Source organism: Bacteroides sp. HMSC067B03 (assembly GCF_001811315.1).
Classification (GTDB): Bacteria; Bacteroidota; Bacteroidia; order Bacteroidales; family Bacteroidaceae; genus Bacteroides; species Bacteroides faecis.
This window is the reverse complement of sequence record NZ_KV804479.1, coordinates 1-57,671: the sequence shown is the minus strand read 5'-3', so window position 1 is coordinate 57,671 and position 57,671 is coordinate 1. Positions and strand designations below refer to the sequence as shown.

Below are 57,671 nucleotides of genomic sequence, written 5' to 3'. Positions count from 1 at the left end.
CCCTTTTTTAATCCAACTGTAGTCTTCCTTTGGAGTTGTTTGGCACGACGCAAGTGCGATGGCAACTGAAGCAAAGAGAACAAGTTTCTTTTTCATGTTATTCATTTTAAGTGATTGTTTTTAGAAGTTTTGTAACTGATGCAAAAGTAGGTGATCTATTTAATTTAAAATGATACGAATGTTGAAAAGGACATTGAAACAGATTTACGACTATTAGTTTTGTTGAAAAAACTATTAAATTTGTCAAGTATACCCTTTTCAAGGGGGCTATGGCCTTGTTCTCGATTATTTAAAATGAGATCTTTTTTCTTTCTCCTGCATTGAAATGAGTCTTTTTTATACTGTTATTATAAACAATTTCGACGGTCTGTTCATATGGACTGGTGATGTTTGCAACTGTTATTTTTCCTTCTTTCCATTCCATATCTACAGTAAATCCACCTCTTGCTTTGAGTCCTTTGATATTTCCTTCTTTCCAGGTTGAAGGCAAGGCCGGAAGCAGATGGATATTTCCTTTATGACTTTGCAATAACATTTCCGTAATACCGGCAGTTGCCCCGAAATTCCCGTCAATTTGAAAAGGAAGCGCATTCAATAAATTGCGGTATAGTCCACCCCGATTTTCAGCTTTCATATGAGGGTCAATGTAATTGATAAGATTACTCAATGCTTCATAAGCATTCGAAGAATCGTATAGACGTGACCAAAGAGAGATTTTCCATGCCATACTCCATCCTGTAGTTTTATTTCCACGGTCATCCAGAGATTTTCGTGCTGCTTTAAATACTTCTGGAGTACTATCTGTAATATCACATCCCGGATACAATCCAAAGAGATGGGATACGTGGCGGTGTTGTGGCTCACTTTCTTTGTATTCTTTATCCCACTCCAGTAGTTGTCCCTTACTGCCGATCTGGTATTTTTTCAGTTTATTCCTTTTCTTGATTAGCTCAGAACGGAAATCCATATCGGTCTGAAGTATTTCTGCCGCTTGAATGGTATTTGAAAATAAAGAGCGGATAATGGCTATATCCATTGTACTTCCTTCACAAACGGATGCCGGAGTATGGTCGCCCATGAGATAAGCATTCTCGGGAGAAGTGCTGACAGGGGTTACCAGTTCACCTTTGCTGTTCTCGACTAACCATTCGGAACAGAAAGTGGCCGCGCCTTTAAGTATCGGATAGTATTTCTTCAGGAAATTGGCGTCTTTAGTAAATAAATAGTGTTCCCACAGATGATTACATAACCATGGACCGGACATATTCCAGAAAAACCAGTATACAAATCCATCTGACGGATATGCTTCTCTCCAAATAGATATATTATGATGAATAGCCCAGCCGTTCAGACCGTACATATCACGCGCAAGATCTTTTCCCTTATCTGCTATCTCTTCAATAAGTTTGAATAAAGGTTGGTGGCATTCTGATAGATTAGTGACCTCTGCCGGCCAATAATTCATTTCCAGGTTGATATTTAAAGTGTAGCCTGAGTTCCATGGAGGCAATATCTGGTCATTCCATAGACCTTGCAGATTTAAGGGCTGACCTTCACCCCGGGAGCCGGCTATCATTAAATAGCGTCCAAACTGAAATAATTGTGCGATCAGTGCCTGGTCTTCTTCATCTTTGAATCTTTTTAATCGTTCGTCTGTAGGTAATTCTTTTTGCTGTTTATTCGCAGGAAGATCGAAAGATACTCGGTTGAATAAAGCCTGATAGTCGGTGGTGTGTTGCCTCTTTAATTCTTTGTAGGTTTCTCCCTCACTGATTCTCCGATAGTTCATGATCGCCTGATGCGGATTTTTTCCTTCTTTGCTCGGACTTTTACGTGGTCCGTTATAACTGGTGGCTGCATACAACATGAGAGTCACTTCGCTGCAATTCCGGGCAGTGATCTGATTGTCTGAAATGGACAATTGTCCGCCTTTATGGGTTGGAAGTAGACATGCTTCAAAAAAAGTGCCTTTTCCATCCATTTCGTTTCCATAAATCACTTGTTTTTTCTGTATGATGTGTCCTGAAGCATCAAAGTATTCCGGATGCAAACGTTGAGTGTTAAAGCGTTTCATGTGGTCTGTGTCTCTCCGCTGGGCATGTGCAGGTGCCTGTCCCTTCAGATAAACTACTTGCGAATCGGACTCCTTGGTTACAGGATGTGGTGAAGCCAGATAGGCGGTGAAATTTAAAACAGGTTTGGAAGACTTCAAATGTATGACAATAGCTTGTGCCGGATAGGATGCAAAAACTTCTCTGCTTATGTCTACGCCGTTTTGTTTATAAGAAGTTGTAACCACTGCATTTTCCATATCCAGCGAGTGCATATAATCTGTAACAGCTTCTTTGGAATCAAAGTCGATATACAAATCTCCAAAAGGTTGGTAAGCTTCATTCAGCCTGCCAATCCATTTTTCTTGCATGATGGTGCCTGCTTCTGCATTTTTTCCTTCACCAAGTAACTGGCGTATATGAGCAAGATCAGGTACTATATTTATGTTTTTGGGCGCTTCCGGTTCTCCGCTATAAAGAGTATTCTCATTGAATTGTATTCTCTCTTTTTGAGTATCTCCAAAAATCATAGCTCCCAGACGTCCGTTTCCTACAGGCAATGCCTCTTCCCATGCTTTTGCAGGAGACTTATACCAGAGTGTCAGATGGTTTTGAGCATTGGTACCTGCTATGCCAAGGGAAACAATAAACAATGTTATTAATCTATTCTTCATATTAATTATCAGCTTGTTGTAATAAAAGCGTATAGTTTTCCCCACGGATAGTAGAAATGGTAATATAGGTTTTATCCTTTTCCCTGTCGAGGGATACTTCCACTGGTTTTTGAGGACTTTTCACATTGTATAGTCCATTGATTGTCAGCCGGGTATCATAAGGCTTCTCTTGTTGTATCACGTCCTCTTCCGTCAGTAGCCCCATATGTGCATGAGATATTCTTCTCATATCCGGTTTATAGACAGAGAGTTTAAATGAATTGTCTTTCTGCTTTTCCAGTATATAAGAAAGCGGAATATTCACTTGAGAAACCAGTTGCCCATCATACGTCTTCTGTGCATTGAAGAGAGCGCCGCATGTGATTTCTTTCGTTTTATGAGTAACGATATGCGCATCATTATCTTGAGCTATCACTTCTATCGGACTCTCATTGGACAATAACTGACGGGCTAATACGTTGTTTTTATTTTTGAGTATATAATAATGATATTTAGCTGCTTCCGGAGCATTCCCGTGTTCTATATAAGCTCGTGTATGTGATCCCTCACAAGATGTTCGGACGGCTCCTCCTTTAACTGCATACATGAGTGAAGCGTCTGTCAGGATATATCCTTCCGGTATTCTTTCTTCACCGGTATTTCTGCTGAATGACTGAAACAATGTAGTCACGGTCGGATATCTTTTATCTTTGGTTTGGATATCCGAGCCCAGGCAAAACAGAAAATCTTCGAATACAAATACAGATTTGTTGGCACGGAATGATTGATCATATGTGATGTCGTGCATTTTGAAAGAAAACATGGCGTTTTTATCAGAAGCATATACCCCTGTTAAGAATGTTTCATCAGAGAAATTGCGATGTCCGGAACTGGAACCACCTTTATCTTGTAATATTTTATCAGGTAATACTTTAGTAGTAGCTCCCGGAATATAATTCCAGTCAAAGTCAAGCTCTTGCGGGTTAAAGGATTTGTGTCTGTTTTTAAAGTCAAAATATTCTATTTGACCATATGCCAGATAACGTCCTTTGGTATTTTCTGTAGCAGAAGATTCAAAGTCCCATATATAGCGGCTGAATCCCTTGATATTAAAATGGAAAAGACTGTCTTTGGCAACCAATAATCCGGAATAAGGCATAAAGAGTGTACCGGTGACAGGTTTTTCTTTGGTAATGGAAGTTGATGCCAATTGAGCCATTAACTCAATTTCTCCTACGGTGCTGGTATATGCCAGATTGGAGTTCACATTGCTGATGTATTCTGTAATGGCCTGTTTATTATCACTGGATTCCAGTATTCCTTTAAAAGCGGCGGTCAATTCTTTATCCGGTTCTTTAAATGACAGAGCGGTATAGGCAAATGCTGGTAACAAAGTCTCTAGAATCTGTTGTCCTTTCGGAAAGCGTCCGACTGTTCCGGCAGGTACATCCAGACCGGCACAAAAGAAACGGAAAGTCAATAATCCTTGTTTCAGATTATGCAAGGTCGTTTCAGACAGTGCATAAGGAGTATCGTGTAACAAATAGGCGATTAATGCACCTGCGTAAAGTGCATGAGGGTAATAGGCGCTATTATAAGGCCCTCTGTGGTGATAGCCGGAGAAATCGGCTTTGAACGTTCCGAAGAATCCCGGTGCAATACCTAATGCGTTATCCATATAATGCTTGAATGCGGTCAGGGCAACTTCTCTTTCTTGTATTTTGTTTTGTGATAGAGCATATATTAGTTTGGGAATAGCCAGCGCGCGTAGGTTGTCTGCTACTTCGCCCGGGTGCGAAGGAAGTTGATAGCATATTTCGAACATGGTAAACCAGTTTAGTGACTGAAGTTCACGCTCTAATTGTTCAGGAGATAATTGATCTTTCAGCAGGAAGAATGAATGAAAATAGCCCGAACTTCTCAGCTTTTCAAAACATAAGGTTCCCATGCTGCTACCGTCTGCCCAACCTTGGTCGTTGAACCAGTCATAAATATAAAGTGCTTTTTTAAGACTTTGGGCATTTTTATTTTTACGGTAATCCAGTGCTAACGGGAGCAAGATGTTTTCGTTGATTGTTCTGAATTTCTTGGCTTCTATTCCATCTATGGTACTGGGTGCACCCATTGGAAATAATGGCTCTCCCTTAGGAGTACGATCTTCATTATATTGTATTTTAATCTTTTGAGCAGCTTTCAGGCCATTTTGAATAAATACCTTTTCATTTTCTCTTCTCATTTTCACCCACTTTTCGGATGATTGCTGTTCGCTGCCAAGATACCATGCTGTTAGTCTGTTTGTAATTACCGTAATCTGATCATCTTTATCTGTGATTACTTTTTCTACTTTTGGAATAGCATTTCTATAGCCTGTAAAGTCGGGAATTAAGCTGTAGTCAGTACGGTTCACTTTATATTGTGCATCTGACATATTCTGCCAGGAAACTTTAGGTGTAAATTCTAAAAGGTCGATGTAAGTGACTCCTTTTCTGGTATGTTGCGGAAATTGTATTTCGACAGACTGAATACTACTTTTAGATGGCATATTCATGTCTCCTTGAAATTTAGCCCAAATGCATCGCCAACCTTTAAAATTGAGTAGAAAGGGGAGTTGGCATACTTCTTTTTCAGCCTCATTTCTGAAAGAAAAGACTATCTTTTCTTTGATGGGGGATTCATTATAAATCCATACATTCATACCTCCATTTTTACTTTTGCATGCTTCGGAAATACCGGCAGGTGAGGGGATGGTAAGGATATCTCCTTGTTTCCAATTGATTTGGAGTGACTGAGTACCTGACTTATATTTTTCGGAGGAGATGCTGAGCGTCCCTTTATCCGCTTTCCAATCTTCGGGTACTATTCCATTCTCAAATGAATAGATTTGAGAGAATGCTGATTGGCTGATAGCTAAAGATATCAGAAGAATGGCTGTGCTAATATTCTTTTTCATGGTATATAGAAATCTGTGGACTGAATGATTAAATAAAAGCGTTACGAAAGAAAGGGGATTTCTTCGGTAACGCTTTCATATTATATTATGGTGAGGTTATTTACCATCCCGGGTTTTGATCAAATTGAGTACATATATCCATTTCCTGTTGTGGTATGGGGAGTAGCTCATTCTTGTTCTTTTTGGTATAATCGACACAAACATAATATCCGTAACCGCCACTATACCAATCCACTAAATCTTGAGATGTTTTTCTGATACTTTCATAATAGATTCCCCAGCGTACCAGATCTTGTCGGCGATGTCCTTCAAATGCCAGTTCGTAAGCTCGTTCATTACGTACAGCTTGCTGGAATTCGGTATAAGACATTCCGGATAAGTCTGAAGCACTGTTGTCGGTTTCTACCGGAAGACCAAAGCCGCGTCTGCGTACCATATTGATAGCTTTATACGCTTCATCGGTCGGTCCTTGTTTCCATTCATTCAAAGCTTCGGCATATAAAAGCAATACATCGGCATAACGCAATATGTACCAGTTAATGTTGGAAAGATTGGCATCAACCAAGTAGTTGGCACTGTTCACATATTCTTCTGTATCCCATTTTCTCGGGCATACGTTATCGATATACGCTTTCTTTAATGCGTCTGTTGCGTCGTCTTTAATAGCGTCTTCAATATTGCCGCTAGTATTGATTACGAGCTTGACTCCGTCTTCACCGGTTTCGGTGTTTTTACCATATTTGTAATCAGCAAAAGAATACTTCCATCTGTTATCGCTTTCACGATCTTTCCAGTCACGCAGGAAAGTTGGGATAACACGCCAGTTACCGGCATTACGAACGCTTCTGATACCGCTTGCCTGTACACCGTTCCATTTGCCAATACGTCCACAAGGGTCATTAGCTGATACTCCGGTAACAGTTGGAGCATAAAAACTTACTTCGATCAGACTCTCGTCTCCATCCCAAACGCCATTACAAGTGTTCTTCCATAATTGTTCGAAGTCGGAAAGCAGATGATGTTTGTCCGATTCGACCAGAATTTTAGCAGTCTTCGCTGCATTTTCCCATTTGCTTGTATCATGTACAGGGTAGCCTGCCCAAGTAGCATATACTTTAGTCAACAATCCGAGTGCGGCGCCTTTGGAGAGACGGAAACTGTTGTCGGAACGTATATTATCATCTACTGCATAAGGCAGGTTGTCGATGGCATATTGCAAATCTGCTTCTATAAATTTGTATACATCTGCCGGATCAGCTTGTGTGAAGGTAGATGGATGCTGACGGGATTGAGCCGTATTGGTAATCAATGCTACATTTCCGAACCAGCGTACTAACTCGAAATAGTACATGGCACGCAGACAACGCGCCTCTGCCATATAAACAGCTGCTTTCTTGTAGTTGCCTTCGTCATAGGTTCCTATTTTTTGTCCCAGTGTTTCGATAAAATCGTTCGCATCATAGATAGCACTGTACAGGTTAGCCCATGTCGTTGCGATTTCGGTCTGTGAACTGGTATAAGCATTAGAAGGAATCAGACGGAGTCCGTCAGTACTATTACCCGTTACTTTGGCTATATCACTGGGAATAGTAAAATACAAGGATAAGTGGAAACCGTAAATACCATCCTGAACCATGTCACGATATACACCCAGAAGCACATTCTCAGCTTCTGCTGCATTCTTCATGTAGTTTCCTTTCTCAATTTCTGTATAGCTGGTTTCATCTAACGAGCAAGATGAAACGGTGATTGCACAGGCTAATGTGCATAAGTAGTATTTGAATTTTTTCATTGTCTTTTTTGTTTAGAATTGAACTTCTACGCCAAATGTAAATACTCTACTTTTTGGATAAGCACCCCAGTCGAATCCTGGCATGAGCGGGCTGCTTTTCATATTCACTTCCGGATCATAACCACTATATTTAGTCAGGCAGAATAAATTCTGGGCCGTACCATACACACGTAGGCGGTTGATATATGCTTTCTTGGTCCACTTGTTGGGAAGTGTATATCCTAAAGTTACATTTTTTAAGCGGAGGAACGAACCGTCTTCAACAAAGCGTGAGTATAATTCATACTTCACATACCCTTTCGCAGAAGGCACGCGATTAGAAGCGTTTGTCGGAGTCCACCGGTCGGCAACTTCAGCCAATTGGTTACTGCGTTCGTCTTGCGATTGTGTATTAAACATACGTGTCGCATTATAAACGTCATTGCCATACTGGAACTGGAACATGAAACTAAAATCAATATTTTTATAATTGAAAGTGTTGGTGATACCTCCATACCAGTCTGGCTGGCCATTTCCGATGGTAGTACGATCGTCAGGCGTAATGATACCGTCTCCGTCTATATCTTTATATTTCACCATACCCGGTACTGCTGTTTTTCCTGCATGTTTGCTGATGTCTGCCACTCCGGGCTTCAGTTGCATAGTACCATTAGGGAGCATGTTGAAGTCAGAAGTTTGGTATACACCGTCAAAAACATATCCATACATCTGTCCAAGAGAAGATCCTACGATTGAGATATAGTCATTTCCGTTGAAATTACTGTTGAACTTAGTAGCCGACTGTATGTATGATGTTCCATCTTGTAACGCTTTCAATGTATTCTTGATGAATGAAATATTGAAATCTGTCTGCCATAAAAAATTGCGGGTTTGAATATTAGTAGAATTGATATTCAATTCGATACCTTTATTTTCAATTTTACCGATATTTTGCCATTGTGAGTTGAATCCGGTTACATAAGCAAGTTTTTGTTCAAGCAACAGGTCTTTGGTGTTCTTTAAGAAGAAATCCGCTGTCAGATTCAGGCGATTCTGGAAAAGACCCACATCAATACCTAAGTTGGCAGTAGTAGAACCTTCCCATTTCAGGTCTTTGTTAGCCAGTTGTTTCGGATTCAGTACAGTTACCATTTGTTGTCCCAGTCCATATTTGCTCGATGTATACAAATCCATAGACAGATAGTTGGTGATACGGTCATTTCCTACTGTACCCCATCCGAGACGGAGTTTAAGATTTGATACCGGAGTAATGTTCTTCATGAATTTTTCTTCCGATACACGCCATGCAGCAGAGAATGACGGGAAATATCCCCATTTGTTTTTTGCAGAGAATACCGTAGAGCCGTCAGCACGAACGGTAGCAGTGAACAGGTAACGGTTATCGAAATTGTAATTACCTCTTGCAAAGTAGGATAACAGTTTCTTGTCACTTCTGGAAGTAGATACACTACTAGGAGTAGCTCCTATTCCTAAATTGTCGTTACCGAGATTTGCGAATGGGAAGTCTTTAGCTTGTCCATACAGAAGTTCTGAACTCCTGAATGCGAATTCGTGTCCTAACATGACATCAAATGTATTTTTCTTATTGATCTTCTTTCTGTAAGTCAATGTATTACTGCTCTGCCAACGCAAGTCTTTCTGCATTTGTGTAGAACCATAAACACCACCGCTACGGTATGCCTGGCTGGAGTCTTCACCATAGAAGATATCCCTTCTTGTATTCGTTGTATTGTAGGTGGCAGATGCTTTGAACGTAAGATCTTTCATCAATTGGACAGTCAATGAGGCATTGGCTCCCCACAACTCAGATTGTCTCCGGTCTTTTACAGCTTCAGCCTGTTTGATCGGGTTAATTTGTGAGTAAGTTGTGTTCTCGCTTAGTTCCAATGGGTCGAATACAGAATTCAGAAGTTCATCGTTTGTAACGCTGTTACCTCCGGTAGGACGGAAGCGCAGAATATTAGATAGCATATTCAGTGTTCCTCCGGTACCTGAAGTACCGATACCTTCTTTCACAGTATTTGCGTAATTGATAGTGGCATCGAAGGTAATGAATTTATTAATCTTTTGGTTGATACGCAATTTACCTGCATTCTTTTTATAACCGCTGTTTGTGAAGATACCATTTTCATCGAAATGTGAGAAGGAGGCAGCATACTTAGTTTCTTTTGTACCGCCACTGATACTGAAATCGTGGTTCTGAGACCAAGTCGGCTTGAACGATTCACCCTGCCAGTCAATTCCCGGATCGGTTAGATAATCTTCCAGAGTTTGATGACGATAAGGTACTCCGTCAGCATCATTTCCTTCCTGAAAGTAGGTTGTTCCGTATTTAGTCGGATTGAGTTCTACTTGTAATGCGGCAAATTCATATGTGCTCAACATATCCAGTTTTTTAGGAATGTTACGATAAGTGGCAGAGCCGTTATAAGTAATAACTGGTTTTCCTTCTTTACCGGATTTTGTAGTGACCAAAACTACACCATTGGCAGCACGAGCACCATAAATAGCTGATGCAGAAGCATCTTTTAATACTTCGACTGATTCAATATCAGAATTAGGAAGGTAGTCAATATCACTCACTTCAAAGCCATCGACGATATAAAGCGGAGAAGAATCTCCGTTTACTGTGCCGACACCGCGAATCTTGATATCGAAACCAGAACCGGGAGTACCATCCGATTGGGTGATTTGTACACCGGCAATCTGACCTCCGAGGGCTTCTACTACGGATCCGGTTTTAAAACCTTCGATAGATTTGGCTGCCACGGAAGAAACAGAGCCGGTTAAGTCGCTCTTTTTCATGCTGCCATAACCTACGACTACCACTTCGTCCAGCATAGCATTGTCCGGAATAAGTTTGAGGTTCAGGTTCTTTTGTCCTTTCAGTTTGATTTCCTGATTCTGGTAACCAATATAGCTGACTACCAATGTTGCATTATTGTTTGCTTTGATAGAGAATTTTCCGTCAAAGTCTGTGATTACACCCTTTTGAGTATTCTTTATCTGGATGGTTGCTCCAATTAAAGGAGTGTCAGTCTCGTCGAGCACCGTACCATTCACTGTAATTTCCTGAGCGAAGGAGGTGATTGCTATCAAGAGAGCCAAGAGGGTGAGATACCCTCTTTTGCTCAATGTGTTCACTATAGATTTATGTGTATTCATTATGATATATATTTATTTCGTTATTGGAATTTCGTATCAAACCAGATTGCCAATGGGAACATTGATGATCCGCTGCTGACACCACCTGAATTACCATCTGTTACGAACGTCATCTGTCCAATCATTACTCCGTTAGCATAGCCATATTCATTCAGCCATTTGTTTGGATTGATTTTAACAGCACAGTTGTTGGTTGCATCTACATATCCTAATGGTGCGGCAAGCCTGGAGGTATTGTCGTAATATGATAACGGCCACTTCTGTCCGGTATTTACGCTTGCAACTCCAATTGACTCATAATATGCTTTCCAAAGGCTGTACATGAAGGTGTCATTACCACCACCCGGTTGACCATTTTTGTGTTCTGCAGGTCCATTGATATTATAGTAATTAAAGGTACGGCGGTAGTCTGCAATAAATGTACTTAAGTCTGTACCTGTTATTGTGGGGGTTACGGAACTTCCTCCGGTACGTGGATTCACCTGGAATACGAATGGAGTATAATTCACTGTAACTCCGGCTACAGCACCCGAGCAATGGATAAATACAGGAGTCTTGATGGTTATTTCACCTGCAGTACCTTTACCTGTAGTTGCTTTAACGAGGATCATAAGAACTTTAGCGTTTGTCCATCCTGCGGTGAAGGTAATCGTACCATTTTCATCAATGGAACCTCCGGATATACTGGAACTGCTATTATCAATAGTCCATTCTACTTCTACACCTTCCGGTATATCTGTTTCTGCTACTGGAATAGATAAAGAAAGCAGAGCGTTGTTGGATGTAACTCTATATTGGCTTGCATAATTTTGAGCAGGTGAAAGATTTAAATTATTTCCCCAATGCACATAAGTGAAATAATATGGATTTGTTTTGATATTTAATTTGAAAGAAGCCTGCAATTCACTTTTGTTGTTTTTAGCCAAAACAGTAACTGTATGTTGACCTACCGGTATGTTATTTCCTTTTTTAGCAGAAATTGTACCTGTAGTCGCATCGATAGTCAAATCGCTTAATTTAGAGTCCAGATTGACAAATGAGAAGCTGACTTCATCTCCATCTATTGTCTTAACGGGGTGTTCAAAAGCAGTCGCTTGAATGAGTTCTTCTGTGTCGCTGTATTCGAATTTGGTAATAGGATTAATAAACTCTACAATAGTCATTGTATATGCGTTCTCGAAATCAGTACTTCCGTATTGATTCGTTACAGTTACGGATACTTCACAGGTAGTGCCGATTTCCATCTGATTGTTGGCTGCCAGTGTGATAACTCCTGTCACAGGATCAATCGTAACGGAAGAGGAGGTCGGGCTTACTGATTTGATAGCATAAGTCAATCCTTCGGAAGAGCCGACTAATGTCGGTACAGCAGATATATTTTGAGCATTTTCTTCTACTTTGACCGTGTTTGGAGTATAAGTCAACGTTAAAGGTTTAGAAGTTATATCTATTTCTATGGCATTTTCAAAGATACCTTCTTCTGCTGCTTCGTCCACAATTGCTGTGGTTAACTTTAAATCAAGTACATATTTGCCCGGTTGAATTTTAGATTCACCTTTGACAATAGAAATCTCACCTGTACTGGAAATAGTGAAGAAATCATTCTCCTCAACCAGTACTCCGTCTTTACGTACATTGGCAATGATATATTTCTGAATAGAGATATGATCACCTTCAGTAGTAACTTGTGCAGTAGGTAACTCTACTGTGCTTTCTGTACTTATGATGTCAGCAAACTCTGCACTTATTTTATTAGGTTCTACACTGATACCATCCGGTACCGGTTTCATCATATTAATCGTTACAATATCCTTAAACTCATAATAGTTACCATTAGAATAACAAGATACACTTAAGGTATATAGTCCTACAGGCAATTCGCTTGTATTGGAAAGTGAAATTGATCCTGTATTTGTGTCTATTGCAAAACTATTTGTATCATAAGTTTCGCCATTCAGAGTTACGCGTGTTATTGCAAAATCAGAAGGAGCACCTCCAATATAAGTAGGAGCGTCCAAATTAAAACTCATAGAGGGGCCTATGTCAGTGATACCGGCATAGAAAAGCGCAAACTTGGTAGAGTCAGTTGTCTCCGGGTCCGTACAGGAGGAGTTCGTGACACACAACCCAACTACCATTAAGATTGCCAGGAATCTTGAAGTAATGTTTTGTAATTTAGATCTCATTTTTTCTTAGGTATATTAAATTATAAAGTATAAGACAGTTCGTATTTCTTGCCATTGATAGTCACTTCTACAGCAGCACCGTTTGTATGGAATGTACCTGCATCTTCGCTGGAATTATCGGTAAACTGAGCATCCATAGTCAGTTTGTCAAGTGTAGAAACAGCTTCGAATGGATAGATTACAGTAATAAAGCGGGCTGCTCCATTCTGTGGTTTCCGTATCGTGTATTGATACCCTTTGCGTGACGCATTCTTCTCTCCTAATTTATTGGAAACGTCAGAACTGACATTTGATTTGTCGAAATCTTGGTTAGTCTCAGCAAAAGTGCGAACCAGCATATTATTGTTTGCAAATGTGGTATGTGCGCCATATTGGTAAGAAGCGGACAAATCATCATATACAGTTTCATTGGCTTCGCTTGAACAAAGATGGAAATTCAGGTTGATTTTGTCTTTGTTGCCATCTCCGTATCCTTCATCTACCAGTACGAAGAATTCTTTATCTACAAAGAATACGGCACGACGGTGAGTGAGACCGGCTTTGATCTGATTCTGAGTGACCAGAATTTGTGTGTTCCCTTTAGTTTCATGCTTAAGGAATTCACCTTTCATATATCCATCGGCAATTGTTGCACTTAGAGCTGTCATTGTATTGTGGTTCTTAGTTGCGAGGAATGTTTTGCGGTCTTCATTACTTGCACTTGTTCCTCCGTAAGAATATACACCGGCATCCGGGAAGAAATTACGTCCGTTGCGATAGATACCGAATGTTCCGTTATCGGGTTGGCAATGCCATTTGTTATCCGGATTGTTATTATTCTTCAGAATCATCATGGTTGAGCTTTTTCCCCATCCGCTGCGCAACATATAATAGCCGGAAGCGTCGTATATCTGTACCAGGCCGGCAGGTGTTGTTCCTTGCTTGCCTTCTGTTGACATCCATTTCATTTCTGCATCATCCGGGAACATTTCAGAGTACTGTCTCAGGTTTCTCAATAATACATTTTTAGTATAGGAAGCAGAACGTGTATCGTTGAAGTTATCAATTGTATAATCCGGATAGATGATATCCATAACAAAGCGGGCTGCTTTTCTCAACTGTTCTATGTAAGTAGAAGGAAATAAGCTTAGCTTGTTATTAAGTTGAGCGATTTTATATATATTATAGAAGCCGGCAACTACTCCGATATGGTAACTTGGGTCCAGCTCATTTTGAACTCCATCCTCCAGAAATTGTGCGGTAATCTGTTCTGTGATCTTTTGCGAACCTTCACTCAACCATGCTTCCGCATTTTTGAACTCGGGCATTAAAATACCAGCTGTGGTAATGGCTTGTACCTGAGTTACATAGATATTGCTGCCATCAGTATAATAATTGTTGCGAATACATTCTACTTCACCGGCAAAGGCAACGAGGAATGTTGAAAGCCATTGAGGAGTAAAATTGGTGGATTGAATAAAATGAGGCATGATATCGATTTGGTCAAGCACCCTTTCTGCAGGTTGCAGACCATACCACTGAACTGCATCTTTGCTTACCGTTCCTTCCGGGCAAGGGAAAGTATTCAGCCAGTCGCTATAAACCTCTATCCATGATTGGATATACTTCTCATTTTGGTTCACACGGTAAGCCTTAGCCTGTGGAAGCATCCATTGGTGGCGGTGAGTCTGAGATTTAAATTCCTGGTCTGTAATTTCAGTAGGCACATAGGTCCAGTCTATTTTCTTGTCTTTATCAAATGAATAATAGACTTCTTTGCCATTTTCTTCTTTTTCCTTGAAATTACGTACATAGAATCTATGTTCCAGTGCCTGATCGGCTATATTCTGATCAAAAGCAGTGATAGTAGGGTTAATCAGATTAATATTCGGATTACTGATATCCGCTCTGTTTCTATAGTATTTTAATAACTCATGAGCAGCGTAATAATACTCATTAGCTTCATAATACTCTTTCACTTTCTCCAGTCCCGGATAATCCAGGTTGATTACATCGAATAACTTTTCATTAATTACGTCATTCGGCTGGGGATTCGGAAGCAAATTAATATTAGAGTCTCCATTTGCCAATAGTTCATCATCGTCATCTGTGCATCCGGTAAATGCGAATAGGGCACAAATGCAAATAAAGAAGATGTTCTTCATACTTTATTAGGTTTTATAATTATTAAAAGTGTTATTTTACTGTTGCAAATGTAACCTCATTAAATATGATTCTTAATTTATGTTGTCCACACTTTGTTCAAAAATGATTTTTTTGATATTAATTTTGTTGAGTCATATACTATTTTTGTGTAAAAAGCCGGTTTCTTCTCTGAATTCTAGTTTTTTAGATATCAGAATGTAATATCTCTACATGCTCTTATAAGCTACCTTTTGTACAATTTAAGCTGCTCAAATGGATGATTTTAAGGTTCATTCGAGCAGCTCTTTTACATGCTGATTTCAATGAGTCATCTTGCCTTCTTACCGAAATAGTTTTGAGACATATGTGATATAGGTGAGATGCTAAAATCCGGAGATGCACCTTTAGGATAAATGATGATTTCTTCCCCTTTTTTCAAGTCGATCTGATAAGTACCATTATCGGATGATTTGATGGAGAAGTCTCTTTTTCCGGTAAAAACAGGATCAGAAATGTCAGTCATTACTACGCAAGGCTCGCCGGCGAGGCTTTTTATATGTATAAACTCAGTCTTTCCCTGTTTCCTGCTGGCAGAAACTTTGAATGCTCCTTCTGTGCGCAAACCGGAATAGGCGACATCTTTCCAGGCATCCGGAACAGCCGGGAAAATCCGGATCTTTCCTCCCCAGCTCTGTATCAGCATGTCATGGATGCACTGAGCGCCTGATAATGGAGTTTCGATCACAGGACCTGCTTCTTTATACATAGTGGTAGGGCTGAGGAATTTCCCGAATAACTTGTTCAAGTAAGAAAGTGCGTCATTTCCCTTGCCGATGGCAGATGAGATGGAAGAGGCGCCGGTACAGGAGTAACCTTGGAGCGCTTTGGGCTTACTTTGCCAAAAGGCTAATGATTTCTCGATCGTATCAACAGCACCGGGTTGTTCTGTGTTGAGCAAATATAAAGGATAAATAGCAAGTAAATGGGAGTAATGCCTGTGGGAAAAAGCATAAGGCATATCTTTTCCTATCAACAACCCATTCTCGTCCATAGGGTACGAAACCAGATTATCGAGTACATTTTGCCAGGTTTCAATCAATGGTTCCTGAAGGTTCAGACGTTTTGCCGATTCCAGTAAGGTCTGGCATCCCCAACGGAGTAGGGCAAGGTCGAAATTACAGTCTTCTACAATGTCATATTCAGGTGAGTAAGTGGCAGGAAGATGCAGTTTGCCATCTTCTCCTTTTTCCAGAAAGTGCAGGTAATAGTTGATGGCACCTTTTAAAAGTGGGAATAACTGGTCGCGTAATACATTATCATCCATCTTGTGACGATAAATGAGCCAGAGATTATGGCATGCCCATGGCAATAAGCCTACTTGTGCTTTTCCTTTGCCGGGAATACCTATCTCCGTTGACATACATTCCAGATTGGAAGCAACACCTATCCCTAATGAGTTGGAACGGTAAGCAGCAGGAACATTTAAGCGTAACTCGTCTGTGTGGTTGTAAAGTGCGTTTTCGAGTGAAGCAGCCAGATCCAGATGATCAGACGCATTCAATGCCCAATAAGTCAGTTGTACGTTGAGGTTCCACCAGGCATTTGGCCAGGGAGTTTCTGTCAGCCAAGGTCCTGTATTATCTATTAAGGCACGGTCACCACGAGTGGCAGAGGCCAGTTTATACATCTGTATCCAATAAAAATTTTCTTTCTGGATTTCGGGTAATGTGATGAAACTAGCCGGATAGTAGGCATTCCACCATTGGCGATGGGTACTTTGCAGTTTTTTGAATCCCTGTCGTTTGGCTTTCTTTATTTCTTTCATACATGTTTCTCCGGCATTTGTTTGCGGATATGTATGTGTAAGGTTTACCCATAGAATGCGTTCTCCTTTTTCTGCTTTATTTTCCTGCCATCCTACTACTGTTTCGCCGCCGGCAAGTAACTTTTGGGTAGATAAGTGAATGCCATTTTCTTGACTGATCTCAGCGACGGGGTTGAGCGGATAGTCTTGCGGAATTTTGTCCATTTTACCTTGATTCTTGAAAAAAAGGTAGCGGGGGCTGTTACCTTCAGCGGCTATCCATTCCCATTGAAAGTCTTTCTCTTCTCCTTCTGTCGTTGCTTTTATAACTATAATCATATCGTTGGCATGGACAAATGCTTTTAGATGAATACTCCCTTTCGTAGTAATGATATCTGTTGTAGCCTCTGCATTCCAAAGATCAAGGCGCATTTTACCACTGATGATTTTTCCTTTGGGATGCAATGCAAAGTGACCGGTAAGCAATCGGGGGATTCCGAATACATCTCTTTTCTCCCTGTGGTCGTGTACATCACAATTGCTCGTTTCGAGTCGTATGTAGTTTTTCTCCGGCTCTTTATAGATCATTAGTCCGAGCCTGCCGTTTCCCAGATAGGCTGATTCGTGCCAATATTCGGGTAGCACTTCCCATATCATGTCTTGGTTACTCATGAATTGAGGCCAGTCAATCTTCTGCTGTATGGTTATTGAACGTGCATCGACCATGAGCGTGCAGAAGAAAGATAAAACGGCATAGAAAAAAAAACGTTTTTTGGAGTTCATAGTATAAACTTTTACTTTCATTTGGTTTATTTTTTAGGGTTCTAATATCTCTATACAAAAATAGAGAGTAATGCAGCCAATGCTTGTTTGTAACGTTCATACTTTATTCAAAAACAACTTGGCTACTATTAGTTTTATTGAATTATATATCAAATTTGTATAACAATATACTTTCTTCAATGAGAACTACCGTATCTTTCATCCAAATGATGCGGAAGAATTAGCTGTTTGCTTCATATGCATTAACTGAAAGCTTGGGCCTATTGCTCATTTCTTCTGAGAGAATTATTCTGTCGCACTTGTGCAACCGATGTAATACTGTTCAGCAACCGCTTGGTTGTTCTTGTCCTTCTTGGCAGTTGCAGCACAGTAATTCACTAATAATAAATCGTGTTTAGAAATGTGGTGTAAAGGCATGATACAGACTGTATTATAAGAAAAGTGCAATTTTTCCTCCGAAAAAGGCAAAAACATCCGCTTGTTTTCTGTAAACTTCTCTTAAAAATAACCTCTGACTGAACTTAAATAGCTGATCCATAACTCTGTGACATTTTTGTTTTTCCCCATATAATACTTTAATATAACACAAAAATGTCACAGGTTGTCAATGGTAACTTTATAGTCTATGCCGAACTATCCTTTAGACTTTTTAATATACTCGGTAGGCAAACATCCAAAATACTTCTTGAAGCTGGTCGCAAAGTATGACGGCGTATTGAATCCTACCATGGTGCTGACTTCCGCTACGGTATATCGTCCGTCTTTCAGTAGCTTGGCTGCTTCATTAAAACGTATTTTACGGATGAAATCGATGGTTGATTCTCCGGTAATTGCTTTTAATTTCAGATGCAGGTTGGAACGGCTCATGTTCATTTCTCTGGCGAACTCGTCGGTAGAGAATTCGATGTTATCCATGTTCTTTTCCACAATTGCCATAGCGCGTTTCAACAAGGCTTCATCCATTGCGTTGAACGTGATCTTTTCCGGTTCTACCTCCAGCGACTTAGCATATTTCTCGAGCATTCGTCTGCGTGTACGCATCATGTTCTGTATTTTGGTCGTCAGAATGGCAAGCGAGAAAGGTTTGGGGATATAGTCGTCCGCACCCATTTGCAAACCTTCCATCTGATCTTTGATATCGGTCTTTGCAGAGAGAATGATGACCGGAATATGACAAGTCCGGATATTCTGTTTTACATTTTTGCATAACTTGATACCGTTCATAACCGGCATCATCACGTCGGTGACAATCACATCCACCTCGTTATCTTTCAGTTTTTCCAGTGCTTCTTCACCATTTCCGGCTTCCAGCGTATTGAATAAATCAGCCAGTCCGTTACTGAGATAGCGGCGGATCTCATTATTGTCTTCTACGATCAGAATTGTCCCGCGTTTCTTATCACCGGATTCCACCGATTCGTTTTCCACTTTCTCCGTGTCGATGAAATACATAGCTTTGGAGTTGGTAGAGTATACTTGTTCCTCTTCATTCAGTTCGTCGTTCGAAGCCAGTTCGGAAGGTTTGTAAACAGATAAATCCTGGGGCAGATAGACAGAGAATGTACTGCCCTTGTTTTCCTCACTGTCCAGTTCGATACGTCCATGATGAAGTTCTATCAGACGTTGTACTAACGAAAGTCCGATACCACTTCCTACATGCTCACTTTCTATCTGATAGAAACGTTCGAATATCTTCCCCTGTTTGTTGATGGGGATACCTATACCGGTATCACTGACTTGCAATAATAACCAGCCATTTTCCTCTTTCAGCGTTACAGTGATGCTTTGTCCGCTTTCCGTGTATTTGAAAGCATTGGAAAGAAGATTGTTCACGATCAGTTCCAGATAGTTGGCATCAAAAAGAACTTCTTTGTCTTCCAGTTCCGAATGTAGAGTATAAGTGATTTTTTTGTGGCGTGCCAGTTTGTCGTAGAACAGGAAGTTGTCCTGTATCAGTTGATGGGCATTTCCCTTTTTCGCTTTTAGTTCGAATACTCCGAGTTCGGCCCGGCGGTAATCCATCAATTGGTTGACCAGATGAAGCAGCCGGTTTGCATTTCGCTGGATATATTCCAGTTGGTTGCGCGTCCACCGGTCACTGATTTTATTAATGATCTCTTGCAGCGGGGTCAGAATTAATGTCAAAGGTGTACGGAGTTCATGTGAGATATTGATGAAGAAACGCATCTTCATCTGATTGATTTCTTCCTGATGTTCTTTGTCTCTGCGTTCTATTTCGAGTTGGGCTTCCATGCTTTTACGCATCCAGAAGAAGCGGAATACGAAAGTGATGAAACCGACGAAGGTTGCGAAGAAGATGAGTAATGCCCACCAGGTTTTATACCAGACCGGCAGAACGATAATTTCCAATGCTGTAGGAATAGGATTCCATTTGCCATCACTGTTGGCGGCTTTTACGAGGAACTGGTATGTTCCTTGTGGCAGATTGGAGTAGGAGACAGTACGGCTGTCCGTCAGATAATACCATTCTTTGTCATACCCTTCCAGTTTATAGGCGAACGTATTATGCTGTCCCGAGATATAGTTGGAGACTACAAATTCAATGGAGAATGCCGTTTGCCAGGATTTCAGTGTGATACTTTCCGTTTCACTGATATTCTTGGTCAAAATACCTGTTTCATCATCCGGACGGACTACTTTGTTGAATAGTTGCAGTTTGGTGATAACTACCGGAGGGGTGTAAGGATTGTCAAGCAATAACTCCGGACGGAAAGTTGTGATTCCGTTGATACCGCCAAAATACATCTGTCCTGCGGAAGTACGACAATACGAAGATGTGTTGAACTGATTGCTTTGCAACCCGTCCGACTCCGTAAAGTTGCGGAATTTCTCCGTTTCCGGATTAAAGCAGGAAATGCCCCGGTTGGTACTTAACCAAAGTCTTCCGAAAGAGTCTTCCAAAATGCCGTATACTACGTTATTAGGCAGGCCGTTGGTTGTATTATACCGTTTGATCTGCTTATCTTTTTCATTCAAACAATAAAATCCTTCACGTGTACCTATCCAGATAACCCCGTTGGAAGCTTCGTAAATACAGTTTGTGAAGAGCTTTGTGACATTGGAAGCCGGAAGTATAGCGGCTTTTTGTATCTCCAGACCTTCTTGCTGATAAACCGATATACCTTCTTCTCCACCAATCCACAAACGTTTATGGGAGTCCCGGAATAGAGTCGTGATTTGTTTGAGAACGACCGGAGTGCCATCTTTCTCTTTTTCAATCGTAGTAAAACTCCGCTTTTCCGGATTAAAATGAACCAGTGCACTAAGAGTTCCCAGCCAAAGATTCCCTTCTCCGTCGGGAAGTATGGCATAGACGTTCTCATTCACCAGCTGACTGTTCCGCTGATTGAAGCTTTCTACCTGACCGCCATTACGGTGAAGAATGCTTAGTCCGCCGGCATGGGTACCTATATATACTAAAGATTTCTTTTCGTCTACATATACCGCCTTGATATTATTGGAGCCGATACCTCTCGTATTTTCATCTTCCTGCAACGTATAAGATGTAAATCGTTGCGTAGCCGGATTATAAAGATTCAATCCTCCGTCATTCGTGCCTATCCACAGATTCTTGTCTTTATCTTCGACAATACAACTTACTACATTGTCGCTTAATGAGTTTTTATAAGGAATGTTACGGATATTCTTAAATCGGTTTCGGATAGGGTGGTAATAGTTCAGTCCGCCGAAATAAGTACCCAGCCACATACCACCTTGCGAATCCATAAAGATACTGCGGACCGAGCGCTGGGACAGGCTGCCGTTTTCTACGGGATTACTGCTGTAGGATGCAAAAGAATCAGTGCCCTCATGATAAATATTCAAATCATTGAAAGTACCGATCCACAAACGGTTCTGTGAATCCAGTGCCAGTGAGCGGATATAATTAGAACTGATACTCTTCGGATTGGAGGGGGAATGAAGGTAATTCTTTATTTCCTTCGTTTTCGGATTAATGAGGAATAGTCCGGCTCCTTCGGTTGCCACCCAGATGCGGGTAGGGGATTGCTGGAGGATAGCCTGAATCTGTTTGGTTCCTAAAACAGGGATCACTTTCTCAAAACTCTTCTGGGTAATGGAATAATTGTACAGTCCGTCGGTCGGAGTGCCAATATAGATTTGATCGTCTTGTCTGTAAAGAGTAGAGGCTATGGTCTTGTGCATCGCAGTGCTGAAAGAGTCATCTATAAATTTCGACCCTTTGATATCAAACATGATCAGCCCTTCCGGAGTGCTGATCAGCAACTGCTCCGGTGAAATCTCTTCGATGCCGTTGACTTGCAGGTGTTTTCCTTTCTTCTCGTAGAAAAAGTTCTGGAAGATGTCTTTTTCTTCATCATAACGGGACAATCCATCCCGCGTACCAATCCACACCCGTCCCTGACTGTCGGTTTTTACAATACGGGAGATGTCATTGGCGATGCTGTTCGGATCATCTTCATTGTGTTGATAAACCGTAAATGCGTATCCATCATATTTATTAATACCGTCATAAGTGGCAAACCACATATTTCCCCTTTTGTCCTGATCAATAGAGAACACAGTACTTTGTGACAGTCCCTCATTGATGGAAATATAGGAAAATGTGATTTGTTCCGGAGTTTCGGGAAAGGCGGAATGCATTCCTATGCACAGGAAAAACAAGTAGATTACTATCTTCTTAAGCTTGCTCATTATTAGTTCACGAGATTAATAATGGCACCAAAGATAGTAATTTCCTTTAAATACCTCATGTCTGTGGATAGAAAACTACATGATCTTTTTTCCGTCTGTTGTCAGATGTCTTTTTTCATTGTCAATCGATTTTCATTGTCAAGACGCTGATACGATATTTCGTTCATGATGCTTCGTATAAGGAAAATTCCTAATCCCCCGATCGGACGTTCTTCAAGAGAAAGGGTGATGTCCGTGTCTTCCACTTGTGTCGGGTCAAAGGAAGCTCCTTTGTCTGTCAGCAGGAAAACGAGTTGTTTGGGAGTAGACGTCACTTTTAGTAGAATGATATGCTCCTCCTGGGAAGGGTAGGCATACATAATAATATTGGCAACAGCTTCTTCCAATGCCAGATTGATGTTCATGATTGCTTCCATAGGTAAAGACAGTTCCTCACCTAGCTCTTCAATGAAGTTTGCTAAAGTGGCAATCTCATTTAGATTGTTGGAGATTCTTATTTCTTTTTCCATAATCATTGTGCTTTATTGTTTGTCTTTTTAAGGCTTATAATGTATTAGTAAAATTGTTAAATCATCACTGGCTTCGGCTTCCTTGACGTGTCCGGCTACGGAACTGACTACGGCGTCGACCGTGCTGCGCACATCCGATGAAGTGTTTTGAGACAGAACTTCCAGCAGCTTTTCTTCTCCGTATAGCTGCTTGTCTATATCTTCGGCTTCTGTTACTCCATCTGTGTAAAGGAATAGTTTGCTTCCTTCTTTCAGCGTTATTTCTTCATCGGAGTAGACCACGTCTTCCATTACTCCTGCGAAAAGATACGTCTTGAATTCCAGAAGAGAGACCTCTCCGTCCGGATAAATAATGAAAGGGGGATTGTGTCCTGCGTTGCTCAGTTTAAGTATTCCGGTCTGCAAGTCGAGTATCCCGACAATCAGTGTAACGAACATATTCGATTCGTTATTGTCGGAGATCGAGTTATTCATTTCGGTGACAATTCTGGCCGGTGAAACAGCCTGCTGAGACAAGGTACGGAACAGGCTACGGGTAATCGCCATAAACAATGAAGCCGGAATTCCTTTGCCCGACACATCTCCAATCACGAAATAGAGGCGGTTGTCGTTTATGTAGAAATCATATAAGTCGCCGCCTACTTCTTTGGCAGGATGCAGGATTGCATGTAAATCCACATCATTACGGTCGGGGTAGGGAGGGAATATTTTGGGAATCATTCCCATCTGTATCTCCCGGGCAATGGACAATTCGCTTTCAATCCGTTCTTTGCTTGCGGTGGTTGCCTGTAACTCAGTTACATAAGCAGACAAGGAATGTTGCATATAGGAGAGCGAGTCGTGCAGATCCTTTATCTCGTCGTTCGAATGTACATTCGGAAGCTTGACATCAAACCTTCCGAGAGCGATTTGGCGTGCCGATTCGGAGAACTTCTCCAATGGGCGGGCAAGCCGGCGGATGATGCTGTATACCATCAGGAACAGTGCCAGCATACCTGCAAGGAAGGTATAGATAATCTCTCTGGAAATAGAGTCCAGGTCATGAAGAATAATTTTGCTCGGGCAGACCGTACATACCGACCATCCTATATGTTGGATAGGGGTGTAGAAGGCATATGAATCTTTTCCTTTATAATTGAAATGCTTCGTTCCGGTATGCCCTGCCAGCATTTCATGTCCTATCTGCTCCTGTGCCTGATTGTTGCCGTCAAAGGCTTCGGAGAATATTGTTTCATTCATGATTTTACTTCGGTCCGCATGAGTCAGAAAACTTCCGTTGCGGCTGAGCAGATAGGTATAACTTGATTCGTAGGGTTTCAGGTGACTGATTGTATCGGTAAACTGCGATAAGGATATGTTGGCGGTAAAGATGGCAAAAACTTCTCCGTCACTGTTGTATAGCGGTTTGGCATACGTACTCATGATTATATTTCCCCCTCCCTCATCGTAATACGGTTCGCTCCAGTATTCTTGTTTCAGTAACTGGGGAATCAGGTACCAGTCCATGCAGGGATAATCATAATTCTGGCTGCCTAATACATGATAGTCAATCTCTCCATCCTTCCCGTTGCGGAACGCGGCGTAAGGCATGAAATATTTTCCTTTGTCTTTGTAATAATCCGGTCGGAAGGCAATGCCGCTCCCAACGATGAACGGGTTGTTCTTCACCACTTCCGTAATGATATGGCGCAGTGAATCGGGATGATTCAGTCCTCCTTCCAGCATCCAGAGCGATTGGTTGACGGTTGTTTTTACAGAACTCAACTGGCTGGAGATTTCCGTGACCATGTTATTCAACAATCCGTGGGTTCGTTCGATAGCATAATTGGTGACCTTCTCCTGGCTGTAGTTATATGCCAGCACCATGATGGTGGTGAAGATAATCAACGTGAATGAAAGCACGTAGATGCTCAGACGTGTGGCGAAGGAACGTGAAAAAGTATGTTTCATGGAATGATCTGGTTATTTTACGAAATTCTCATAACGGATATGGGCTGTTTTCTTCTGTGCAGGCAGCAAAATGCTTGTTGCCCGGTCAAAACCTTCATGGCTTAGCCGGAAGGTTCGTTTGCCGCTCTCTCTGTTTGTTTGCAATCGCAATACCTCATCCAGCATCTTACGCTGGTGATATCGATTGGTTCCTATGTTGTGTAGATGCACCTCTTCCATAATGATGTCGAGGGTCTCTTCCCGGTGTTCATTGGCCCATTCCCAGCCACGCATACTGGCTTTTGCCAATTTTCGTGCGGCTTCCGGATACTTCTCGTAAAATTCCTCGGTAACGTAAAGGCCATCTTCGGGCAGGTTGTATCCGTAATCGGCAAAATGCATGACGTGGGTAGAATCTGTTTTCATACCGCATTCCGCCAATTGGAGGAATTCGTTGTAACTTCCTACCAGACAGATATCCGCGGCCTTTGAGAGAAAGATATTCACTCCGCCGTTAAAGCGTATCCATTCCACCTGAAGCTGGTATTTATTGGCAACTTGTCCGAGTAATTCCTGACTGAGATGATTCCATACGGCTATTTTCTGATGTTGCAGGGCAGTAAGACCTTTCAATGGTGAATGGCTGACCAGCATCAGACTGTTTTCCTGTGAGGTCTGCAGGATGTTGACTACGCGTGCGCCTGCAAAGAACTCAGTCAGCGCATACGACAAGTTCATGACAACTGCCTGAGCTTTACCCTTCTTCAGAAAAGAAAAGGAACTTTCGGAGAGAGAAGGATGCTGTATGCGCACGTCGAGCCCTTCTTCTTTATAAAATCCCATCTTCTCGGCTACATAGTAACCGGCGAATTGTGCCTGTGCGGTCCACTTGGGAGTGAGGACGATAGACTGCGCATTCGTTGTGCCTGCTGAAAAGAAAGCGGTTAACAGCAGAATACAGGATATAATACCTGATTTCTTCATAAGACAGGGCGTTTTAGCGAATGGTAAACAGGGAAGAACAACCGGTCATGTCGAATATCTTCAGGATTTCAGGTCTCATTGCTTCTATGACAAGCACTCCCTGATGTTGCCGGACGCATTTCTGAAGGGTAATCAGACTGCGCAAACCGGAACTGCTGATATAGAGCAAACCTTCGACATTGATTATGATATTCGGAGTCGGCATGCTTAGCAGCGGACTGATGACTACATTGAAATCGTTACTGTTTGCTGTATCCAGGCGTCCTTCAATAGTTAGTATGGTCACTTCTTCTATTTTGCAAATATTGGTTTTGAGCGAAGCTTCCGGTTTGAAGTCCATATCGATCTTTTTGATAAGGGTCAGTTCATTTTGAGATTCCGTAGAGTGATATTCCACTTTGTCCATCGTCCGCCGGATTAGAAAGAGTCCTAATCCCTGTGTCAGCTGTTGGTCGAGCGATATAATGTTGTCAGCATCGGTGTTTCTTTCAGTGGGATCGAATGAAATACCATTGTCTATGATTCGGGCGGTGAGTATTCCGGGGGCAACAGAAGTTAGGAGTGTGATCTCACCTTCTTTGTTTGTCGGGTAACCGTGATGGATAATATTGGAGATGGCTTCTTCGATAGCGAGGTTAACACTCATTGTAATACTCGGCGGAAGTTGTAATGACATCCCTAATTCGTCGATGAATTGGGCAATTCTTGTGATTTCATCAGGTTGATTGTTGATGATAATTTCTTTTTCCATATTCTTTAAGTAGCGTGTCATATTTAAATTGGTATTGTTTGAATTGAATACTCGGACAAAGGTATTTGTTCCGATTAGAAGGAGGAAATTTGTACCTTCCAAAAGATTCCCATTTTAGTTGATTTTCTTAAAATGGGACGTTTTTTAAAGAAAGGAACTCCTCTTTCTTTTCTGAAAAAGTATACTTTTGCCCCTTTAAAAAAAAGGATGGTAAATGTCATAGTATTATGCATTGAATTATTGCTGGATGTTGTGGGTCTGGTATTGGGAATTATTGTTTTTTTCCGTTCTTCTGATAACAGACTCCAGAAAGCCTGGGGAATGCTTGCCATTACCCTGTCTCTTCTTTTGTTATGCGATAATCTCGAATGGATATGGCTTTTCAGCCAGGGGGGATCGAATGCGTTACCCCGCTTAACAGAAGTACCGATGAATCATCTTTCGTTGTGGCATATTGTCCGGGTGATTGTCTTACCAATCCTCAATATGCATTGCAGGACTTGTTGAATGACTTGAATACGAATGAGAACAGGCTCGATAAAGCTCTTCATTACGATGGCTTTTCCGGCTTTAGAGACTTTATCAATTTCCATCGTTTGCAGTATTTTAAAGAACAGGCCAGACTGCAGAAAGACCTTTCTGTGAAGGAACTGATGTTCATGAGCGGCTTTACTTCCCGTTCCAGTTTCTACCGCTATTTTGCGAATGTTGAAAAGATGTCCCCCGGTGAGTATATGGATATGCTGCATGCAGAAAATAAATAAGCCCGGCACAGTGTACCGGGCTTTATAATGATAATGTTCGGTTCTGATACCGAAGTTTATTTGGACAAGTCTCCTATTTCATCCAGGTTCTTCTGGATATCTTCGTCAGTCAATGCGTAGTTCACTAAATCGCCTGCCAGATACTTATCATAAGATGCCATGTCAATCAATCCATGTCCGGACAGGTTGAACAGAATCACTTTCTCTTCTCCGGTTTCCTTGCACTGGTTTGCTTCGCGTACGGCGGCGGCAATCGCGTGACAAGATTCCGGTGCCGGAATAATACCTTCCATCTGTGCGAACAGGCAGCCCGCTTCGAAAGATTCCAGCTGCTGGATATCTACTGCTTCCATCAGGTTGTCCTTCAGTAACTGTGAAACGATGACACCTGCGCCGTGATAGCGAAGACCGCCCGCATGGATATGGGCAGGGGCGAAGTTATGTCCTAATGTAAACATCGGGAGCAGCGGAGTGTATCCGGCCTCGTCACCGAAGTCGTATTGGAATTTACCGCGAGTCAGTTTGGGGCAGGAAGCAGGTTCGGCAGCAACGAAACGGGTCTTCTTTCCTTCCAGAATGTTGTGACGCATAAATGGGAAAGAGATACCTCCGAAGTTGGAACCACCTCCGAAACAACCGATTACCACATCCGGATATTCGCTTGCCATTTCCATTTGCTTTTCAGCTTCCAGACCGATGATTGTCTGATGGAGAGTTACGTGGCTGAGTACCGAACCGAGTGTATATTTACAGTTGGGAGTCATTTGTGCCAGTTCGATAGCTTCCGAAATGGCTGTACCCAGAGAACCCTGATACGTAGGGTGAGCAGTCAGGATATCTTTTCCCGCACGGGTAGACATTGACGGAGAAGGAGTCACCTGTGCACCGAAAGTCTGCATGATGCTGCGGCGGTAAGGTTTTTGCTCGTAGCTGATCTTTACCTGATAAACGGCAGCTTCGAGTCCGAATACTTTGGCTGCATAAGAAAGAGCGGCTCCCCATTGTCCTGCACCGGTCTCGGTGGTAACGTTCGTGACGCCTTCTTCTTTGCAATAGTATGCCTGAGCCAGCGCAGAGTTCAACTTATGAGAACCGATCGGGCTGACGCTTTCGTTCTTGAAATAGATATGTGCCGGAGTTCCGAGCGCTTTCTCCAGTCCGTAAGCGCGTACAAGCGGCGTACTGCGATAATATTTATACATTTCGCGTACATCTTCCGGTATTTCAATCCATGCGTCCGTCTGGTTAAGTTCCTGATGGCACAGTTCTTTGGCAAAGATTGGATACAGATCTTCCGCTTTCAGCGGTTGTTTGGTTCCCGGATGCAACGGAGGCATTGGCTTGTTCACCATGTCAGCCTGAATGTTGTACCAGTAATGTGGAATTTCTTCTTCCGGCAGGATATACCGTTTTCTTTTGTCACTCATGATATTGTGGTTTATTAGTTTTCTGCTGCCAAAAGTAGGCAAAATTTTTAATATTCGTGTAATTTTGTCAACAAAGAATGGAATCCGATTGTTATTTTAATTAAGTTTGCACGACATAGCAAAGACGACAATAAAAAATGTGATATGAAGATTTATCATAAATTTCTGTTATATCAGAATAAACTTCTGAAACCCTATATACGCATCATACTGGGGCTGGTAGAAGCACTCACGTATCTGGCATCTCTGTTGTTGATTGTCGGAGTAGTTTACGAACATGGTTTTCCCTTGTCCCCGGGGGAAGTAGAGCAGATACAGGTCTTGTATAAAGCTGTATGGATCATCTTCCTGATTGATGTCACATTGCATATTTCGCTGGAATACCGGAATACGAAAAAGCAATATCGAAGGCTGGCATGGATATTGAGCGGATTGCTCTATCTCACTCTGGTACCTGTCATCTTCCATCGTCCGGAGGAAGAAGGAGCGATTTTGCAGGTTTGGGAATTCCTTCACGGGAAGTTCTATCATTTGGTATTGTTGCTGATCTTTTCTCTGCTGAACTTATCCAATGGGCTGGTGCGTCTTTTAGGACGCCGCACGAATCCGTCTCTGATACTGGCTGTCAGCTTTCTGGCTATTATTCTGATCGGGACGGGATTGCTGATGCTTCCGCGATGTACGGTCAATGGCATCACCTGGGTCGATTCTCTGTTTACAGCGACCAGTGCCGTATGTGTGACGGGGTTGGTCCCGGTAGATGTATCCACCACTTTCACCACCAGCGGATTGGTTGTCATTATCCTGCTGATTCAGATTGGCGGACTGGGTGTGATGACATTGACCAGTTTCTTCGCCATGTTCTTTATGGGAAATACTTCCATTTACAATCAGCTTGTCGTACGTGATATGGTCAGTTCCAATTCGCTGGGGTCATTGCTGTCCACTTTGCTGTATATATTGGGATTTACGCTGGTGATCGAAGGGATAGGTATGATATCGATCTGGTTCAGCATTCACGGTACACTGGGGATGAATCTGGAAGAAGAGCTGGCTTTTGCCGCGTTCCACTCCATCTCTGCTTTCTGTAATGCGGGTTTTTCCACCCTTTCCGGTAACTTGGGAAATCCGATGGTGATGACTAACCACAACTGGTTGTTCATTTCCGTTTCCTTACTTATCATATTTGGAGGTATCGGTTTCCCGATTCTGGTTAATTTCAAAGATATCGTATTATACCATTTGCGCCGTTTCTGGAAATTTGTACGTACCCGTAAACTGGAAAGGCATAAGGTGCAGCACCTCTATAACCTGAATACGAAAATCGTATTAATCATGACTTTCCTGCTTTTGCTGATCGGTACATTGGCTGTTGCTGCTTTTGAGTGGAATGCCTCTTTTGCCGGTATGCCTGTCGCCGATAAGTGGACGCAAGCTTTCTTTAATGCTACTTGTCCGCGAACAGCCGGTTTCAGCAGTGTCGATCTGGCATCCTTGAGTGTGCAGACTCTGCTGGTTTATCTTTTCTTAATGTGGGTCGGCGGTGGTTCGCAGTCTACGGCAGGCGGTGTCAAAGTGAATGCTTTTGCAGTAGTCGTGCTGAATCTTGTCGCTGTATTGCGGGGGAGTGAGCGGGTGGAAGTATTTGGCAGGGAACTGTCTCACGATTCTATCCGGCGTTCCAATGCGACGGTAGTCATGTCGCTGGGAGTACTGTTTCTCTTTATCTTTATATTGAGCATACTCGAGCCGGAGGCTTCTTTACTGGCGCTGACTTTCGAATGTGTTTCTGCCCTCAGTACGGTAGGATCGAGCTTGAATCTGACTCCTCAGCTGTGTGATGCGAGTAAGTTGCTGGTATCTTTGCTGATGTTTATCGGTCGTGTAGGGCTGATCACTCTGATGCTGGGAATCGTCAAACAGAAAAAGAATACAAAATACCGTTATCCGAGTGATAACATCATCATAAACTAACATCATGAAGTATATTATTATTGGTTTAGGAAATTACGGACATGTGCTTGCCGAGGAATTGTCGGCATTGGGACATGAGATTATTGGAGCGGATATCAGTGAAAGCCGTGTAGATTCAATCAAAGACAAGGTTGCTACCGCTTTTGTCATTGATGCTACGGACGAGCAGTCATTGTCGGTGCTGCCTTTGAATAGTGTAGATATCGTCATTGTTGCCATTGGTGAGAATTTCGGTGCCTCCATACGTGTTGTTGCATTGCTGAAGCAGAAAAAGGTATCGCGTATCTTTGCCCGTGCCATTGATGCGGTACACAAAGCGGTGCTGGAGGCTTTCAGTCTGGAGAAAATTCTGACACCGGAAGAGGATGCCGCCCGCAGCCTGGTGCAGTTGCTCGATTTTGGAGCGACGATGGAAGCGTTCCGTATCGACCAGGATTATTATGTGGTGAAGTTTACCGTTCCGAAGAAGTTTGTAGGATACTTTGTGAATGAACTGAATATGGATGAAGAGTTTCATCTGAAAGTTATCGCATTAAAGCGGGCGAACAGTGTCACTAATTGTCTGGGCATTTCTCTGACAGAGCTTCATGTCAAGAATGAGTTGCCCGGAGATGAAAAGGTGGAAGAAGGAGACGAACTGGTCTGCTACGGCAAATACCGTGATTTTCAGTCTTTCTGGAAAGCTATTTAAAGATACATCACGCTAAATAATAAATGAAATGCGATTAACCAACTTACTATTTACGACACTTTTACTATTTGTTTCCGTCTTTGCACGAAGTCAGAAGAGTAATGAATTTACAGTACTGCAATGGAATGTATGGCAGGAAGGTACGATGGTACCGGGAGGATATGACGCCATTGTCAATGAGATTGTTCGCCTGAAACCGGACTTTGTAACTTTCAGTGAAGTCAGGAATTACAATAAGACGAATTTCACAGCCCGCGTCTGTGCTTCGCTGAAAGAGAAGGGGCTTTCGTATTATTCTTTTTATAGTTATGACACGGGGTTGCTGAGCAAACATCCTATCACCGATTCCCTGACTGTTTTTCCCGAGAAAGACGATCACGGAAGTATCTACCGCCTGACCAGTTCGGTAAACGGGCATAAGGTAGCGGTTTACACGTCACATCTGGATTATCTGGATTGTGCATACTACAATGCCCGCGGCTATGACGGTTCTACCTGGAAGGAAATACCGTTGCCGGCATCGGTAGAAGAGATACTGAAAGTAAACGTTGCTTCCCAGCGTGACGATGCTATCCGTTTGTTTATCACTCAGGCTGAGAAAGACCTGGCAGCAGGGTATAAAGTGATTATCGGCGGTGACTTTAACGAACCGTCCCACCGTGACTGGATAGAAAAGAATAAAGATATGTACGATCACAATGGCTTCGTTGTGCCCTGGACGGTAACGACTTTGCTCGAAGAAGCCGGATTTGTAGATAGTTACCGCAAGATATATCCCAATCCCTTGACACATCCCGGCTTTACTTATCCTTCGGACAATCCGGCAAAAACTCCGGAGAAAATCACATGGGCTCCCAAAGCAGACGAGCGGGACCGGATCGACTTTATTTTCTATAAAGGCGAAGGACTGGATGCAAGGAAGGCGGTCATCTTCGGACCGAAAGGTTCTATTGTCCGCGCACAGCGCGTGCAGGAGACATCCAAAGATAAGTTCTTATTGCCGCTTGATGTATGGCCAACCGATCACAAAGGATTGTTGGTTACGTTTATCTGTAAATAATATCAGTAGCATCTATATTTTCTTCATCCTATATAAATAAAAACAAATATTATCTGTCACCTGTCACTGTTTTAGAGGTAACAGGTTGATTTTTAGGTATAAATATGGTGACGGCAACGAGTGACAGCAGTGTGATGGCAGAATTTGCCGTCACGCTACTGCCACTCGTTGTAGCTTAATTAGTTTCCACTGCTTGAAACTAGGGTTCCATCGGTGAGAAACTGTAGTTTCATCAGTAAGAAACCATAGTTCCAAAGGCTTGAAACCAAAAGTTTCGAGCGTATGAAACTAGAGTTTCAAGCAATGGGAACTATAGTTTCAAATAGGGAAACGAACTTGACTTGATATCAGTAGAAGTGCAGGAGGGAGCTAAGATGAAATAGCAACGTGAAACAGCAGTGTGACGGCAATACTTGCCATCACACTGCTGTCACACGTTGCTGTCACGGTCTTATGGTTTAATTATCAGACTATTATCACTCGTTTGGTGACAGGTGACAGCAATTTTTCAAATATATTTCTTTATGTAGACCGATTATTTTGTCAGAAGACGGATACTTCCTGCTTTCACTCCGCCGGCTTTGGCAGTCAGAATAATTTCTCCGGCTGTTTCATTCGTTTGTACGATAGCTGTAAGCATTCCGTTGAAAGCGTGCATCTTCGGAAGATGGAACAGGTCGAGACTCGTTGGGTCACCGTTGGCTCCGGCACGGTATGTTCCGGCTCCTTTGACGGAGAAGTTAATCAGGCGGTTGTCGGCAGGGCAGAGGTTTCCGTCTTTGTCTACTACTTTCACGGTTACATAAGCAAGGTCTTTTCCGTCTGCCGTCAGTTCATTCCGGTTGCTGACCAGTTCGATGTGATGAGGCTTGCCGGCTGTACGGACCACTTTTTCTGCTACTGCTTTTCCGTCTTTATCATAGGCTACTACTTTCACTTCACCCGGTTCATATACAGCATCCATCCACATCAGGCGATAACGGCTCTTCAATGAACTGTTGTTCTTGCTTTGTTTGCCATAGCTTTTGCCGTTGATAAACAGTTCGGCAGCAGGGTAGTTGGTGTAAACAAATACTGGAGTTACTTCACCTTCGCGTCCCGGCCATGTCCAATGCGGCAGGATATGCAGTGTTTCCGCTTCCTTATTCCATATGCTGCGGTATAAGTAATAGCGGTCTTTGGGCAAACTGGCGAGGTCGATAATGCCAAACATGGAACTATGATTGGGCCAGGCATTGGTATCGTAAGGAGAAGGCTCACCCAAGTAATCGAAGCCGGTCCATACAAACTGTCCTATGGTCCAGTGGTAATCGTCTGCCAATGCAAAGTCCTCGTCAGGGATATTTGACCACGAACAAGCCTCTACATCATAAGAAGAACATTGATGGTCGTCGTATATCGCACTTTTCTTATCCTCAACCGGGAATTTGTAGACTCCGCGTGAACTTACGGTAGAAGCGGTCTCACTACCCAGAATGAGATTCTGCGGAAGTTTGGAGTATGCTTCCTGATAGCGGTTGGCGCGGTAGTTCAGACCGGGAATATCGATCATGGCGGCAAATCCGTTGGCAAGCACACAAGATACCTGGTCCATGCCGCAGGTGACGGGGCGGGTAGGATCTTCACGATGACAGATGTCTTGCAGGAACTTCGCAACTTTGTATCCGACAGGGCTGCATTGGGTGGGAACCTCATTGCCGATGCTCCACATTACCACACAAGGATTGTTGCGATAGTTGTGCAGCATATTCACCATATCGCGTTCTGCCCATTCGTTGAAGTAACGGTGATATCCGTTTTCACATTTGGCGATGTCCCATTCGTCGAACGGTTCGATCATCATCATGAATCCCATTTCATCACACAATTCCACGAGTTCGGGAGCCGGCATGTTGTGGGAAGTACGAATGGCATCGCATCCCATGTCTTTCAAGAGTGTGAGCTGGTGGCGAAGTGCCGCTACGTTGATGGCTGCACCCAACGGACCTAAGTCATGGTGATTGCATACCCCCTGAAATTTGCGGTGTTTTCCGTTCAGATAGAAACCTTTGTCGGCAATATATTCAATGCTGCGGATACCGAAACGGGTAGAGTAGGTATCTACCAGCTGATTGTCTGCATACACTTTGGATACGGCTTTGTAGAGAGCGGGGCTTTCCGGCGACCAGAGTTGAGGCGCATTGACGATGAAGTTTTGTTCAAACGGCTGCCCGTGATTGATGCGTCCTTTGTTTTCTTTACGTGTCACTACCTTTCCATCCGGTGACAGGATTTCTGTCTCTATACGGATTTCCGTCTTTTCGCCGGCATTCTCTATCTTTGTCTGCAGGCGTATGGCGGCAAATTCATCACTGACATGGGGAGTGGTGATCTGCGTACCCCATACGGGGACGTGGACTTTGTCCGTCACAATCAGATGTACATTGCGGTACAAACCTGCTCCCGGATACCAGCGTGAAGACTGCGGACGGTTTTCCAGGCGTACCGCCAGTGTATTGTTCTTTCCGTCTTTATTCAGGAAAGGGGTAACGTTGCAATGAAAAGAATTGTAGCCGAAAGGCCAGAAGCAAGCCTCCTGTCCGTTGACGTATATACGCGCTTCGCTCATTGCTCCGTCGAACAAGAGAGTGACTTCCTTGTCGGCGGGAACATCGAAACTGGTGCGATACCATCCGGTTCCGACATATGGAAGACCTCCGGTACGTCCGGTTTTCAGTGATGCCTTTTTCTCAAAGTTCTGTGTGACTGCTACATTTTGCAGGTCGTTCTTCACATCGAAAGGTCCGAAGATGGCCCAGTCATGTGGGATAACGACCGATTCCCATTTAGTATCGTTGTAGTCAGTCTGCGCAGCTTCCGGAAAATCTCCTTTACTGAATTTCCAGTTCTTTTCGAGCAGCGTTTCGCTGCGCTGTGCTTGCAGCATACTGGCTGCGCTCATCAAAAGTACAGTTAGCAACTGTTTTTGGTGTTTCATGTTCATTTTCTCTTTTTCAGGTATATAAATTAGGGATTCGGGGTAAAGTTATGAAAAGGATTCAATAAATTTATCGTTTGAAGGCATTAAATGCAGAAGTCGGCTTGCCGCTGTCGTCAAATAAACCTTTGTGATACCCTTTCCAACCACCGTAGCACTGAGGCTCCCAGGTGAATACGCCCAGACATTGGTCTATTTCTTTCGCTTTTGTCACGAAGTCGGTAAAAAATGCTTCTGCTTCTTCGTAATTCCAGTTAATGCCGAGTTCGCACATCATGACCGGAGTATTATAGCGTTCGATCAGATTTTTTATGTTGCTTATGCAGTCGTTGTTCAGCTTGCGCCAGTCCTGTGTCTCTGGATCAGGGTAGAGTGACATGCCGATTACATCCCATTTGCCACCGTCTGCTTTCAGTCCGTCGAACAGCCAGATATAGCGGTTGGGATTGTTGCCTTCGTCGATATGTACAATCACTTTTGCCTGCGGATAGATTGCTTTGACGGCATCGTAACCGGAAGTTACCAGTTTGGCAAAGTTGGCAGTGTTTCCGCTGCTGGCCGCTCCGTCGGGTTTCAGCATGCCCGAACGTGTTTCGTTGCCTACCTGTACCCATTCCACATCGATGCCTCTTGCTTTGATGGCACTCAGAACATCAGTCGTGTGGTCGGCTACAGCTTTCTGCAATTCCTCGAAAGACAAGTCTGCCCAGGCAGCAGGTTTTTCCTGTCGTCCCGGATCGGCCCAGATGTCGCTATAGTGGAAATCGATCATGATACGATAACCCAGATTGTGGGCGCGCCATGCTTTGGTCACAACATCGTCTTTGTCGCACCAGCCTTCGGGATTGAAATAGCCTTCGTTTTCAGACCATCCCTGGTCGGGGTTTACCCATACACGCAGGCGGATCGAGTTCATTCCCAGATCGCGGAGCAGGGACATGCATTCGTGGTCGTTGCCTTCGGCATCATAGAACTTGTAGCCTGATTTCTCCATTTCTGTCAGCCAGCTGACGTCCGCTCCTTTGGCGAAGCCGGACATATCATACACATTCTCTTGATTTTCCGGAAATACCGGCTTTTCATCGTTGTCGTCGCAAGCGGTGAAGAAGGCTCCGCACAACAGTGCGGAAGCCATCAATATGTTTTTGAATTGTTTCATCATTGTTCTTCGTTATCTAAAGGTTATTGCTGAACGGCGGAATAAGTTCCGTCAATCAGGTTCACTGTAATTGTATAAGTACCAGCCTTCAGCATGATACCATCGCCATTGTAATATAGCTTGCCGTCGCTTCCTCCGTAGAAAGCAGTCCATGCATTTTCTACATAGAATTTGGCTCCCCATTTGGAATCTGTCGCCAGTGTGATGATACCGGAGTATTCGCCGGCAGTTCCGGTGCTTGCAATCGGGTTGAAGCTGTTGTCATTCTCTATTCCGTAGTAACAATAGATATTGTCGCCAAGAGCATACGTCTTATAAGTAAGCTCTTTCAGAGATACATCGAACAGATACAGTCCGGCATCGGGAGCAGGAATGTTAGTGCCTTGTCCGTTAATCAGCGTACCGCTTTCGGCTGTGCTGGCAGCATCATCCTTGGCGATGGTGTACATTCTGCTGGTATCCCACTCATTGCCCGATGAGAATAAGGTCATCGCATAGTTTCCATATTTGGAGTTAACGTCTACGATGCCGGCATACTTCTGTTCTTCTTTGTAATAGACTTCTATTTTGTGGTCGTATGCCCATTCAGTGTCCGGACCGATTCCCGGCAGATACAGATATTGTCCTTCTTCCGGTTCGGGTTCCGGTTCTACGGAGCCGCCTTTCTCTACGGTAGCTGTCCATTGCTGCGGATTACTCAGGTCGATGCTCAGTGTACATTCTCCTGTTTGCGGAACATTGACAGTGATATCTCCGGCAGTTTCTCCAAAGCTCAATGCAGCGTTGCTGCCACTGAATGCGACAGGGGTGTCCTTGGCTTTTGTATCGTCGATGTCATAACCGCCATTGTCGTTGAGGTTGGCGCAGGTATGGTCATACAGTTTACCGGTTCCGTCAATCCGGACGGTGATTGTTCCGGTTGCATTCGCATTGAATGTAGCGGTCCATTTCCGGCTGGTACGGTCGAATGTCATGGTGGCATTGATGTCTCCGCTGACATTTAAAGAAGGAATCAGCAGTCCGTTCCATTGCTTGCTGTTGGTATCAAATGTGATATAGTAGCAACCGGCAGTTCCGGGGAACCAGCACTTCCAGTCGCCGGCTGTAGTGAGCAGGAACGGCATTCCGGTCTCGTTGTCATTTCTCCAGATGGTACCGTCGGCTTCCTGCACCAGGAAGTTGAACCAGCCCTCTACACCGACGAAGCCCTTGTATATACCGTCGGTATTGGCGGAGAACAGGGTCATTCCTGTGGCAGTCGCATTCTGGTCGAGTACGTTGGCAAAGCGCATATCCAGCTCATACGGGGTGATGGTTACTGCTTCTACGTTGCTATAAGCCGGATCGATGTTGTTACCCGTCGTTCCTTTCAGGCGGAAGTAGAATTTTGCGGCCACATTGGCTTCCACTCCCAGATTATTAGCGACAATGTTCAGTTCGGCACCGTTGTAAGTCTTCGAAAGGGAGGTTTCGGCAGACTCTACGATAGTACCCGAGAAGTCTTCGCTCAAAGAGACTTGCATGGCGGTTTTCAGCAAATTAGTCGGTTTAAAGTTCGGATTGCTGATAGCCAGTGTACGGTCTGTCCATGCCAGCGATAACACATTCTTCTGTGCGGTCGCTTCGGTCAGTACGATGTTGTCTGTCGAAGCAATGAGTTCATTGCTTGTCAGGCTCGACAAGTAATATTTATCTCCGTCTTCTTCGCAGGCACCCAGTACGAAGAGGGCTGCCAGAGAGAGGATCAGACTATTTATTGTTTTCATATATCGTTCGTATTAGAGGATAATTAATAATTTTCATTATACAGGTTCGGATTGGCTGTAAGCTCCGTATTCGGTATCGGGTAGATATTGTACTTGCTGTTTACGGCTGTACCGCCTTTCTCGCCGCCTTTCCACTGCCACAGATATTTGTCGGTTGTGAACATGCCGTAGCGGATCAGGTCCGTACGTCTGTGTCCTTCCCAGTAAAGTTCGCGGGCGCGTTCTTTTAACAAGAAGTCAAGAGTCAGGTCGGAATCTGCTATTTTGTGCTCATCGTCACCGTATGCCCGTCTCTGAAGTTCGTTGATATAGCCCAATACCGTTCCTCTGTCACTTCCTGTGCCGCCACGTACAACGGCTTCCGCCATCATCAGATATACGTCTGCCAGACGGAACAGGGGATAATCGGTGTTCACACCGCCGTCGGCTGTATTGGAAGCCGTTTGACCATTATCTGTAAGGTTGGTCCATTTCGTTACAAAAAAGCCGTTTGACTGATCATCTATTTTATCCAGGTATTGAGTCTGGCCGCCGGTAAAGAATAAGTAGCGTTGGTCAGCCTCTCCTGTAAACAGAGCTGGTATTTCACCGCGTACGCGGAACATACCCCAGCCGCTTTTCACTCCATAGTCTTCGGGTACTTGCTTGTCGGAAGTATTACTTACCGCACCGCAAATGATATAGGTGGAAGAACCCCATGATACGGTATGCGTAGCATCTACCGGCAGGGTGAAGATTATTTCATTGGCAGTGCGCTTGTCATTATCCGCATTGAACAGGCTGCTGTAATCGTCTTCCAGAGAATATCCCTGAGCGATTGCCTGTTGGCAGGCACTGATACATTCGGTATATTTGGAAGTATTGGTGTACACTTCCGCATTCAGATAGAGTTTAGCCAGTAAGGTATACGCAGCTCCCTGTGAAGCACGGCCGTAAGGACAATTCGCTTTGTCGAGCATATCATTCACGGTGCTGTTCAGTTCGCTTTCGATATAACTGAAAATCTGTGCGGCTGTATAGCGTGGAGGGAGATAACCGCTTGTCGGGTCATTCTCCGTCACAAACGGAATGTTACGGTACAGGTCGAGTGCATGATAGTAGAACAGCGCACGCATAAACCGGGCTTCGGCACGGTAATGACGGATTTCACTTTGTTCCTGTTCCGTAAATTGTGCCAGCTTTTCGTCGGTAGCGTTGCGGATAAACTCATTGCACAATGCAATGTTGTAATAAATACGGTAGTACATATCCGATACCCACGGGTCGTTGGCATCCCAGCTGAGGTAGGTGAGGCCGGTCACGTTGTCACCGGACAACCAGGTAGAGGCTACTTCGTCCGTACCGCATTCCTGCAGGTTGAAGAAGCAACGCATGTAGTCCTGTCCGCTGTTGCTGCTCAAATCCGGATCACCGCTTTTTTCTTGTCCGGTAGTTACCATTGCCGTATAGATTTTCCCTAACACGGCTTTATAGTTTGCGGCGCTGGTGTAGATGCTGGCGGCTGTTTCGTCTTCATGCGGATACTGGTCCAAATCGCCTATGCAGGAACTTAGCAGCAGTGCGCTGCAAAAATAGAAGGCTGTATAAAATATCTTTTTCATAATGCGCTTTTTTAAGTAATTAGAAGTTGAAACCTACGTTGAGTGAGAAGGTACGTGGACGCGGGTAGAAAGAGTTGTCTACGCCGTTGGGTACTTCCGGGTCTACACCGCTGTATTTGGTGATGCAGAATACATTTTGTACCATAGCACTGACATTCAGGCTGCATCCTTTGCAGATTTCACCGAAATTATAGTTCAGTGAGAGGTTGTCCATTTTCAGGAACGAAGCATTCTCTACATAGTAGTCCGACAAGTATTGGCGGGACTGGAAACCGGTCTTCAGATAGCTCGTCGACAGGTTGTTCAACTGATAAGAGTTGTAGCTTACCGTTTCCCAGGCTCCGGTGTTCATCGCCATTGCATTGTATACATAGTTGCCGATGTTGGCACGCAGGCTGGTGCTCAATGTCCATTTCTTCCAGCGTAGTGAGGTGCTGAAGCCAAGAATATAGTCAGGAGCAGGAGAGTGGTAGCGATACAGGTCTTCGGTATTGATTTCTCCGTCGCCGTTCAGGTCTACATAGGCACCTTCTACCGGTTTACCGGTTTTCTCATCATACAGTTGGTGGTAAACGTAGAACATGTAAGGAGCATATCCTTCACTTAATGTCTGTACCTGATAGCTGTCGATATACGGACCTACGGAAGTGTTGGTAGCAGCAGCTCCGGCAGCCAGCGACAGGTTTTTCACCTTCATCTTCTGCCAGGTCATATTGAAACTGAGATCCCAGTTCCAGTCGTTGGTTTGTATCGGTGTTGCGTTCAGGCTGAACTCAATACCCTGACTGTCTACATTTCCTACGTTAGTCGTGATGTTACGGTCGAAAGTCGTTCCGGCTGCAGCGGGGACGGTTGCAATCAGATCTTCCGTTTTGCGGGTGTAGTAGTCGAAACTACCGGTAATACGGTCTTTCAGGAAACCGAAGTCGAAACCGACATTCCATGAAGTAGTCGTTTCCCATTTCAAGTCGGAAACATACGATTTGGGACGGTAAGTATAAATGTAATCATTACCCATGATAGATTCGGCACCATTCTGGCTGATAGTATAGATGGGCAGATAGTTATAGTTGCCGATACCGTCTTGCTGACCGGTCACACCGTAGCTGGCACGAACTTTCAGGTTGCTGAGTACTTTGTTGTTTTTAAGGAAAGACTCTTCCGTCACTCTCCATCCCAGTGCTACCGAAGGGAAAGTACCCCAGCGCACATTCTTGGCAAAACGGGAAGTAGCGTCCCGGCGTACGGTGGTAGTCAGCATATAGCGTGAGTCGAACGAGTAGTTCAGACGACCGTAGTAGGAGAGTAGTACATGGCGTTCATCGGTTGCTTTCGAAGTTTTCAGCACTTCTCCGAGCGTATTCATTTCACTGTAAAGAGGGTTGGTTGCTTTCCAGTACTGATAGTCATAACCGGCTGTCACATCAAAACTACTTTTGATCGGTTCCACCAGTTTATTGTAGTTGGCGTATAAAGTCAGCAGACGGTTTTCTTTCTTTTGCGGACCATAGCTGTAATCCAGGCCGGAAGTGGTGTAGTTTTGTGCAGCTTCTGCCGGAACATATACACTCCCTTTACCTTGTGCGTAATCATAACCTATCGTAGCATGCAGTTTCAGATCGGGGAAGAAGTGGACACGGTAATCCGCATCGATATTTCCGATGAAGCGTCTGACATTACTATGCGAGTCGTTCATTTGGATGAGACCTACCGGGTTCATCACTGCTCCGTTTACCGGTGCACCGGTATTGTCTACCGCCTCTGTATATCCTCCGAAAGTGTCCAGACCGGAATAAACCGGAATGGTCGGATTGATGGTAGAAGCTGCCCAGATGGCTTCCGTATTACCGAACGTGTTGTTATTGATGGAACCTTTTGCATTGATATTCAACTTCAGATGGTCTTTAAAGAAAGAAGGGTTGAGCGTAACACTTCCGGTGTATCGTTCGGCATTGTCCGTACGGAGCAGACCGCTTTGGTTGTAGTAACCTACCGATACGCGGATGGGCCAGTTCGGAGCAATCTTTCCGGTAATGCTCAGGTTGTTGTCCGTTCCGAAGGCATTCTGGTATATTTCATCGTTCCAGTCGGTGCGGGCTGTCCCCAACAAGGCTTGTTGGGCAGCTGTTCCTTGTGTCCGGATGGTGTTCACGAACTGGTCGTAACTCAACATGTCCGCTAACTTTGTACGGGTCTGAATAGAGTTGGTAGTGCTGAATGTGATTTTCATTTTGTCCGAACTTCCTTTCTTGGTAGTGATAAGGATGACACCGTTGGATGCACGCGAACCGTAGATCGCGGTTGAAGAGGCATCTTTCAGAATCGTCATGCTTTCAATATCATTCGGGTTGATGAGGCTCAGGAAATTGCCGTCATTACCGCTGATACCTCCTTGTTCCAGAGGCACACCGTCCAATACGATCAGCGGATCGTTACTTGCATTCAGTGAAGCTCCTCCACGTACACGGATCGTACTTCCGGAAGTAGGCGAACCACTGTTGGACATGATTTGTACACCGGAGATTTTTCCGTTAATCAGTTGTTCGGGAGAACTTACCAGTCCCATGTTGAAGTCTTTGCTGCTGACGTTCGTCACCGAACCGGTCAGGTCACTTTTGCGTTGCGTTCCGTATCCGATGACTACTACATCACTCAGTACTTGTGAGTCGCTTTTCATTTGTACATTCAGTACGTTGCCGTTTGCGGGGATAGCTATCACTTTAGTTTCGTATCCTACGTAAGAGAATTGTAGTTCCTTACTGTCTTTCGGTACATTCAGAGTGTAGTTTCCGTCAAAGTCGGTCACTGTACCCGTTGATGTTCCTACAATGAGAATGCTCACTCCGATCATCGGTTCTTTGTTCTCATCGATCACTTGTCCGGTCATTTTCTTGCCTCCCTGTTGGGCAAAGGCAGGAATTGCGCCTCCAAGAAAGGCTGTACATAAGATGAATAGTACAGTCAGATGGCGTAGATTTAAGATGTTACTGTTCATAATTATTGTGTAATTGATAATAGATTTATTTTATTGAAATATCGGTTAATAGTATCATTCCAGCCAGATCTCTCCAAGCTCGATCTCTGTTACCGGTCTGGCATTGCCCGGCATTGATATTTCCAGCTTTTCTATTTTCTCCGCCTGGAAGGGTATTTCCGTTTCCGGCTGGAAGTACTGTTTCAGGAAGACGGGATAAGCTACCGGAAGCAATGCCGTGTCTGTCTGACGCAACCGGTTCAAAGGGATTCGTATGATTCCTTCCGGTGAGGGAGAAGGACAAGGGCTTTTGTACGTGTATCCGTCCGATGTAACGAAACCGGCACTGATTCCTTCCGGAAGAGCCTTCGCCCGGTTAACCCGGATACAGAGGATGGTACAATCTTTTATTTTGCCTTTTCTTCCGTCTATCTTATCTTTGACAAATGTGCGAAGGAAGTATTGCGGATTCTCTCCTTTTGATGTAAAGGTGAACCGGAGCAATGGTTTTTCTGTCGGAGATGAATCGGTTAAACTCCGGTGAAGCTCGTTCCATTCGGGGAGTGTATAGGCTTCTATCCGGCTATGGGTATCTGTTACAGTCAGTAACTGTATCGCACTACCTGGGGCGACTACACGGGTAGTCCAGTATTGGCTGAGGGTGTAGTCCCAGTCCAGCGGATTTCCGTTTGTACCGGAAGAACTTCCTGTAGCGGAACTCCCTGCAGGATAAGTACGGGTACTGTCGCCCCGGCAGACGATGATGTTATACCTGAAATAACCTTCTTTTATCTCTTCGGCGGGTATCGTTGCCTGATATGTATAGCCGTTTGTGCGCTGCATCTTGACGGACGGATTGTGATCGTTCCAGAAAGAGATCTTGTCGGTGTAAATGATGACGGAGTCGGGAAATTCCGGACCTGTTATCTGTGCTGTGATCTTCAATGGTTTGTTGGCTTCCACAGTGGTGGCAGGTGTATGCATAACCCGGTAACTCGTTGCCCGTGGTGCGGGAGCCGCGTATTCGCCCAGTCTGATCGTATTCCATTGCGAATCGGCTGTCCAGTTTTGCTTCGGCGCACAATGCTTGCGTTGCAGCAGGTAAACGCCCGGACGGAGGGAGTGAATCACTCCGTCTTTCACTTCCTCTTTTCTGCTGTTCTCTCTGTAGGCGGAGGAAGCAAGTGTTGAATTGGCCGGCGATTGAATGGCGGAAAGGGTGAATGCATTTCCCAGGTTCGGAAGTTGCAAGGCCATGTCCCAGGCACCGTAAGCGATGGTCACTACTTCTTTCTCCAGCGAAGGTTTGGCGAACGGATCATTGACGATGATTGCATCAGGCATCACTTCCAGTCTCCATACTCCGTCTTCCAGACGGTCTATGAAATAAGCGCCTGTACCTTCGTAGCGCACAACAGGAGAACTTCCACACCCTGCGATGGATACCAGTTGTGAGGCATCTTTGGGTTGCGTACGGGTGGTATTGGAGTAATAGAATTTGTTTCCGTTGTTCAGTTCGCTGAGGTCTTCTGTATAGCTTACCCGGAAACCTTCACCGAACAACGTATCTTGTGGATAACTTCCGTAAGATGCGCCTCTCTTCAGGCTTTGTGCTGCCTCGGAAGCTATTTTCATGCTGATTGCCTTGTGCGGGGTATAGGCGAGATTCAGAAAATGTGTCTGATATTCGGTATTCGCGTAGGCAATGTCCATCGGGTCATACGCGAACTGGGTAATCCATTGAAAGCCGGCTGTGCGGAAAGTGCGGACCATAGCCGGATACATATAAGAGTACATGATATCCGCCGGATCAAATTCGTAAATCATTCGGGCTTTCTTATCGAAGCCTTTTACTTTATCGGCAAATGAAATATCGTAGCGGTCTACATAGGGAAGGAAGTTCCCTTGTTGTGTTTGTCCGGATACTAGACCGATGGGATACCATTGGTAAGTCGTTCCTTTGATATCGGTGTCATAGTATGCCTCTACTGTCCATTCGTTATGGCTTACATTGTAGAATACAGGCTTCCGGTTGCCGGCTTTGCGTATGGCTTTCAGCATTCGGTTGATGTAGGATTTTACTTCTTCCTTTGTGCCGGAATGGCAGGGTTCGTTATTTATTTCAAATCCTACAATAGACGGGTCGTCCTTGTAAGCCAGTCCGGTGTAGGGATTGGTGTGTCTCACCAAACTATAGAGATATCTTTCTTGTGCGGCAATAGCTTCCGGTTCGGAGTGCATGCTGCATTTGTCGTACTTATAAGAAAAGCCGCCTGTCGGCTCGTTCCGTTCGGGATATCCGTTCCCGAAGTTTGTTTGTGCGGTAATCACGATATGGATATTCCGTTCTTTCAGCTTGGCAATCAGGTAGTCCATCAGGTCCAGATGATCGTTTTCTGAAAGATTTCCTTCTCCGTCTGTCAGTTCCACATCCCATAAGTGAATACGATAGGCATTGAATCCCAGTCGGGAAAGATGGTACACATCTTTATCTATAGCTGCCTTACGGTCTACTCCCAAGTATCCGAGAGCACGGTAAGCATGAGCGAAAGGGGTAGTATAATTTGCACCGAAGAAGGAAGCTTCCCGATGAGTGTCGCTCCAACGCATCACTCCGTTTCCATCTATATATATAGTAGGTATGGAAGTCGTTTTCCCTTGTGTGCCGACAAAGGTGAATAACAGGCAAATGCAGGTAAGAATAAACTGTCTTTTCATGCTATCAAATTTACTGGTTTGTTGATAGCGGCAAAGATAGATTATCTGTCATTTTAATAAAAGCACAGATTGGACATATAAGGATAAAAATAGGACGAAATGCCCTGAAATGCCCCTACAACTCATCATTCAGGTATTGGCGCGGCGTTTTTCCGAACTCTGCCTGAAAACATTTGGAGAAATAAGAGTGATTGGAAAAGCCTACCATATACATCACTTCGGCAACGGTGAATTTCTTTTGTTGCAGTAACATGGCAGCCTTCTTCATTCGGATAGATTTGATATATTCCACCGGAGACATTCCGGTCAGTTGTTTGATCTTCCGGTAAATCTGCTTGTTGCTGATTCCCGACAGTTCGCAAAGTGCATTTACATTCAGGTCTGCATCGGAGAGGTGATCTTCGATCAGACGGATGATGTTCGAAAGGAATTTCTCATCCTGTGACTCAGCTTCGATCGGTTTAAGTACGGGAAGAGACTCTAACTGCTTTTTAGACTGTGCAGCCGGTATTTCATCCTCTTCTACTGCGGCGACCGGAATACTCAGTCCGATGGAAGTTCCCTTTCCTTTTTCGGAAGTGACTCCGTTGATAGAGCCACCATGCAGTTCTGTGTAAGTCTTTACCAGGTAAAGCCCGATACCGGTACCTTCTTTGCTACCGCTATGAGGTGACTGGAAGAAACGTTGGAAGATATAAGGAATATCCTGTTGCGGGATACCTGCTCCTGTGTCGGATACGCAAATTTCCAGCAGACCGCTTTCTTGCCGATAGAAAAGGGATAAACGGATATTTCCACCCTCGGAGGTAAACTTGACGGCATTCGACAATAGATTATCCAGTATCACTCCTAGTTTGATCGCATCCATATCGGCATAAATCTTTGCTTTGTTTGCTTCGAAATGGAAAGTGAACCGTTCGTCTTCTTCATATACAGAGAATAGACTGCGGCTGAACGATACCAGTTCGATGCGCGACAGGATAAGCAATGAATCTTTATTGTCTTCAATCCGGTTGAAGTTGAGTACCTGATGAATCAGCGAGTTTATTTTCATGGCGTTGCGCTGAACCTCTTCCAGTGTTTGCTTCTCATGTGCTTCTTCTGTAGCCGGAAGTAATTGGCTGATGGGAGCAATAATCCGGCTGAGAGGCGTCTTTAATTCATTGGACAGGTTGGTGAAGAAGGTCATTTTCTGGCGGGACTGCTCCAGAATCTTCTCTTTTTCCCTGCGTTCTGCTTTCAGGCGGTTTTTTACCCGGAAGAAGTTGATTGTCCATGCAATCAGGCTAAGCAGCAGTAAAACATAGATGGCTTTTGCCCATATTGTATAGTACCACGGCGGAAGAATCCGGATATTCAGAATATAAGGCTGGTCGGACGGCTGACCGTCTTTTCCCAGTTTGCTGATAATAAGCTGATAATTTCCGTAGCTCAGATTACTGTATGTAATGCGGTTGATATTGGATTTCAGGAAGTTCCATTCTTTGTCCATTCCTTCCAGACGATAAACGAACTTGTTTTTCTCATCCAGTGAATAAGGAAGATCGGATAATTCGAATGACAGGTTATTCTGATTATATTTTAATTCGATCGAGTTGGTATATCGGATATTGGGCACGTCATCTCTGGTGCGTGGTGATACCAGTTGATTGTTAATGTATAAGGCAGTCAACAGGATCGGGCGTTCCGGTTGGTGTATGGTTTGTATATCGGGGTGTGAGATACCGAAGCCGTCAGCTCCTCCCAGATAAATGCAATTCTCTTTCGGATCGAATAGCAGGCTTGTGAAGCGCTTGTCTGTCATATTCTGCAGCCGGGCATCCATTGTTTTCCGGTCGATTATCCAAAGTCCGTTGGTAGTGGACACCCAGATGTGATTCTTTACGGAAGTCATGGACAGAATCTCGTTGTTGCTGAAACTTCCGAAAGAGATACTTTGCTGGCTCTCGTCTTTGGGATTGATACGCATGACACCGCCATGAAACCCTACCCAGAGCATACCGTCCTCATCACATAACAGGTAGTTGGGGCTTTTCTCTCCGTTTAATTCGTCAGCAAATAATTTTGTCACTTCCCGTGTGCGGGGATTAATTTTGTCTATCCCTTTATTATTGTAGAGCAACACCCATACATTGCCTTCATTATCGGGAATAATCTGGTTGATAAACATGCCGGACAGTCCGTTGTGGACGGAGTAATTCTGTTCGGCTACATATTGTCCGGAGGCAGACTGCATCAGCCTGTGCTTGTCTACTACAAAGATTCCTCCCAGACAGGTTGAAATCCACAGATGTCCGGCATTGTCTTCGAACATATAATAAGTCCAGTTGGTGTTATATGTTCCTGTACTGTCTACAATGTTATAGTGCACGAATTGGCGGGTTGCATAATCGTAACGGTTGATGCTTCCGTCGGTAGCTATCCATAGCTGCTGTTCCTTATCTTCATAAATATGCCGGATACGGTTGTGTGATAACGGATAAGTCTTGTCACCCATTCTGTACCAGATAGCGTTATGCTTGTCTCCGGCAGGATCGGTGAAGCGGATTAATCCGTTGGTACCTCCAAACCAGTAGAAACCTTTTGAGTCGCGGAACAGGGAGTAGAACTGATTTCCGTCTCCCGTACCTGTAATCTGTGAGATCGGAATAAATTGCAGGGCGCTGTTGTAGCGTGAAAGGGAAATGCCGTAGTCGGTACCCAGCCAGATGTTATGTTCCTGATCGGCAAAGATATTCCAGATGATGTTATTCGTCAACGACTGGATATTGCGGGAATCGTGAATGATGTGCTGTAGAGGAGTGACATCATTGTGATAGACGTACAGGCCGTTGTCCGTACCTGCCAGCAGATCTCCATTTCCATCCAGAGCCAGTGATTTGATCGAGTTGTTATGGAAGGCTTCTGTCTGCTTCATCTGTCCGGTTGATGGAAAATACTGGAAAAGGTAACCTTCCGTACCGATCCAGATACATTGGCGACCCGTATCTTCCAGTAAGGAATTGACGAACAGGTTGCTTTGGCTGCTATTGACGGGAAGGGGAATCTTTTCGAATTTCCCGTTTGAGGCAATATAGCGGCACAGCCCGTTGTAGGTTCCCACATAAATCTGATTGTCTCCGGTGCGGATAATGGAGTAGATGGTATTATGGGGTAGTCCGTTGCGCTTTGTGTCGAGAGGACTTAGCTTCCGGTTTTGCAGCTGATAGGTGTATAAGCCATTTAATGCGCCTATCCACAGGGTGTCTCCTTGAAGTGCCATTGTGCGTACATCTGTCGGAAAGTCTGTTGCCGGTTGTTCGTAGCGGTCAGTCCGGTAATTGTAGATTAGGATTCCGTTGTCCGTACCCATATATAAATAGGTGTTATCTATAATGACACCGCAATAGATACGGGTGTTATTGATTTCTCCGTAAGTGAAATGCTGCTGTGTGGAATAACCGTCATAACTGAATAATCCCTTGTTGGAACCTATCCATATCAGTCCTTCGCTGTCTTGAAGGAAACAACTGACCACCGATGCTTCAGCACCGAGATAAATATTGTCGAATTGCTGGTAATTTACTTTTTGTCCATAGGCGGTGCTGCTTTGAATGCAACATGCACAAAGGAGAAAAAGAATGACTATGATTCGTTGATACATGATGTCAGGTTTGCAAGGCATTAAATCTCTAATTGTTGTGTTAATATTAGCACTCTTGATTGCAAATGTAGGAAAAATGTCGGTTACACTTGTAAATCTCCCCGTCTTTTTGTTCCTTTGCTCTATATTTATTAAACAGAATAGTTCGGAATGAAAAAGCTAATTTATCTGCTTTTGTTACCATTGGCTCTGACAGTAGTTGCCTGTGGCGGTAAGAACGGAAGTTCAAATAAAGAATCAGTGTTGGCAACGCAAGACAGTGTAGACGCTCATGGATTGCAGCGTATGCAAAGTTCGAAAGCTGAAACTGATATTAAATTTAAGGGGAAAGATTATCACTCGCTGGTTTCGCGTACTCCCGACGAGAGTCTGCCTCACGTCTCCAATGAAATGGGGGATACCTATGTAGACAATAAGATAGTGTTGCGTATCACCCGTGGAGGCGAGAACGTACTTAATAAAACATTTACTAAGAATGATTTTTCATCCGTAGTCGATGCGAACTTCCTTTCAAAGTCCGTACTCGAAGGAATTGTATATGATAAGACCACGCCGGAAGGAATCGTTTACGCGGCCAGTGTCTGCTATCCGCAGACAGACTTGTATGTCCCGCTCTCCATTACAGTTTCAGCCGATGGAAAAATGAGCATCAAGAAAGTGGATATGCTTGAAGAGGATTATCCGGAAGAAACGGCTGATTAAGCCTGTAGATAGGAGTATAAGACATTTCTGACAGAAGAATTGCACAAATGTGAAAGCATTTGAGACAAACGAAAGGCAGCCGTAAGGGTTGCCTTTTGTATTTTTGCACCGTCGATAAACTTAATACCGGATAGAATGAAGAAAAACATTTTGGTTATTTATATGATGGCGGCAGGCTGCGTAATGTTGACTGCTCAAACTAAAAATACGCAAACACTGGTGCCACTCACCGAACGGGTCAACGTACAGGCTGATTCTGCACGTGCCAATCAGATTATTGATGGTTGTTGGGTAGCTGTCGGAACGAATAAACCTCATGCCATTCAACGTGATTATACTCACTTGTTTGATGGAAAACCTTCCTACCGTTTTGAGTTGAAGACCGAAGACAACACACTGGAAGGGTATGCGAAAGGCGAAACGAAGGGACGTGCCGAATTTTCATACTGCTATGTAACTTCTGACGATTTCAAGGGATTGCCGGCTGATGTTTATCAGAAAGCGCAGATTACAAAAACTGTTTATCACCACGGAAAGGGGGCTTGTCCGCAAGGAAGTTCCCGTGACTATGAGTTTTCGGTTTATATTCCTTCTTCTCTGGACAGTAATGTATCTACCATCTTTGCCCAATGGCATGGAATGCCTGACCGGACTTTGGTTCAAACTCCCCAGGGGGAAGTGAAGAAGCTGACTATTGACGAATTTGTAGAATTGGAAAAAACGACTTTCTTCAAGAAGAATGCAGGACACGAAAAAGTAGCCAAACTGGATAAACAGGGTAATCCGGTGAAAGATAAAAATGGAAATCCTGTATATAAAGCAGGAAAGCCCAACGGATGGTTGGTAGAACAAGGAGGATATCCGCCATTGGCATTCGGATTTTCAGGAGGTATGTTTTATATCAAGGCGAACTCCGACCGTAAATGGCTGACAGACAAAGATGACCGTTGCAATGCAAACCCGGGGAAGACCCCCGTTATGAAACCTGTAACTTCTGAGTATAAGGCATCAACCATTGCCTATAAATTGCCTTTTGCCGATTTTCCGAAAGATTGCTGGATTACTTTCCGTGTTCATATCGACTGGACGGTATATGGTAAAGAAGCTGAAACGATTGTGAAGCCGGGCATGCTGGATGTACAGATGGATTATCAGGAGAAGGGGATGAAAGTGAGCAAACACATTGTGGATAATGAGAAGATTTTGATTGGACGTAACGACGAAGATGGCTATTACTTTAAGTTCGGAATTTACCGTGTAGGTGATAGTACCGTTCCCGTATGTTATAATCTGGCAGGATATTCAGAAAGATAAATAGGTAAATAGTTAAGGTTATAAGTTAAGGTGAAGAGAGCAATCCGGATGTTTCCATGTGGGCATCCGGATTTTTTTGTGGAGCAGATTCCGGGCTGAAAGTTAAAGAACACAAAAAAGAATGTGATCTTTGATTATTCCCAAATCTTTCCTAAATCTGTATCGTTATTTGCAGTATAAAACTTATTAGATATAGTATTAACGATAAAGAATAACGATTATGAAGAAAATTTTATCTTTGCTTGTGATGGCTATTGTAGCTATACAGTTCTCATTTGCCGGCGATGTGATTACAAAAGACATGAATCAACTGCCGCTTCCGGCACGCAACTTTATCAACCGTCATTTTACCAAACCTCAGGTGGCTCATATCAAGATTGATAAAGATATGATGGAGTCTACAAAATATGAAGTGTTATTGATGGACGGTACGGAAATAGATTTTGATAGTAAAGGTAACTGGGAGGAAGTAAGCGCAAAGAAAGGACAGGCTGTTCCGGCAAGCGTCGTTCCTTCATTCGCTGCCAGCTATCTGAAGGAGCATAACTTCACAGAACCTGTGACGAAAGTGGAGCGCGACCGGAAAGGGTATGAGGTGGAACTAAGTACCGGTGTTTCTTTCAAATTTGATAAGAAAGGAAAATTCCTGAAAGCGGATGATTAAGTGAATGTATGATATAACCTAAATCCTAAGAATTAATTATGTTAAAGTTTAAGTTTGGCGCATGGGCAGTCGTTTTTATGTTGGCTGTCCTTTCTTTCAGCGCATGCGATGACAATGATGATGAAACGTACAATCCGCCTGCCAACATTATTGAGGCATTGAAGCAACTATATCCGAATGCCCAGAATGTGGAGTGGGAGATGAAAGGGAATTATTACGTAGCTGACTGCTGGGTGACTGGTGACGAGCTGGATGTTTGGTTCGATGCGAATGCCAACTGGGTAATGACGGAAAACGAACTGGATAGTATCGATCAGTTAGTACCTGCTGTATATACTGGCTTTCGTAATTCCAATTACAGTTCGTGGGTAGTGACAGATGTGTTTGTACTGACGTATCCGCAGCATTCGACTGAGTCTGTGATTCAGGTGAAACAGGGAAATTTGAAATTTGCATTGTACTTCTCACAGGAAGGTGGATTGTTGCATGAAAGGGATATCACTGACGGCGATGATACGAATTGGCCGCCTATGGGATGAAATGAATCTGTATCGTATTGATTATCAGTATGAAATTATAGTGACGCCATCCCATGAGGATAGCGTCACTATAATACGTTTACATTTGCTGATAATCTTTGGCCAGTCCTCCTTCGCTCGTTTCTTTATAAAGTGATGGCAGATCGTGTCCGGTTTGTTTCATTACCTGTACCACTTTGTCAAAGGAAACACGGTGCATGCCGTCTGTAAAAGCTGAATAAAGATTGGCATCCAGTGCACGGGCGGCTGCATAAGCATTCCGTTCGATACAAGGGATTTGAACGAGACCGCATACAGGGTCACAAGTCATTCCCAAATGATGTTCCAGTCCCATTTCCGCGGCATATTCAATTTGTGCCGGACTCCCTCCGAATAATTGATTGGCTGCTGCCGATGCCATTGCGCAGGCTACGCCTACTTCTCCCTGGCAACCTACTTCCGCACCGGAGATGGATGCATTGAATTTGACAATGTTCCCAATTAACCCCGCTGTAGCCAAGGCACGCAGAATGCGCATATCACTGAAGTCACGGCTTTTTTGCAGATGATAAAGCACTGCCGGCATTACACCGCAGGAGCCGCAGGTAGGAGCGGTTACTATCTTGCCACCGGAAGCATTTTCCTCACTGACTGCCAATGCGTACGAGAAGACGAGTCCCCTGGATTGTAAGGATTGTTTGTATCCGGTAGCACGTATATAATAGGTAGAAGCTTTTCTGCGCAAGTTCAGCGGTCCGGGTAATACACCTTCCGCTTCCAGTCCGCGGTGGATGGCATCTTTCATCGTATCCCATACCTCCGCCAGATAGTCCCATATATCTTCATTCTCGCATTCCTTGACATATTCCCAATAGCTTTTTCCGGTACGTTCACACCATTGCAGAATTTCGGTCATATTGTTCATGCCATATACTTCCGGGCTTTCTATGGTCGGGTTGTCATTGTTCTCTGCCAAAGCTCCGCCGCCGATACTGTAAACTGTCCAGTTTTCCAATATCTTGTTGTTTGCATCTAAAGCGGCAAATGTCATTCCGTTCGGATGGAAAGGAAGGAAAACTTTGGGTTGCCATACAATTTCTACCGGAGCGGCAGGTTGTAAGGTATCTATGATGGCCACATCCGTCATGTGTCCTTTGCCTGTGGCTGCCAAACTTCCGTAGAGGGTTACTTTGAAAGAAGCGGCATCCGGATGACGTTCAACAAACATTTCCGCTGCTTTACGGGGCCCCATTGTATGACTGCTGGAAGGACCTGTGCCAATTCTGTATAACTCTTTAATAGATTTCATGGTTGGGTGTGCTTTAATTAATACCATTTCTTTTTTCTGAAGTACAAATATACAATAATACCGATAATCGCCATGATAATCCAGGCAAATAAATATCCGTATCGCCAGTCCAGTTCAGGCATCCATTTGTAGTTCATTCCCCATACACCGACCAGAAACGTAAGCGGGATAAAAATGGTGGATACAATGGTTAGCCGTTTCATGATATCGTTCATTCGTAAGTCATTGTTTGAGATATACAGATCGACTAATGAAGATAATGTTTCCCGGCAGATCTCGATCGTTTGTAATACAAACTGTAAATGGTCGTTTACGTCATTGTAGAATGCACGGTTCACTTTATGTATAAGGAGATTTTCTGCCCGCAGCAATTTTACATATTGTTCTTTAAGCGGAAGAATGGCTTTTTTCATCAGCATATATTGGCGGCGCAAGCCCTGAATCTGGATGCCTATGTCGTTTTCGTTTGTGATCATAAGTAGTTCTTCTTCCAGGTCTTCGAGTGCGTCATCGATGGAAGATATGGTTGAGATGTAGTTTGCCATTATACTGTTCAGCAGTACACTGAGCAGATAATCCGTCTGGCGGCTACGGATTTTCAGCACATCATTTCTCAGGGCGGAGTTGATTTCATCAAAGAAATCGGTTTCCTTTTCGAGAAAAGTGAGTACGTAATTGTTTCCCAGGATGATACAGACTTGCTGTTGGAGCAATCCGTCGAGGTCATCATCCTCTTTATGCTCATTGGGATGGAATATTTTCAGGATCAGGACAATATATTTGTCATGTTCTTCTATTTTGGTGGGATGGTCGGCATTTAATATATCTTGTAAAACGAGGAAGTCTATCTCAAAATGGCTGCAAATTTCGCGGATGGTTTCCGTGTCTTTCAGTCCATGTACCTGCAACCAGTTGATTCGTTCGTTATCCAGCGTTTCTTTGACGCTTTGAAAACTGACACCGGAGTTTTCCTGTATCTCGGTTGCATTGTATGTACAGAGATGTAGGTGGGTAGGGGTCAGACTGTCCCCGGTATAAATAAGCTTTTCGCTTAACAGATTATTTTTCATGCTTTATTCTCGTTTTAGAAAACCACTGTAACAAAGGTAGTGGTTTTCTAAAAGAGAACAAGTTCTTCGATCGTTTTGTTTACAGATTAGTCAAAATCGACTACCGTAATTCCGGCACCTCCGAACTGGACATGTTCATCTGCATAGTGCCTGACACCTGGTACGGTGGACAGGTATTGGCGGATGAGTGTACGGAGTATTCCGGTTCCTGTTCCGTGAAGGATGCGTACACGGTCCATGCCGACCAGGATAGCATCGTCTACGAAATAAGTGATGGTTTGAAGCGCTTCGTCACCACGCATTCCCCGCACATCGATGTCTTGTTTAAAGTTGAGTTTCTTTTCGTACATCTGGTCGTGTGTCTGGCTGCTGACAAACGTGCTTTTGGCAATACTTTCCGTTTTCGGGGCAGCATTACTTCGTTCCAGACGTTCCAGTTTCACTGTGGTTTTAATGCTTCCGAAAGCAACGGTTGCATTTTTACCACTGATTTCCATTATTTGTCCGACACTTGTCTGTCCCTTGATTTTTACATTCTCACCGACAGTGAGAGGCATGACTTTAGGAACGGCGGGTGTCTGTGATGCAGTAGCTTTCGGTTCGTTTTTCCTGTTCTTCTTCCGCTCTTGTTTCTCTTTCAGCTTCTCCATTTTGCGGGCAATCTTCTCTTCCTGTTCTTTGGAAGTCATCGTTTCCAGTGAAGTGCGGAAATCGTTTAGTTCCTGACGTACCTGACGGGTCTTTTCTTTTTCTGCCTGAGCTTCTTTAATGGTACGAATTGTATTTTCAATACGGGCATTCGATTCCTGTAACATTCGTTCTGCTTCTTCTTTTGCCTGCTTGATAATCTCTTTCCGTGACTTCTGTAGTTCATCCATTTCTGCCTGGTAACGTGCAATGGTATCTTCCATGTGTTTTTCCCTCTGGCGGATGGTTTGTCGTTTTCCTTCCCAGTAGCGTTTGTCACGTACAATATCCTGAAGGTATTTGTCGGCATTGATGTACTCGCTTCCTACAATATCCGAAGCATCTGCGATAACATCTTCCGGCAATCCTATTTTTCGGGCAATCTCTACGGCAAATGAACTGCCCGGATTTCCGATCTGTAGTTGGAAAAGTGCCTGCATCAAATGACGGTCGTAAAGCATAGCGCCGTTGACCACTCCTTCATGATCTTCTGCGAAATGTTTCAGATTTTGATAGTGAGTCGTTATCACTCCGAACGTTCCTTTCTGATTGAAGCGTTTCAATACGGCTTCAGCGATAGCACCTCCAATTTGCGGTTCTGTACCTCCTCCGAACTCGTCAATCAGGATGAGGCTGCGTTCGTTGCAGTTCTTCATCATGATTTTCATGTTGGTCAGATGGGAAGAATAAGTACTCAGGTCGTCTTCAATGGACTGCTCGTCACCGATGTCGATAAAGATGCTGCTGAACATACCGGCATGGCTACGTTCGTGCAAAGGTATCAGCATACCGCATTGCAGCATATATTGTAGCAATCCGACAGTTTTCAGGCAGACTGATTTACCTCCGGCATTCGGACCGGAAATAATAAGGATGCGTTGCTTCTGGTTAAGTTCTATATCCAAGGGGACTACCTTCTTTCCATGTTTGGCTAATGAGAGTTGCAGCAATGGATGTACGGCCATTGTCCAATCCAATAGTTGTTCTTTTTCTACTGCCGGTTTCAGGCTGTTGGTCTGTATGGCAAAATAGCTTTTTGCGCGGATAAAGTCGATCTCTGCCAGAAACTCATACGACTGGAGGATATCCGGAATAGATGGGCGCAGGATATTGGAAAACTCTGTAAGGATACGAATGATTTCCCGACGTTCGTCACCTTCGAGTTCGCGAATACGGTTGTTGGCCTCTACGACCTCTGCCGGTTCGATGAATACGGTCTTCCCACTTGCCGATTCATCGTGTACGATTCCTTTTATTTTTCGTTTAAGTCCCGGAGCGACAGGAATTACCAGACGTCCGTCACGCATAGTCGGAGCTACGTCTTTGTCTACATAGCCTTCAGATTGTGCATTGCGCAGGATACTGTTTAGTGAACGTGAGATACTTCCCATTGTACTGGACAGCTCCCGACGGATACGTGCCAACTCGCTGGAAGCATTATCTTTAATTTTTCCGTATTTATTGAGAATACTGTCTATCTTACCGATCAATTGGGGGAATACGGCAATGTCTCCCGCCAGTCGTTTCAGGCTGGGATAGGGGACATTGTTTTCTTCCTCTTCTTCATTCCGGTGAAGGAAGCGTACAATATCACGAATGGTTTCTAATGAACGGCGTAGGTCAAATAGTTCTTGTTCGTCCAAATACATACCTTCTATCCGCACTCGTTTCAATGACGGACGGACATCGAAGAAAAACTGATCCGGAAACCCGTCTTCTTCCTGAATGATACGCACAAACTCGGTTACCTGATTCAATCTCTCTTCCACTTCTTCGTATTGTTCGGAAAAGCTCATGTCTGAAACCCGCTCTTCGCCTAAAGTGCTGAGACACTTATCTTTCAGTAACTGTCTTATTTGGTCGAATCCTATCTTTTGCTCAAAATTTTGAGGATATATCATATCTTTATACTTATTATATGCTGCAAAAATACGATTATTTCGCGAAAAAAATGTCAGATTGTTTGCAGATTTAAAAATGATTCGTACCTTTGCACCGTTTTCAACGGAAAGCACTTCTGATAAAGGAGTTTTGGAGAGGTGGCAGAGTGGTCGATTGCGGCGGTCTTGAAAACCGTTGTACTGCGAGGTACCCGGGGTTCGAATCCCTGTCTCTCCGCAATAAACGCTGAAAATCAGCAGATTGTAAAACAAGCACCCAATTTTACACCCAAGAGTGTAAAATTAGGTGCTTTTGTATTATTTAAGATTTATACTTGAAAATAGGGACACAACCAATGTTATTGGATCAATGTAAAAACCTGAGGGATTTTCATTT

At 43.8% G+C, this 57,671-nt stretch carries 32 protein-coding genes and 1 tRNA gene (1 of these 33 running past the window's edge); 9 read left to right on the top strand and 24 right to left on the bottom strand.

All coding sequences use genetic code 11. From position 1 onward, the window contains the following. From HMPREF2794_RS24775 to HMPREF2794_RS24710, 13 genes are all read right to left on the bottom strand, one after another. Positions 1–105, bottom strand: the start of a protein-coding gene (locus HMPREF2794_RS24775) for a DUF4995 domain-containing protein (RefSeq protein WP_070752981.1). The gene continues 1,182 nt to the left of window position 1, outside the view; only the first 105 of its 1,287 coding nucleotides appear in the window; its start codon is at positions 103–105; its stop codon lies off the left edge, out of view. Between the two features lie 184 nt (positions 106–289). After that, positions 290–2,725 (bottom strand): glycoside hydrolase family 95 protein, encoded by a 2,436-nt coding sequence (locus HMPREF2794_RS24770; RefSeq protein WP_070752979.1) that lies wholly within the window; start codon positions 2,723–2,725, stop codon positions 290–292. Position 2,726: 1 nt separating this feature from the next. Further along, positions 2,727–5,654, bottom strand: coding sequence for a chondroitinase family polysaccharide lyase (locus HMPREF2794_RS24765; RefSeq protein WP_070752977.1), 2,928 nt, complete (start codon positions 5,652–5,654; stop codon positions 2,727–2,729). Positions 5,655–5,754: 100 nt separating this feature from the next. After that, entirely contained in the window at positions 5,755–7,446 is a 1,692-nt protein-coding gene (locus tag HMPREF2794_RS24760; RefSeq protein WP_070752975.1) for a RagB/SusD family nutrient uptake outer membrane protein, read from the bottom strand. Between the two features lie 12 nt (positions 7,447–7,458). Further along, positions 7,459–10,611 (bottom strand): SusC/RagA family TonB-linked outer membrane protein, encoded by a 3,153-nt coding sequence (locus HMPREF2794_RS24755; protein WP_010537304.1) that lies wholly within the window; start codon positions 10,609–10,611, stop codon positions 7,459–7,461. Positions 10,612–10,631: 20 nt separating this feature from the next. Further along, complete coding sequence (locus HMPREF2794_RS24750; protein WP_070752973.1) at positions 10,632–12,797, bottom strand: surface glycan-binding family protein; 2,166 nt, start codon at positions 12,795–12,797, stop codon at positions 10,632–10,634. 20 nt (positions 12,798–12,817) lie between these two features. Further along, positions 12,818–14,941 (bottom strand): heparin-sulfate lyase HepC, encoded by a 2,124-nt coding sequence (hepC, locus tag HMPREF2794_RS24745; protein ID WP_010537306.1) that lies wholly within the window; start codon positions 14,939–14,941, stop codon positions 12,818–12,820. Positions 14,942–15,249: 308 nt separating this feature from the next. Further along, positions 15,250–17,508 carry a glycosyl hydrolase family 95 catalytic domain-containing protein gene (locus tag HMPREF2794_RS24740; protein ID WP_070752990.1) on the bottom strand — a complete coding sequence of 753 codons (2,259 nt, stop codon included), beginning with the start codon at positions 17,506–17,508 and terminating at the stop codon, positions 15,250–15,252. Between the two features lie 633 nt (positions 17,509–18,141). Beyond that, the gene (locus tag HMPREF2794_RS24730) at positions 18,142–22,203 is read right to left on the bottom strand and encodes a hybrid sensor histidine kinase/response regulator transcription factor (protein WP_022301716.1); all 4,062 of its coding nucleotides are present in this window, start codon (positions 22,201–22,203) and stop codon (positions 18,142–18,144) included. Positions 22,204–22,304: 101 nt separating this feature from the next. Further along, positions 22,305–22,712, bottom strand: a complete 408-nt coding sequence (locus tag HMPREF2794_RS24725) for an ATP-binding protein (RefSeq protein ID WP_022301715.1) — start codon at positions 22,710–22,712, stop codon at positions 22,305–22,307. A 27-nt stretch (positions 22,713–22,739) separates the two neighbouring features. Further along, on the bottom strand, positions 22,740–24,662 hold the full coding sequence (locus HMPREF2794_RS24720; protein WP_070752969.1) for a SpoIIE family protein phosphatase: 1,923 nt from the start codon (positions 24,660–24,662) through the stop codon (positions 22,740–22,742). A 12-nt stretch (positions 24,663–24,674) separates the two neighbouring features. After that, positions 24,675–25,625, bottom strand: coding sequence for an ABC transporter substrate-binding protein (locus HMPREF2794_RS24715; RefSeq protein WP_022301713.1), 951 nt, complete (start codon positions 25,623–25,625; stop codon positions 24,675–24,677). 13 nt (positions 25,626–25,638) lie between these two features. After that, positions 25,639–26,376, bottom strand: coding sequence for an anti-sigma factor antagonist (locus HMPREF2794_RS24710; RefSeq protein ID WP_010537313.1), 738 nt, complete (start codon positions 26,374–26,376; stop codon positions 25,639–25,641). 374 nt (positions 26,377–26,750) lie between these two features. Here HMPREF2794_RS24710 and HMPREF2794_RS29725 point away from each other — a divergent pair, with 374 nt between their 5' ends. Further along, complete coding sequence (locus tag HMPREF2794_RS29725) at positions 26,751–27,140, top strand: helix-turn-helix domain-containing protein (RefSeq protein WP_022301711.1); 390 nt, start codon at positions 26,751–26,753, stop codon at positions 27,138–27,140. 56 nt (positions 27,141–27,196) lie between these two features. Here HMPREF2794_RS29725 and HMPREF2794_RS24695 read toward each other — a convergent pair whose 3' ends face one another. Next, positions 27,197–28,567, bottom strand: coding sequence for a TrpB-like pyridoxal phosphate-dependent enzyme (locus tag HMPREF2794_RS24695; RefSeq protein WP_070752964.1), 1,371 nt, complete (start codon positions 28,565–28,567; stop codon positions 27,197–27,199). Between the two features lie 144 nt (positions 28,568–28,711). Between HMPREF2794_RS24695 and HMPREF2794_RS24690 the strand changes: the two genes are divergently transcribed. From HMPREF2794_RS24690 to HMPREF2794_RS24680, 3 genes are read left to right on the top strand one after another with little or no spacing between them, the layout of a single operon-like run. Next, the gene (locus HMPREF2794_RS24690) at positions 28,712–30,541 is read left to right on the top strand and encodes a TrkH family potassium uptake protein (protein WP_055271181.1); all 1,830 of its coding nucleotides are present in this window, start codon (positions 28,712–28,714) and stop codon (positions 30,539–30,541) included. A 4-nt stretch (positions 30,542–30,545) separates the two neighbouring features. After that, positions 30,546–31,232, top strand: coding sequence for a potassium channel family protein (locus tag HMPREF2794_RS24685; protein WP_010537318.1), 687 nt, complete (start codon positions 30,546–30,548; stop codon positions 31,230–31,232). 28 nt (positions 31,233–31,260) lie between these two features. Further along, positions 31,261–32,292, top strand: a complete 1,032-nt coding sequence (locus HMPREF2794_RS24680) for an endonuclease/exonuclease/phosphatase family protein (protein WP_055271179.1) — start codon at positions 31,261–31,263, stop codon at positions 32,290–32,292. A 535-nt stretch (positions 32,293–32,827) separates the two neighbouring features. Here HMPREF2794_RS24680 and galB read toward each other — a convergent pair. The 7 genes from galB to HMPREF2794_RS24645 all read right to left on the bottom strand — a co-directional run bounded on the left by galB (position 32,828) and on the right by HMPREF2794_RS24645 (position 49,130). Continuing rightward, entirely contained in the window at positions 32,828–35,275 is a 2,448-nt protein-coding gene (galB, locus tag HMPREF2794_RS24675) for a beta-galactosidase GalB (RefSeq protein WP_010537320.1), read from the bottom strand. A 64-nt stretch (positions 35,276–35,339) separates the two neighbouring features. Beyond that, a complete protein-coding gene (locus tag HMPREF2794_RS24670; RefSeq protein ID WP_029425438.1) occupies positions 35,340–36,428 on the bottom strand; it encodes a glycoside hydrolase family 53 protein in 1,089 nt (362 codons plus the stop codon). A gap of 23 nt (positions 36,429–36,451) precedes the next feature. Continuing rightward, positions 36,452–38,194: a DUF5114 domain-containing protein gene (locus HMPREF2794_RS24665; RefSeq protein ID WP_070752962.1), complete on the bottom strand. Its 1,743-nt coding sequence runs from the start codon at positions 38,192–38,194 to the stop codon at positions 36,452–36,454. 23 nt (positions 38,195–38,217) lie between these two features. Beyond that, a complete protein-coding gene (locus tag HMPREF2794_RS24660; RefSeq protein ID WP_070752961.1) occupies positions 38,218–39,795 on the bottom strand; it encodes a RagB/SusD family nutrient uptake outer membrane protein in 1,578 nt (525 codons plus the stop codon). Between the two features lie 19 nt (positions 39,796–39,814). Beyond that, positions 39,815–42,790: a SusC/RagA family TonB-linked outer membrane protein gene (locus HMPREF2794_RS24655; protein ID WP_070612442.1), complete on the bottom strand. Its 2,976-nt coding sequence runs from the start codon at positions 42,788–42,790 to the stop codon at positions 39,815–39,817. A 54-nt stretch (positions 42,791–42,844) separates the two neighbouring features. Further along, positions 42,845–45,487 (bottom strand): cellulase family glycosylhydrolase, encoded by a 2,643-nt coding sequence (locus HMPREF2794_RS24650; protein ID WP_070752959.1) that lies wholly within the window; start codon positions 45,485–45,487, stop codon positions 42,845–42,847. Between the two features lie 115 nt (positions 45,488–45,602). Next, positions 45,603–49,130 carry a two-component regulator propeller domain-containing protein gene (locus tag HMPREF2794_RS24645; RefSeq protein WP_070752957.1) on the bottom strand — a complete coding sequence of 1,176 codons (3,528 nt, stop codon included), beginning with the start codon at positions 49,128–49,130 and terminating at the stop codon, positions 45,603–45,605. A 150-nt stretch (positions 49,131–49,280) separates the two neighbouring features. Between HMPREF2794_RS24645 and HMPREF2794_RS24640 the strand changes: the two genes are divergently transcribed. The 4 genes from HMPREF2794_RS24640 to HMPREF2794_RS24625 all read left to right on the top strand — a co-directional run bounded on the left by HMPREF2794_RS24640 (position 49,281) and on the right by HMPREF2794_RS24625 (position 52,349). Beyond that, entirely contained in the window at positions 49,281–49,832 is a 552-nt protein-coding gene (locus HMPREF2794_RS24640) for a DUF4738 domain-containing protein (protein WP_010537327.1), read from the top strand. A 135-nt stretch (positions 49,833–49,967) separates the two neighbouring features. Next, positions 49,968–51,146, top strand: coding sequence for a heparin lyase I family protein (locus tag HMPREF2794_RS24635; RefSeq protein ID WP_070752955.1), 1,179 nt, complete (start codon positions 49,968–49,970; stop codon positions 51,144–51,146). A gap of 220 nt (positions 51,147–51,366) precedes the next feature. Continuing rightward, positions 51,367–51,810, top strand: coding sequence for a PepSY-like domain-containing protein (locus HMPREF2794_RS24630; RefSeq protein ID WP_055271165.1), 444 nt, complete (start codon positions 51,367–51,369; stop codon positions 51,808–51,810). Positions 51,811–51,848: 38 nt separating this feature from the next. Further along, positions 51,849–52,349: a PepSY-like domain-containing protein gene (locus HMPREF2794_RS24625; protein WP_010537330.1), complete on the top strand. Its 501-nt coding sequence runs from the start codon at positions 51,849–51,851 to the stop codon at positions 52,347–52,349. Between the two features lie 79 nt (positions 52,350–52,428). Here HMPREF2794_RS24625 and HMPREF2794_RS24620 read toward each other — a convergent pair whose 3' ends face one another. The 3 genes from HMPREF2794_RS24620 to HMPREF2794_RS24610 all read right to left on the bottom strand — a co-directional run bounded on the left by HMPREF2794_RS24620 (position 52,429) and on the right by HMPREF2794_RS24610 (position 57,295). Then, positions 52,429–53,637: an L-serine ammonia-lyase gene (locus tag HMPREF2794_RS24620; RefSeq protein WP_008760393.1), complete on the bottom strand. Its 1,209-nt coding sequence runs from the start codon at positions 53,635–53,637 to the stop codon at positions 52,429–52,431. 17 nt (positions 53,638–53,654) lie between these two features. Further along, on the bottom strand, positions 53,655–54,707 hold the full coding sequence (corA, locus tag HMPREF2794_RS24615; protein ID WP_010537331.1) for a magnesium/cobalt transporter CorA: 1,053 nt from the start codon (positions 54,705–54,707) through the stop codon (positions 53,655–53,657). An 86-nt stretch (positions 54,708–54,793) separates the two neighbouring features. Next, positions 54,794–57,295, bottom strand: coding sequence for an endonuclease MutS2 (locus tag HMPREF2794_RS24610; protein WP_022301705.1), 2,502 nt, complete (start codon positions 57,293–57,295; stop codon positions 54,794–54,796). 132 nt (positions 57,296–57,427) lie between these two features. On the opposite strand from HMPREF2794_RS24610, the gene HMPREF2794_RS24605 reads away from it, so the two are divergent. Next, positions 57,428–57,512 (top strand) — tRNA-Ser (locus HMPREF2794_RS24605). Positions 57,513–57,671: the final 159 nt, after the last annotated feature.

What these genes read in the sequence shown, in the direction of transcription:
- HMPREF2794_RS24660 (WP_070752961.1), bottom strand. Translation starts at nt 39,795, where the DNA reads ATGAAAAAGATATTTTATACAGCCTTCTATTTTTGCAGCGCACTGCTG.
- HMPREF2794_RS24710 (WP_010537313.1), bottom strand. Translation starts at nt 26,376, where the DNA reads ATGGAAAAAGAAATTATCATCAACAATCAACCTGATGAAATCACAAGA.
- HMPREF2794_RS24610 (WP_022301705.1), bottom strand. Translation starts at nt 57,295, where the DNA reads ATGATATATCCTCAAAATTTTGAGCAAAAGATAGGATTCGACCAAATA.
- HMPREF2794_RS24625 (WP_010537330.1), top strand. Translation starts at nt 51,849, where the DNA reads ATGTTAAAGTTTAAGTTTGGCGCATGGGCAGTCGTTTTTATGTTGGCT.
- galB (WP_010537320.1), bottom strand. Translation starts at nt 35,275, where the DNA reads ATGAACATGAAACACCAAAAACAGTTGCTAACTGTACTTTTGATGAGC.
- HMPREF2794_RS24645 (WP_070752957.1), bottom strand. Translation starts at nt 49,130, where the DNA reads ATGTATCAACGAATCATAGTCATTCTTTTTCTCCTTTGTGCATGTTGC.
- HMPREF2794_RS29725 (WP_022301711.1), top strand. Translation starts at nt 26,751, where the DNA reads ATGGCTTTTCAGCCAGGGGGGATCGAATGCGTTACCCCGCTTAACAGA.
- HMPREF2794_RS24635 (WP_070752955.1), top strand. Translation starts at nt 49,968, where the DNA reads ATGAAGAAAAACATTTTGGTTATTTATATGATGGCGGCAGGCTGCGTA.
- HMPREF2794_RS24655 (WP_070612442.1), bottom strand. Translation starts at nt 42,790, where the DNA reads ATGAACAGTAACATCTTAAATCTACGCCATCTGACTGTACTATTCATC.
- HMPREF2794_RS24665 (WP_070752962.1), bottom strand. Translation starts at nt 38,194, where the DNA reads ATGAAAACAATAAATAGTCTGATCCTCTCTCTGGCAGCCCTCTTCGTA.
- HMPREF2794_RS24640 (WP_010537327.1), top strand. Translation starts at nt 49,281, where the DNA reads ATGAAAAAGCTAATTTATCTGCTTTTGTTACCATTGGCTCTGACAGTA.
- HMPREF2794_RS24630 (WP_055271165.1), top strand. Translation starts at nt 51,367, where the DNA reads ATGAAGAAAATTTTATCTTTGCTTGTGATGGCTATTGTAGCTATACAG.
- HMPREF2794_RS24620 (WP_008760393.1), bottom strand. Translation starts at nt 53,637, where the DNA reads ATGAAATCTATTAAAGAGTTATACAGAATTGGCACAGGTCCTTCCAGC.
- HMPREF2794_RS24670 (WP_029425438.1), bottom strand. Translation starts at nt 36,428, where the DNA reads ATGAAACAATTCAAAAACATATTGATGGCTTCCGCACTGTTGTGCGGA.
- HMPREF2794_RS24770 (WP_070752979.1), bottom strand. Translation starts at nt 2,725, where the DNA reads ATGAAGAATAGATTAATAACATTGTTTATTGTTTCCCTTGGCATAGCA.
- HMPREF2794_RS24695 (WP_070752964.1), bottom strand. Translation starts at nt 28,567, where the DNA reads ATGAGTGACAAAAGAAAACGGTATATCCTGCCGGAAGAAGAAATTCCA.
- HMPREF2794_RS24720 (WP_070752969.1), bottom strand. Translation starts at nt 24,662, where the DNA reads ATGAAACATACTTTTTCACGTTCCTTCGCCACACGTCTGAGCATCTAC.
- HMPREF2794_RS24760 (WP_070752975.1), bottom strand. Translation starts at nt 7,446, where the DNA reads ATGAAAAAATTCAAATACTACTTATGCACATTAGCCTGTGCAATCACC.
- HMPREF2794_RS24730 (WP_022301716.1), bottom strand. Translation starts at nt 22,203, where the DNA reads ATGAGCAAGCTTAAGAAGATAGTAATCTACTTGTTTTTCCTGTGCATA.
- HMPREF2794_RS24740 (WP_070752990.1), bottom strand. Translation starts at nt 17,508, where the DNA reads ATGAACTCCAAAAAACGTTTTTTTTTCTATGCCGTTTTATCTTTCTTC.
- HMPREF2794_RS24680 (WP_055271179.1), top strand. Translation starts at nt 31,261, where the DNA reads ATGCGATTAACCAACTTACTATTTACGACACTTTTACTATTTGTTTCC.
- HMPREF2794_RS24715 (WP_022301713.1), bottom strand. Translation starts at nt 25,625, where the DNA reads ATGAAGAAATCAGGTATTATATCCTGTATTCTGCTGTTAACCGCTTTC.
- hepC (WP_010537306.1), bottom strand. Translation starts at nt 14,941, where the DNA reads ATGAAGAACATCTTCTTTATTTGCATTTGTGCCCTATTCGCATTTACC.
- HMPREF2794_RS24755 (WP_010537304.1), bottom strand. Translation starts at nt 10,611, where the DNA reads ATGAATACACATAAATCTATAGTGAACACATTGAGCAAAAGAGGGTAT.
- HMPREF2794_RS24725 (WP_022301715.1), bottom strand. Translation starts at nt 22,712, where the DNA reads ATGGAAAAAGAAATAAGAATCTCCAACAATCTAAATGAGATTGCCACT.
- HMPREF2794_RS24650 (WP_070752959.1), bottom strand. Translation starts at nt 45,487, where the DNA reads ATGAAAAGACAGTTTATTCTTACCTGCATTTGCCTGTTATTCACCTTT.
- HMPREF2794_RS24765 (WP_070752977.1), bottom strand. Translation starts at nt 5,654, where the DNA reads ATGAAAAAGAATATTAGCACAGCCATTCTTCTGATATCTTTAGCTATC.
- HMPREF2794_RS24750 (WP_070752973.1), bottom strand. Translation starts at nt 12,797, where the DNA reads ATGAGATCTAAATTACAAAACATTACTTCAAGATTCCTGGCAATCTTA.
- corA (WP_010537331.1), bottom strand. Translation starts at nt 54,707, where the DNA reads ATGAAAAATAATCTGTTAAGCGAAAAGCTTATTTATACCGGGGACAGT.
- HMPREF2794_RS24690 (WP_055271181.1), top strand. Translation starts at nt 28,712, where the DNA reads ATGAAGATTTATCATAAATTTCTGTTATATCAGAATAAACTTCTGAAA.
- HMPREF2794_RS24685 (WP_010537318.1), top strand. Translation starts at nt 30,546, where the DNA reads ATGAAGTATATTATTATTGGTTTAGGAAATTACGGACATGTGCTTGCC.